General features: G+C 38.3%; 54 protein-coding genes and 1 tRNA gene (2 of these 55 cut by a window edge). 26 read left to right on the plus strand and 29 right to left on the minus strand.

The annotated features are described in order from the left end of the window. From dnaB to H7R46_RS03685, 8 genes are all read right to left on the minus strand, one after another. Positions 1 to 292: the start of a replicative DNA helicase gene (dnaB, locus tag H7R46_RS03650; RefSeq protein ID WP_004739789.1), read on the minus strand. 1,076 nt of this gene lie to the left of the window's left edge; the window shows 292 of its 1,368 coding nt (coding positions 1-292); its start codon is at positions 290 to 292; its stop codon lies beyond the left edge, outside the window. Next, positions 289 to 1,083 carry a helix-turn-helix domain-containing protein gene (locus H7R46_RS03655; RefSeq protein ID WP_000020576.1) on the minus strand — a complete coding sequence of 265 codons (795 nt, stop codon included), beginning with the start codon at positions 1,081 to 1,083 and terminating at the stop codon, positions 289 to 291. Before H7R46_RS03655 ends, dnaB begins: the two co-directional genes overlap by 4 nt. Positions 1,084 to 1,232: 149 nt before the next feature. Continuing rightward, complete coding sequence (locus H7R46_RS03660; protein ID WP_000992316.1) at positions 1,233 to 1,790, minus strand: hypothetical protein; 558 nt, start codon at positions 1,788 to 1,790, stop codon at positions 1,233 to 1,235. A gap of 307 nt (positions 1,791 to 2,097) precedes the next feature. Then, the gene (locus H7R46_RS03665; RefSeq protein ID WP_000605667.1) at positions 2,098 to 2,817 is read right to left on the minus strand and encodes a KilA-N domain-containing protein; all 720 of its coding nucleotides are present in this window, start codon (positions 2,815 to 2,817) and stop codon (positions 2,098 to 2,100) included. After that, entirely contained in the window at positions 2,814 to 3,035 is a 222-nt protein-coding gene (locus tag H7R46_RS03670; RefSeq protein ID WP_000250867.1) for a hypothetical protein, read from the minus strand. The genes H7R46_RS03665 and H7R46_RS03670 overlap by 4 nt, the downstream gene beginning before the upstream one ends. A 171-nt stretch (positions 3,036 to 3,206) precedes the next feature. Next, complete coding sequence (locus tag H7R46_RS03675) at positions 3,207 to 4,487, minus strand: hypothetical protein (RefSeq protein ID WP_001194248.1); 1,281 nt, start codon at positions 4,485 to 4,487, stop codon at positions 3,207 to 3,209. Between the two features lie 99 nt (positions 4,488 to 4,586). After that, positions 4,587 to 5,912 carry a tyrosine-type recombinase/integrase gene (locus H7R46_RS03680; protein WP_016653611.1) on the minus strand — a complete coding sequence of 442 codons (1,326 nt, stop codon included), beginning with the start codon at positions 5,910 to 5,912 and terminating at the stop codon, positions 4,587 to 4,589. A 170-nt stretch (positions 5,913 to 6,082) separates the two neighbouring features. After that, a tRNA-Arg gene (locus H7R46_RS03685) sits at positions 6,083 to 6,155 on the minus strand. 308 nt (positions 6,156 to 6,463) lie between these two features. Between H7R46_RS03685 and H7R46_RS03690 the strand changes: the two genes are divergently transcribed. Next, positions 6,464 to 6,718 (plus strand): TIGR03643 family protein, encoded by a 255-nt coding sequence (locus H7R46_RS03690; protein WP_017386291.1) that lies wholly within the window; start codon positions 6,464 to 6,466, stop codon positions 6,716 to 6,718. Between the two features lie 85 nt (positions 6,719 to 6,803). Here the strand turns inward: H7R46_RS03690 and H7R46_RS03695 are convergent, their stop codons facing one another. Both H7R46_RS03695 and H7R46_RS03700 read right to left on the minus strand, forming a co-directional pair. After that, positions 6,804 to 6,917, minus strand: coding sequence for a DUF2256 domain-containing protein (locus tag H7R46_RS03695; RefSeq protein WP_151292279.1), 114 nt, complete (start codon positions 6,915 to 6,917; stop codon positions 6,804 to 6,806). 31 nt (positions 6,918 to 6,948) lie between these two features. Next, positions 6,949 to 8,472 carry a cryptochrome/photolyase family protein gene (locus tag H7R46_RS03700; protein ID WP_042783337.1) on the minus strand — a complete coding sequence of 508 codons (1,524 nt, stop codon included), beginning with the start codon at positions 8,470 to 8,472 and terminating at the stop codon, positions 6,949 to 6,951. A 287-nt stretch (positions 8,473 to 8,759) separates the two neighbouring features. On the opposite strand from H7R46_RS03700, the gene nudC reads away from it, so the two are divergent. After that, positions 8,760 to 9,539 (plus strand): NAD(+) diphosphatase, encoded by a 780-nt coding sequence (nudC, locus tag H7R46_RS03705; protein ID WP_005064457.1) that lies wholly within the window; start codon positions 8,760 to 8,762, stop codon positions 9,537 to 9,539. Between the two features lie 79 nt (positions 9,540 to 9,618). Here nudC and H7R46_RS03710 read toward each other — a convergent pair whose 3' ends face one another. After that, positions 9,619 to 10,998 carry an amino acid permease gene (locus H7R46_RS03710; RefSeq protein WP_005064459.1) on the minus strand — a complete coding sequence of 460 codons (1,380 nt, stop codon included), beginning with the start codon at positions 10,996 to 10,998 and terminating at the stop codon, positions 9,619 to 9,621. A 378-nt stretch (positions 10,999 to 11,376) separates the two neighbouring features. Between H7R46_RS03710 and prpF the strand changes: the two genes are divergently transcribed. The 3 genes from prpF (at position 11,377) to H7R46_RS03725 (ending at position 14,065) form a co-directional block, all read left to right on the plus strand. Next, the gene (prpF, locus tag H7R46_RS03715) at positions 11,377 to 12,564 is read left to right on the plus strand and encodes a 2-methylaconitate cis-trans isomerase PrpF (RefSeq protein WP_002116337.1); all 1,188 of its coding nucleotides are present in this window, start codon (positions 11,377 to 11,379) and stop codon (positions 12,562 to 12,564) included. Positions 12,565 to 12,726: 162 nt separating this feature from the next. Next, positions 12,727 to 13,638: a polyprenyl synthetase family protein gene (locus H7R46_RS03720; protein WP_002116125.1), complete on the plus strand. Its 912-nt coding sequence runs from the start codon at positions 12,727 to 12,729 to the stop codon at positions 13,636 to 13,638. 58 nt (positions 13,639 to 13,696) lie between these two features. Continuing rightward, positions 13,697 to 14,065 carry an MmcQ/YjbR family DNA-binding protein gene (locus H7R46_RS03725; RefSeq protein ID WP_005064461.1) on the plus strand — a complete coding sequence of 123 codons (369 nt, stop codon included), beginning with the start codon at positions 13,697 to 13,699 and terminating at the stop codon, positions 14,063 to 14,065. A 71-nt stretch (positions 14,066 to 14,136) separates the two neighbouring features. On the opposite strand, the gene H7R46_RS03730 is transcribed toward H7R46_RS03725, so the two are convergent. The 4 genes from H7R46_RS03730 to H7R46_RS03745 form a co-directional block, all read right to left on the minus strand. Then, positions 14,137 to 14,991 carry an SPFH domain-containing protein gene (locus H7R46_RS03730; RefSeq protein WP_002116544.1) on the minus strand — a complete coding sequence of 285 codons (855 nt, stop codon included), beginning with the start codon at positions 14,989 to 14,991 and terminating at the stop codon, positions 14,137 to 14,139. Between the two features lie 28 nt (positions 14,992 to 15,019). Next, positions 15,020 to 15,481 carry an NfeD family protein gene (locus H7R46_RS03735; RefSeq protein ID WP_002116499.1) on the minus strand — a complete coding sequence of 154 codons (462 nt, stop codon included), beginning with the start codon at positions 15,479 to 15,481 and terminating at the stop codon, positions 15,020 to 15,022. Between the two features lie 105 nt (positions 15,482 to 15,586). Continuing rightward, positions 15,587 to 16,504 carry a patatin-like phospholipase family protein gene (locus H7R46_RS03740; RefSeq protein ID WP_014207516.1) on the minus strand — a complete coding sequence of 306 codons (918 nt, stop codon included), beginning with the start codon at positions 16,502 to 16,504 and terminating at the stop codon, positions 15,587 to 15,589. 66 nt (positions 16,505 to 16,570) lie between these two features. Then, positions 16,571 to 17,197 (minus strand): lysophospholipid acyltransferase family protein, encoded by a 627-nt coding sequence (locus tag H7R46_RS03745; protein WP_005064464.1) that lies wholly within the window; start codon positions 17,195 to 17,197, stop codon positions 16,571 to 16,573. Between the two features lie 128 nt (positions 17,198 to 17,325). Between H7R46_RS03745 and H7R46_RS03750 the strand changes: the two genes are divergently transcribed. From H7R46_RS03750 to H7R46_RS03775, 6 genes are all read left to right on the plus strand, one after another. Next, positions 17,326 to 18,585 carry an MFS transporter gene (locus H7R46_RS03750; protein ID WP_005064467.1) on the plus strand — a complete coding sequence of 420 codons (1,260 nt, stop codon included), beginning with the start codon at positions 17,326 to 17,328 and terminating at the stop codon, positions 18,583 to 18,585. Between the two features lie 73 nt (positions 18,586 to 18,658). Then, complete coding sequence (locus H7R46_RS03755; RefSeq protein WP_025469749.1) at positions 18,659 to 18,850, plus strand: hypothetical protein; 192 nt, start codon at positions 18,659 to 18,661, stop codon at positions 18,848 to 18,850. A 272-nt stretch (positions 18,851 to 19,122) separates the two neighbouring features. Further along, positions 19,123 to 20,439, plus strand: a complete 1,317-nt coding sequence (locus H7R46_RS03760; RefSeq protein WP_032012719.1) for a DcaP family trimeric outer membrane transporter — start codon at positions 19,123 to 19,125, stop codon at positions 20,437 to 20,439. Positions 20,440 to 20,615: 176 nt separating this feature from the next. After that, entirely contained in the window at positions 20,616 to 22,265 is a 1,650-nt protein-coding gene (locus H7R46_RS03765) for a phosphoethanolamine transferase (protein WP_005064470.1), read from the plus strand. 14 nt (positions 22,266 to 22,279) lie between these two features. Then, a complete protein-coding gene (locus H7R46_RS03770) occupies positions 22,280 to 22,954 on the plus strand; it encodes a DNA-binding response regulator PmrA (protein ID WP_005064473.1) in 675 nt (224 codons plus the stop codon). A 23-nt stretch (positions 22,955 to 22,977) separates the two neighbouring features. Beyond that, positions 22,978 to 24,312 (plus strand): two-component system sensor histidine kinase PmrB, encoded by a 1,335-nt coding sequence (locus H7R46_RS03775; RefSeq protein WP_005064476.1) that lies wholly within the window; start codon positions 22,978 to 22,980, stop codon positions 24,310 to 24,312. A 1-nt stretch (position 24,313) separates the two neighbouring features. On the opposite strand, the gene H7R46_RS03780 is transcribed toward H7R46_RS03775, so the two are convergent. From H7R46_RS03780 to H7R46_RS03790, 3 genes are all read right to left on the minus strand, one after another. Beyond that, positions 24,314 to 25,024, minus strand: coding sequence for a phosphatase PAP2 family protein (locus tag H7R46_RS03780; RefSeq protein ID WP_005064477.1), 711 nt, complete (start codon positions 25,022 to 25,024; stop codon positions 24,314 to 24,316). A 138-nt stretch (positions 25,025 to 25,162) separates the two neighbouring features. After that, the gene (locus H7R46_RS03785) at positions 25,163 to 26,350 is read right to left on the minus strand and encodes an ammonium transporter (RefSeq protein WP_005064479.1); all 1,188 of its coding nucleotides are present in this window, start codon (positions 26,348 to 26,350) and stop codon (positions 25,163 to 25,165) included. A gap of 304 nt (positions 26,351 to 26,654) precedes the next feature. Then, positions 26,655 to 27,539, minus strand: a complete 885-nt coding sequence (locus tag H7R46_RS03790; RefSeq protein WP_005064480.1) for a LysR family transcriptional regulator — start codon at positions 27,537 to 27,539, stop codon at positions 26,655 to 26,657. A 115-nt stretch (positions 27,540 to 27,654) separates the two neighbouring features. Here H7R46_RS03790 and H7R46_RS03795 point away from each other — a divergent pair, with 115 nt between their 5' ends. Both H7R46_RS03795 and H7R46_RS03800 read left to right on the plus strand, forming a co-directional pair. Next, positions 27,655 to 28,560 carry an AEC family transporter gene (locus tag H7R46_RS03795; RefSeq protein WP_005064481.1) on the plus strand — a complete coding sequence of 302 codons (906 nt, stop codon included), beginning with the start codon at positions 27,655 to 27,657 and terminating at the stop codon, positions 28,558 to 28,560. Between the two features lie 94 nt (positions 28,561 to 28,654). Beyond that, on the plus strand, positions 28,655 to 29,671 hold the full coding sequence (locus H7R46_RS03800) for a hypothetical protein (protein ID WP_005064482.1): 1,017 nt from the start codon (positions 28,655 to 28,657) through the stop codon (positions 29,669 to 29,671). A 136-nt stretch (positions 29,672 to 29,807) separates the two neighbouring features. On the opposite strand, the gene H7R46_RS03805 is transcribed toward H7R46_RS03800, so the two are convergent. Then, positions 29,808 to 31,583, minus strand: a complete 1,776-nt coding sequence (locus H7R46_RS03805) for an NACHT domain-containing protein (protein WP_086260919.1) — start codon at positions 31,581 to 31,583, stop codon at positions 29,808 to 29,810. Positions 31,584 to 31,672: 89 nt separating this feature from the next. Further along, the gene (locus H7R46_RS03810) at positions 31,673 to 34,570 is read right to left on the minus strand and encodes a valine--tRNA ligase (protein ID WP_005064491.1); all 2,898 of its coding nucleotides are present in this window, start codon (positions 34,568 to 34,570) and stop codon (positions 31,673 to 31,675) included. 196 nt (positions 34,571 to 34,766) lie between these two features. On the opposite strand from H7R46_RS03810, the gene H7R46_RS03815 reads away from it, so the two are divergent. From H7R46_RS03815 to H7R46_RS03825, 3 genes are read left to right on the plus strand one after another with little or no spacing between them, the layout of a single operon-like run. Then, positions 34,767 to 35,438, plus strand: a complete 672-nt coding sequence (locus H7R46_RS03815) for a hypothetical protein (RefSeq protein ID WP_005064493.1) — start codon at positions 34,767 to 34,769, stop codon at positions 35,436 to 35,438. A gap of 25 nt (positions 35,439 to 35,463) precedes the next feature. Further along, positions 35,464 to 36,270: an SDR family NAD(P)-dependent oxidoreductase gene (locus H7R46_RS03820; protein ID WP_005064503.1), complete on the plus strand. Its 807-nt coding sequence runs from the start codon at positions 35,464 to 35,466 to the stop codon at positions 36,268 to 36,270. Between the two features lie 53 nt (positions 36,271 to 36,323). Next, on the plus strand, positions 36,324 to 36,758 hold the full coding sequence (locus H7R46_RS03825) for a nuclear transport factor 2 family protein (RefSeq protein ID WP_005064505.1): 435 nt from the start codon (positions 36,324 to 36,326) through the stop codon (positions 36,756 to 36,758). Here H7R46_RS03825 and H7R46_RS03830 read toward each other — a convergent pair. The 8 genes from H7R46_RS03830 to sdsA form a co-directional block, all read right to left on the minus strand. Further along, positions 36,755 to 37,189 (minus strand): YbjQ family protein, encoded by a 435-nt coding sequence (locus H7R46_RS03830; RefSeq protein ID WP_005064507.1) that lies wholly within the window; start codon positions 37,187 to 37,189, stop codon positions 36,755 to 36,757. The two genes, H7R46_RS03825 and H7R46_RS03830, sit on opposite strands and share 4 nt — an antisense overlap. A gap of 7 nt (positions 37,190 to 37,196) precedes the next feature. Further along, positions 37,197 to 37,547, minus strand: coding sequence for a YbjQ family protein (locus H7R46_RS03835; protein ID WP_002116377.1), 351 nt, complete (start codon positions 37,545 to 37,547; stop codon positions 37,197 to 37,199). Between the two features lie 108 nt (positions 37,548 to 37,655). Continuing rightward, a complete protein-coding gene (gene adeK, locus H7R46_RS03840) occupies positions 37,656 to 39,107 on the minus strand; it encodes a multidrug efflux RND transporter outer membrane channel subunit AdeK (protein ID WP_002116015.1) in 1,452 nt (483 codons plus the stop codon). After that, entirely contained in the window at positions 39,107 to 42,283 is a 3,177-nt protein-coding gene (gene adeJ, locus H7R46_RS03845; RefSeq protein WP_005064511.1) for a multidrug efflux RND transporter permease subunit AdeJ, read from the minus strand. Before adeJ ends, adeK begins: the two co-directional genes overlap by 1 nt. A 12-nt stretch (positions 42,284 to 42,295) precedes the next feature. Next, positions 42,296 to 43,543, minus strand: coding sequence for a multidrug efflux RND transporter periplasmic adaptor subunit AdeI (gene adeI / locus H7R46_RS03850; RefSeq protein WP_005064514.1), 1,248 nt, complete (start codon positions 43,541 to 43,543; stop codon positions 42,296 to 42,298). Positions 43,544 to 43,567: 24 nt separating this feature from the next. Next, on the minus strand, positions 43,568 to 44,194 hold the full coding sequence (locus H7R46_RS03855; RefSeq protein ID WP_005064516.1) for a phosphatase PAP2 family protein: 627 nt from the start codon (positions 44,192 to 44,194) through the stop codon (positions 43,568 to 43,570). A gap of 183 nt (positions 44,195 to 44,377) precedes the next feature. Continuing rightward, positions 44,378 to 46,438 carry a site-specific recombinase gene (locus H7R46_RS03860; RefSeq protein ID WP_005064518.1) on the minus strand — a complete coding sequence of 687 codons (2,061 nt, stop codon included), beginning with the start codon at positions 46,436 to 46,438 and terminating at the stop codon, positions 44,378 to 44,380. Positions 46,439 to 46,452: 14 nt separating this feature from the next. Further along, positions 46,453 to 47,430: an All-trans-nonaprenyl-diphosphate synthase gene (sdsA, locus tag H7R46_RS03865; protein WP_005064519.1), complete on the minus strand. Its 978-nt coding sequence runs from the start codon at positions 47,428 to 47,430 to the stop codon at positions 46,453 to 46,455. Between the two features lie 441 nt (positions 47,431 to 47,871). On the opposite strand from sdsA, the gene rplU reads away from it, so the two are divergent. The 7 genes from rplU (at position 47,872) to H7R46_RS03900 (ending at position 53,658) form a co-directional block, all read left to right on the plus strand. Beyond that, positions 47,872 to 48,183 (plus strand): 50S ribosomal protein L21, encoded by a 312-nt coding sequence (gene rplU, locus H7R46_RS03870; protein ID WP_000271409.1) that lies wholly within the window; start codon positions 47,872 to 47,874, stop codon positions 48,181 to 48,183. Between the two features lie 18 nt (positions 48,184 to 48,201). Then, a complete protein-coding gene (gene rpmA, locus H7R46_RS03875) occupies positions 48,202 to 48,459 on the plus strand; it encodes a 50S ribosomal protein L27 (protein ID WP_002116037.1) in 258 nt (85 codons plus the stop codon). Positions 48,460 to 48,698: 239 nt separating this feature from the next. Further along, positions 48,699 to 49,394: an outer membrane lipoprotein chaperone LolA gene (gene lolA / locus H7R46_RS03880; RefSeq protein WP_004789378.1), complete on the plus strand. Its 696-nt coding sequence runs from the start codon at positions 48,699 to 48,701 to the stop codon at positions 49,392 to 49,394. Positions 49,395 to 49,509: 115 nt separating this feature from the next. Then, complete coding sequence (locus H7R46_RS03885; protein WP_005064522.1) at positions 49,510 to 50,310, plus strand: RsiV family protein; 801 nt, start codon at positions 49,510 to 49,512, stop codon at positions 50,308 to 50,310. A 118-nt stretch (positions 50,311 to 50,428) separates the two neighbouring features. Then, positions 50,429 to 51,700 carry a serine--tRNA ligase gene (gene serS / locus H7R46_RS03890; RefSeq protein WP_005064524.1) on the plus strand — a complete coding sequence of 424 codons (1,272 nt, stop codon included), beginning with the start codon at positions 50,429 to 50,431 and terminating at the stop codon, positions 51,698 to 51,700. Positions 51,701 to 51,767: 67 nt separating this feature from the next. Then, complete coding sequence (gene cysG, locus H7R46_RS03895; RefSeq protein ID WP_005064526.1) at positions 51,768 to 53,141, plus strand: siroheme synthase CysG; 1,374 nt, start codon at positions 51,768 to 51,770, stop codon at positions 53,139 to 53,141. Between the two features lie 43 nt (positions 53,142 to 53,184). Continuing rightward, positions 53,185 to 53,658 carry a tRNA (cytidine(34)-2'-O)-methyltransferase gene (locus H7R46_RS03900; protein ID WP_002116042.1) on the plus strand — a complete coding sequence of 158 codons (474 nt, stop codon included), beginning with the start codon at positions 53,185 to 53,187 and terminating at the stop codon, positions 53,656 to 53,658. Positions 53,659 to 53,718: 60 nt separating this feature from the next. Here the strand turns inward: H7R46_RS03900 and H7R46_RS03905 are convergent, their stop codons facing one another. Next, on the minus strand, positions 53,719 to 55,326 hold the full coding sequence (locus H7R46_RS03905) for a PT dipeptide repeat lipoprotein (protein WP_005064529.1): 1,608 nt from the start codon (positions 55,324 to 55,326) through the stop codon (positions 53,719 to 53,721). Positions 55,327 to 55,427: 101 nt separating this feature from the next. Between H7R46_RS03905 and H7R46_RS03910 the strand changes: the two genes are divergently transcribed. The 3 genes from H7R46_RS03910 to H7R46_RS03920 form a co-directional block, all read left to right on the plus strand. Continuing rightward, entirely contained in the window at positions 55,428 to 56,618 is a 1,191-nt protein-coding gene (locus tag H7R46_RS03910) for a cupin-like domain-containing protein (RefSeq protein WP_032012744.1), read from the plus strand. Between the two features lie 85 nt (positions 56,619 to 56,703). Continuing rightward, a complete protein-coding gene (locus H7R46_RS03915; RefSeq protein ID WP_025469752.1) occupies positions 56,704 to 57,513 on the plus strand; it encodes a DUF6502 family protein in 810 nt (269 codons plus the stop codon). 16 nt (positions 57,514 to 57,529) lie between these two features. Next, on the plus strand, positions 57,530 to 57,671 hold the 5' end (the start) of the coding sequence (locus H7R46_RS03920; RefSeq protein WP_080630982.1) for a hypothetical protein. The gene runs 491 nt beyond the window's last position; the window shows 142 of its 633 coding nt (coding positions 1-142); its start codon is at positions 57,530 to 57,532; its stop codon lies off the right edge, out of view.

Raw genomic sequence — 57,671 nt, forward strand, 5'->3', positions numbered from 1 at the left:
CCAGGTTATAAAAGCTGGAAGGGGCATCACCTAAAATTTGCATGATGTATTGCTCACCACCGGCAGCTTCAGAATAGTTACGCATTTCTAACCACTGGTTAACCAATACGGCGTCATATGGTGAATTTTTAGAATCAAGATCTACTATGGCCTGAAAAATTAGTTTGTGGCGTGTAGCGTGGAAATCTTCCTCGGTCAGTAGATTTTCAACTTGGCTATACGAATTTGAAACAGTCATCAGCGCTGCAAGTACAGCTTGTTCAATTTGTAGATTATGAATCGGCGTATTCATTGAGGACCTCCTAATAGGCTCTTAGGCTTAGTCGGTAAATTAAGAAATGGTTGAGCAGTATTAGCTTGCTGTCCGGTTAGAGACTGAATGCCATATTCAGGATTCTGCTTTTTGTAGCGTTCAAACTTGTCTACGATCCAAGCCGTGAACTTATGAAGTTTTTTACTGTCAGATAGTCCGCTGTTATCAAAATAAGAGTTGAATGCACTCAGCTCGAATTCAAAGCTAGGTAGGCCAAAGATTAGGTCTATATTGTTGCTGTGACCTGCCATCTTTATCTTTGTTATCAACTGATCCACATCAGGAATCCAGTCATGCTCTTGAGAGAGATTCATTGGTAGATTCCCTGATAGGTTCTGCACCCCGTTTTTGGGATCATTCAACATCCCGTTTTTGGGGTTATTCAAAGCACTATTTTTGGGATCATTCCCATTTTTGGAATCATTCCGTTTTTGGGATTGTTTAATGTTCCCGTTTTTGGGTGTATTAGCATCATCTAGATTTTGGGTGTATTCCTCGCGACCCTTTACGCCGTTGAGCTTGAGAACACGAACACGTCTGGTAGGTCCTGTGCGCTCTCCAGTATCTTCGACCAGACCAAGTTTAATTAACTCTAAAATAACTTTTTGAACTGTTTTTTTATCCAGCACGGTATCTTTAGCCAAGCGCTCTATGCTTGGCCAAGCCGTATGTTCTTCACCGGCCCGATCTGCTAATGAAAGCAGAACGAGACGTTGTGATGAGTTATTTACTGGAGCAGCCCAAGCCCACCGTGTTGCATCAATGCTCACTGGATCCTCCTTGCTGATAAATTTTGTTTAGCGCATTTACCAGCCGTTCGCCTGTAATTTTCACCAGGCTAGGATATGTGGGAGGAAGTGGGTTCCTTGGTGGAGTGGCTTCTTCTGCTTGTGCTGTTTTATTCAAATCTCGAGAAGGCTTATCCATTTTTAGTAGCCTCCCATTCTGATTCATACTTTTCGCTTTCAATATCGAATGTATTGCTATGAGTTTCGGCCAAGTACGCGGCGATATGAATTAAGCGTTCAAGAGTCGCGAAGACGGCGCCATGAGTATTTTGCTTAATAGCCTCTTTGATTATTTCGACTTCATCTTTAGCTTCATAAAACATGGTCTCAAGCCATGATGTATTTTCATAAGCTAATGAGTATGCATAGTACAGATCACCAGCATCGTACTGATCATCAGGCTTATGCGTATGTCTGTTAAGTTCACGCATGTAAGTGTCTGCTTGACTGTTAGCAAGCTGCTGGGAAATTATTATTAGATTTTCTAGTTCAGCAAAAGCAGAGGAGTCGGCTTTATCATTTTCTTGTACAAATGCTTTAACGAAAGCCGTTGCTTTGTTGATCTGGTTAGCCAAAGTTCGAAGTTGTGTGGCAGCTTCAGATGCAAGTGAATAGGCACTGATAATATCAGCGACACTGTAAAAAGGAATTGATTGTTCTGGAAATTGAATTTGTACTTTAGCGTTCATGATGAATGCGCTCCTTGTGTTTGTTTAGGAGCTTTACCAGTCACGACCAAGTGAGGGTGGCAAAGCTGAAAAGGGTTGGTCGACAGGTACACAAGAGACCTGCACATCCGAAGATGTCCCTCTCCAGCTTCACCATAGAGATGCAGAAGCATAGAGATTTTACGCATAAAAAAAGCCCGTAGCGGACTGTATGCGCTTGTGTATTCATAGCCGACCAAAGCTAATCTAGTGATTTTGCACCAGACAGACTTAATATAAATCAATAAAATTAATTTGAAAAGGGCGAAGTTAAAAATAGGTGAATATTTCATGAAATAACCCCTTCACTTACTAATTTTTGAATTACCCAAGCTTCGCCTTTCGTCGTAAACATTGGTTGTGAGTAACCCAGATCAGTTTGTTTTAATTCGCCAAACCCTTTATCGATAAACCATTGTTGAAATACACGTGCACGCTTTACGCCGTGGCTATAAACTTTGAGAGAGTCCAAAAGCTTATTTAAGGCTATAGCGGATAAACCAATTTTCTGAGCTACTTGAGTCGCATTGAGTAAAGTGTCACGAACTACAATTTTTTCGTAGTAATCAACCTTTGGTTTATCTTCTTCAATTTTTCGTGCCTGATCTGCTGCTAACTGAAGTGCTTCAGAGAAAGATTGAGGGAGTTGTGGTCTTTGAGTGATCAGTGCATCAAATGTATTGATAACTTTTAAATTGAATGATGGGCTAATCCACATAGCGTATGCATAAACAATTTGCTTAACAGCATATGTACCTTGATTTAAGCCCCCGCGTACCACTTCGACAGGGGATACAGGGATTCCTGTATCGATTAAAGCTTGAACAAGTTCTTGAGTTTGTTTGTTTTCAAGGAAGTACTGAGGCTGGTTTTTACGTTCCCCACCACTGGCTTGATGTAGGTCATTTAGGCAAAAACGCCCAAGTTGATCTTGATGAATTGTAGCTCCATCAATATTTATTTGAACTGACGAAAGAGTTATTAAGTTTTTAGAAGCATTCATAATCATGCCTCCATTTGAGCTGCAGCAGCTTCTTTCTTGTTATTGTGCCATTCAATAATATCCTGATAATCAAAGAAAACGGGCGCTTGTTTTGATGTACCCATCTTCATCGGACGTGGAAATGTAGGATCTTTGCGTATAGTGTGTCGAAGGGACTCACGTGTTACATCAAGTAGCTGACAAGCAGTACCAAATTGAATTCGGATTGGTTTTGTTTGAACCATGTTGATAACCAAGTTTGCAAGAACATGGTTGTAATTAATCAGAAAGTTATTGGGGTGACGAAGACCCAAAGGGGTAACTGTATTATTGTTTATTAGGCGTTACCCCAAATTTAAGTGTTTATATTTAATAGGTTTTATGGGGTAACACCTTTAGTTATTTTTTCTTTAGAACTATTTGATTTTTGAGTTACCTCCAGTTTTTGCATTGGGGTGACGGCAAATCTTGTCTATACACTTTTTCATATAGTCATTATTAGTAAATTCTGGATAATTATCTCCGATCCAATCCATCACAGTGCTTTGTTTTGGAGCTATATCTGTTTCTGGATTATATTTTATCCAAAATTCTTGAATTACTCCTTTTATTGCTTTTAATGCAGGTGTTAAGTATTGATTGGGATCTACTTGAGTGATCATAGTATTAACTTGGGGCTCTTTAGCTCCCAATACAGTGCTAGAATGAAATTTTAATTTTTCTATTTCAATCAGTTGTTTAGACACTTTAAAGCGTAAATAATTAATTTCTGATAAAGGATCTTCAATGTTTGAAAAGTCTATAACCTCTGGTTTAGGTCTTTTTCGACCTTCAAAATAAAAAAGATAAGGAGCACATCTACCTTCAAAGTTCCTTTTATTAAAATTATTTATTACGTATCCGCGGTTAACTAGGAATTCTGCTAGATCAAGTTGGGGGATATCCGTTTCGTTGACACTTTTTAAGATTTCAAGTTCGATAGCTCTTTGAATTAAGACTAAAGCATCATAAGTTTTGGGATAATTCATTTTAAATTGATCTTTATTATTTTTGTACAACAATACAATTATATCCGGATCATCCTTTGATATTAAACATGCAGCTTCAATGGGAGTAAAAAAATCGTTTTTAAACAATTTTGTTAAAAATGGTCTGTCTGAATAATCCAAAAAAGCAACAGGTTTAGGTTTGTTATTAGGATTTAAAATATTTTTTACTTCATTTACATGAAAAACAATTTCTTTAGACTTAAAAGGATTCCCTTCAAAATACTTTATTTCGTGTAACCATCTTTTTTCTTGAATGTCATCATCAATCATTTTAGGTAAGGCTTTAAGATACTCATCTTGTTTAAGATATGGAAACTCGGTATTAGGTGAAATATAGTCAATAATTTTTTCAACATCAAAAAACACACCACCAGTTTCTGAATTTGAGTGATCTATATAATCAATAAAATCTGTAACGTAGATATAGCCTTTAAATGCTTTTGACCAACTCACAGTTCTACTATGAGCAATAGGATCACGTTTGTCTAAACCATTTTGGAAACGTTCCTCATGAATACAAATAATATTACCTTCGAAGTATAAACAAGGATGTAATTCACCGAGTCTACAATGATGTTTAATTGTACTAATATTCAACTTATTTTCTGAAGCGACTAAAAGTTCATCTAAAGTATATAAAGTTTGCATTCTTGCCTCCCACGGCACCCCCAAATAGGAGCTAAGCCAATCGGATTGGGTATCCGACTTTCGGGAGCTAACCTAGGCTTAGCAAACTGTTAAAATTGATTATTTCATCAATTTCGCATACTTAAATTGTATGATCTCGTCACCTAAAATCTGTGCTGTATAATCATATGGACTAATACTTGTTTCTTTAGTTGCATCTAAATAACTACTCCACCAATTGAGCATTGTTTTTCTTTCTTCTAAGAACTCTGCTTTATGGGTATATGCAAGTCGTACATTATTACGCTCTTGATGACTCATTTGTTTTTCGACAGCATCTTTTTGGAATAGTTTACTTTGGATTAGGGCGGCACAGGCCATACCTCTAAATCCATGGCCACAAACTTCAGTGTTTGTGTCATATCCAAGACGGCGTAGAGTTTTATTGATAGTAGATTCACTCATAAAACCATGCGGATCGCCGTTTTTAGGAAAAACATTTTGAGTGTGTCCGCTGTATTTGTAGATCTCTTTTATTATATTTAGTGCCTGATTCGAGAGAGGAATTAAATGAGGTGTCTTCATTTTCGCACCACGATGAGAATATTTGTAACCTTCTACAAAATCTCTAGTTGGGGGAATCGTCCAAATAGCATTCTCAAAATCAAATTCCTTCCACCTTGCAAATCTAATTTCACTTGAACGAGCAAAGGTATGTAATGCAAATTCAACACATAGTCGAGTAAGTGGATGACCTGTATCGGAAGCTAATTTAGCTTGTAACTCGGGTAATCTTTCTAAAGGTAGTTGAGGGTGATGTTTAGTTTTCTTTGAAAGAATGAAAATATCTTGAAGACCATAGGCTGGATTGCTTTCAATAAATCCTTTTGACATTGCAAATGCAAAAATACTTGTTAGCCGTTGCCGGGTTTTTTTTACAACTTCGGTATAACCTAGATCCTCAATACTTTTAATTACTTGAATCAGTTCTTTTGGCTTAATTGCATCAATAGGTTTTTTCCCCAGTTTTGGAAAAACATACTCTTCCATATTCTTAAGAGCTCTTTCTGCTGTTTCAGTTCCCCAGCGTCCAGTATTTTTATATGCTGTATGCCATTCTCGAGCTATAGATTCAAAATTATATTTATTGTCTAGTTTAGCCTTTTGTATTTCGCTGTATTCAATTGGATCTATTCCATTGGCTAATAGTGTCTCCAATTCACGGCGCTTATCTCTGGCTGCTTTTAAACTTAAAGCAGGGAAGTTACCCAATGTCATTAAGCCATCTTTACCATTAGCTCTTTTATATTTAAATCGCCATACTTTTGAGCCACTTTTACGAATGAATAGAATCAGCCCATGACCATCGTATAAGGAATAATCTTTTTCCTGCGGCTTTGCACCGGTGCATTTGGAGTCGGATAGCGGAATAGTTTTCTTAGCCATGGCAGAATAAGGATACGTATTGAGTAGAACTTTATATATCCTCAATCATATCCTTAAATATTGCAACTATATCCTTATGTATTTATCTATATTCTTCTATGATTTGTATATAAATATTTGAATAATAATTACTTTTAACTAAATTGTTTTATATTTTGCTATTAGGTTTGTGCGCCCTGCGGGACTCGAACCCACGTCGGTCGCTTAGGAGGCAACTGCTCTATCCAGTTAAGCTAAGGGCGCATAATTTTATGATTATAAACAAAAAAGCTATTGCGAAGGCAATGGCTTTTTTACGTTTTAGTTATTAAAAATTTTGCCAGAGTGGCCAATAAAGATAAAGTTGAACCATTCAACGGTTTCAAACACTTATATCTGTAGAAAAACAGTTTATAAAGCTAAAAAATCACAAAAACTTCATGTTGATCTTTCTATGATCTGAAGCAAAACACGAAAAGGTTTAAGACAAGCAATTGAGTAGATGAAACTGTTCCCGAAAGGTTGTTTGTTAAAAATCAGATTTAGCTACCTATAATTCAAAAGGGCATAGCATGAAAAAAATTGATGAACAGGACTTATCTAGAATTATTGAAATGGCATGGGAAGATCGAACCCCATTTGAAGCAATTGAGCGAGAATATGGCTTAAGTGAAAGCGAAGTGATTCGTTTAATGAGATATAACCTGAAAACCAATAGTTTTAAACTTTGGCGTAAACGTATGGCAGGGCGTAAAACTAAACATCAACAATTACGTTCACCAGCCGTTGAACGAGCTTACTGCTCTCGTCAGTATAAATATGCTTAACATCATCATATATAACCAATTGAAATACATCTGATTCAACAATGAAGAGTCGTGTTGAATCAGTTAAAATAATCTGGTGAAATATTTACTTATTTGAACGGGCTTGTCTTTTACATCTTTCAGAGCAATATTTTACTTCTTCCCAGCAACGTTCCCATTTTTTTCGCCAGTCAAAAGGGCGTTGGCAATAGACACATATTTTCTAGGGTAGATGCTGTTTTTTCATGATATTAAAGCTCATCAAGTTGATGAATAAGTAACTTTGCATGCTTCATGACAGAAGCTTTATCTTTCATACGATCAAGGTTTTTATAAATCATCGACATTCTGGGATTCTGACGAAATATGGCCTCATGCTGGCTCATAAAATACCAATACAAACTGTTAAATGGACAACTGTCTGGTTCAGTTTTGGTTTTGACGTTATATGTACACTGCTGACAATAATTTGACATTTTATGTATGTAATTACCTGATGCAGCATAGGGTTTACTTGCCATGGTGCCGCCATCTGCATACATTGCCATACCTAATGTATTCGGTAACTCAACCCATTCATAAGCATCTACATAGACAGCTAAATACCATTCGCAAATTTCTGATGGGTTTACACCTGCTAAAAGCGCAAAGTTGCCTGTAATCATTAAACGCTGAATATGGTGAGCATATCCATGTGCAAAGGTATTTCTGAAACACTCGGCCATACATGCCATTTTTGTATTACCCGTCCAGTAATATTGTGGCAGCGGCGTGCTGGCTTGAAGGGTATTTTGATCGCTATAGTCAGGCATACACAACCAATAGATTCCACGCACATATTCCCGCCACCCTAATATCTGCCGAATAAATCCTTCTACTGCATTTAAGGGAACCTGTCCGTTGTAATAAGCTGTTTGGGCAGCGTCACACACTTCTTTTGGCAATAACAATCCACAATTTAAATAAGGCGAGAGCAGACTATGAAACATAAAATCTGAACCATAAACCATGGCATCTTGATAATCGCCAAAGTGGGGTAGTTTGTTAGAAATAAAATGATCTAGAGCAAGTAGGGCATTTTGACGGGTTGTTGCCCATTGAAAGGAGTTGATATTGCCGATATGTTGAGAAAATTCTTTCTTGACCAGTTGAATAACATCTATATCAATTTGATCATGCTCAAAGGTTAATTTTGGTGGCAAAGGTGGATTGCCTGACCAAGCTTTTCGATTGGCTTGATCAAAGTTCCATTGCCCGCCAACGGGTTGTTGGTCATGCATTAAATAATGAGTTTGCTTGCGCATTTCTCGGTAAAAGTATTCCATTCTTAGTGTTTTATATTTGTTTGCCCATTGCTTGAATTGTTCTACGGTACAAAAGAATCGATCATCTTCTAAACAAATAACAGGTAGTTTTAGCTTGTTAGCCCATGAAGTTTCGATTTCATGTTGTAAGCGATACTCACCACATTGGGTAATGACGAGAGTATTCGCCGAGAAGTGTTGCTGCTGCAAAGCAATAAAGTCGACTAACTTTTTTATATGACTTTCGCGCTTAAATGTGTGATAACGGATTTTCCAGCCCTGTGCTTTTAATTCTTTTGCAAAGTGACGCATTGCACTAAAAATCAGTGCTATTTTTTGTGGATGATGAGCAACATAAGACGTTTCCTCAAGCACTTCAGCCATCAAAATAACGTCTTCATTACGGTTTAAATACTTGAGCGTTGCGAGTTGGTGATTTAATTGATCACCCAGAATTAAACCAAATCGCATATTTTTGCTTCATGAGATGGAACTAAAACTAGTTTAAGTTTTCAGAGATCAATTTTATGTGAAGCAGAGCTTCTAAGTTCATCACTGGTCAGTTAGCTATAAAGTCATAGATATAACTTAAAAGCATAGCGCGCGTGAATAAAATGTGATTTTAATCAAAAAGATACAAATTAAATAAATTGAAGATGTTTGCCAGTATGCGTAAGATTTTTAAAAAATATGTTTAAGCTTGATCCTTTTGAAGGAGCCATAGAGGCCATCGAAAGGTTCTTCACTCGAGTATATAAATGGATACCAACAACCTTCCTATTGCTTATATTTTTCAGCAGCAACAACTTTTGGTTGATGCGAATTTTAATCTACCTTGCCTTGAACAGCAGGAATATGATTTACCTATACAAGCAGACCCTCTAGTAATAGCAAGAGATTTCCAAGAAAGCGAACTTATACCAAATGGATATCAGTTTATACCCATTCGCCAACTCTTACAGTATTGGACTAAACCTCAGTTTGAGCAGGCAAGTCGCGCTTTTCAGTTGCTAGAGTGGCGTCGTAATCATCAGTTTTGTAGCCGTTGCGGACATAAAACCCAACAGCATAAGACTGAATATTCTATGACTTGTCCAGCATGTAATTTTAGTCAATATCCTAGAGTTAATCCTTGTGTGATTACTATTATTACACGTGGAGAGGACGAGATTTTGCTGGCTAAAAATGCCAGAAATACGAGCCAGATGTACAGTTTAATCGCTGGCTTTGTCGAGGTAGGGGAAACACTAGAAGATGCTGTGCGACGTGAAACATTAGAAGAAGTTGGATTACACATTAAGAATATTCAGTATTTGGCGAGTCAACCATGGCCATTTCCGAGTAACTTAATGTTGGCTTTTAAAGCTGAATATGAAGCGGGCGAAATTGAAATTCAGGAGAAAGAACTTAGCGATGCTCAGTTTTTCAAATTTAATCAATTACCTGAAATTCCATTTAAAGGCAGTATTGCTCATGCAATGATTATGCACGTTATTCATGGCACACCTGTCGCTGATGATACGAAACAGTGGCTTTAAACTGAGATTCAGATATGGCTTTAATCTTATAGTTTTAAATAAAAAAGCCATTGTCTAGACAATGGCTTTTTAGATTTATTTATTCTTCAGTATTCTCAATGGAATCTAGTTTTTTAGGATTTAAATAGTCAAAAAGTACAAGCATTGCCGTAATCCAAATAGGGATCATCATTACTGACTCTTTGAAGCCTTGAGTCCACATAATATAGAGAACCACAGCAATAAACGCTAAAACTAAGTAATTACTAAAAGGTGACCATAACGCTGGAAAAGATGTCTTAATATTCGCATGCTTAACAAAGCGTCTATACTTCAAATGTGTGATTGATATCATTGCCCAGTTTAGAACAAGTGCACCAACCACAACGTACATAAGATGTCCAAGAGCATCTTCAGGTACAAAGTAATTCAAAAGAACACAACCAAAGATTAATAAAGCAGAAAGCAGAACAGCGGGAATAGGAACCCCCTGTTTATTGGTTTTTGCAAAAACTTTTGGTGCATTCCCTTGTTGAGCAAGACTGTAGAGCATACGGCTATTTGCAAACATCCCACTGTTATAAACAGATAGAGCAGCAGTTAAAATAATAAAGTTAAGTAAGTGTGCAGCCCAACCAATACCCATTTGGCTAAAAATCATAACAAATGGACTTTTGTCGAGACCGCCAAGATCTAATTGGTTCCATGGCACTAATGAAAGTAAAATTGCCAATGAACCGATATAGAAAATCAAGATACGGAAAACGACTTGGTTAATTGCTTTTGGAATCGTTTTTTTCGGATCTTTTGCTTCTGCTGCGGCCATACCAATCAGTTCAATACCACCAAAGGCGAACATCAAGAAAGCCAACATATAGAAGAGGCCGCTAAAGCCATTTGGAAAAAATCCACCATGAGACCAAAGGTTACTAAATGAAATATTTGAGCCTACATCTGCTGTAAATAGCAAATAGAGTCCAAAAACAATCATAGAGATGACCGCAGCAACTTTAATAATAGCGAGCCAGAATTCGGACTCACCATAAAATTTGACGTTTGTTAGGTTAATTGCCGTAATCACGACAAAGAAAAATAAGACAGACGTCCACGCTGGAATATGAGGCCACCAATAATTAATATATTTGGCCACTGCGGTGAGTTCGCTCATCGCAACCAGAACGTAGAGTATCCAATAATTCCATCCGGTTAAAAATCCGGGAAATTTCCCCCAGTATTTATACGCAAAATGGCTGAACGATCCTGCAACAGGTTCTTCAACAATCATTTCTCCCAGGTGGCGCATAATTAAAAAAGCAATTAAGCCACCAATGGCATATCCTAAAATAATGGATGGTCCCGCAGATTGAATCACTTGCGCCGAGCCTAAAAATAATCCGGTACCAATTGCTCCACCCATAGCAATTAATTGGATATGTCGATTTTTTAGTCCTCGTTGAAGTGTAGAAGATTCGTTGGTCAAAGGTCTTCACTCACTATGAATAAGTAAATTATTCTAATAGATGGAGTTATTTTAGCCTAGACTACAAATTAATAAGCAGCGACTGAAAAGTAATTGTAAAAACTATTTAAAATCATAATCTTGCTTTTAATATTTCTATTTCGAGTGAAAAGTACTCTAAAAAATATAATTTCAGATAGACTTTTTTTCTTAGATTTTGCTTAGATTAAGTCATTGCAAGAGCATTGTTAAATTCACAAAATATGCTCGCGTCAATACGATTGATGTATAAAGCAGATCGCTATCTCTTGGCCTTAAAACAATTTAAGATGAAGAGAAGGGTAAACAAGAATGCTTGTTTTGATATAGAAGAACATAATAGTAAGGATAACAGTTGATATGAGCTCAGTACCGCAAATTAAAATTCCAGCAACTTATATGCGTGGTGGAACTAGTAAAGGTGTCTTTTTTAAACTTGATGATTTGCCGGAAAGAGCTCAAGTTGCAGGTCAAGCAAGAGATCAGCTGTTACTACGTGTCATTGGTAGTCCGGATCCTTATGGAAAACAAATTGATGGAATGGGTGGTGCTACTTCGAGTACGAGTAAAACCGTTATTCTTGCTAAAAGCACTCAGCCAGATCATGATGTCGATTACTTGTTTGGTCAGGTTTCAATTGATCAAGCTTTTGTAGATTGGAGCGGTAACTGCGGTAATTTAACCGCGGCTGTTGGTTCTTTTGCGATTTCAAATGGCTTAGTTGATGCCGATCGTATACCAGAAAATGGCCTATGTACGGTTCGAATTTGGCAAAAAAATATTCAAAAAACTATTATTGCTCATGTGCCTATTACCAATGGTCAAGTTCAAGAAACTGGGGACTTTGAACTGGATGGGGTGACGTTTCCTGCCGCTGAAGTTCAAATTGAGTTTTTAGACCCAGCCGATGACGGTGAAGAAGGCGGTGATATGTTCCCGACAGGAAATATCGTTGATGAATTAGATGTTCCTGATATTGGCCGTTTCCAAGCGACATTCATTAATGCAGGTATTCCAACCATTTTCTTAAATGCAGAAGATTTGGGTTACCAAGGTACAGAGTTGCAAGATCATATTAATAGTGATGCAACTGCACTAGCACGTTTTGAAAAAATTCGTGCCTATGGCGCGGTGCAGATGGGTTTAATTAAAGATATTTCAGAAGCGGCTGCTCGTCAGCACACACCCAAAATTGCTTTTGTCTCTAAGCCAAAAAACTATACAGCTTCAAGCGGTAAGTCAGTTTCAGAGAGTGATGTCGATTTATTGGTTCGAGCTTTGTCGATGGGTAAATTACACCATGCGATGATGGGAACAGCAGCGGTTGCGATTGGCACAGCAGCTGCCATTCCAGGCACTTTAGTAAATTTAGCGGCTGGTGGTGGAGAACGTGAAGCAGTACGTTTTGGACATCCATCTGGAACATTACGTGTTGGTGCTCAAGCGGAACTGATTAATGATCAATGGGTCGTGAAAAAAGCCATTATGAGCCGTAGTGCACGTGTGTTAATGGAAGGTTGGGTACGCGTTCCAGGTGACAGCTTCTAAAAGTTGTTAAATAAGAAAAAGCCTCTCAATTATGTAGAGGCTTTTTTACAGTTGCCTTCAAAAACTCATCACCCACTTTTAACAGTGAATCGTGTATGATGTAGCGCATGAATGCTTCATGACATTCAATAAAATTTCTCTACTGATTTTATCGAGGCGACTGTGTCATCACTCTCTCAAGTTAATGCGGATGTTTTAAAACAAGCTCAACAACGTATTCAACAAGATTTATTGACGACACTGGCTGCATTTTCAATTCCAGAACCTCTAAAAAGTGCAGTACACCATGCAGTTATGCTTGGTGGAAAACGTGTGCGTCCGGCTTTGTGTTATGCCACTGCTTCTTTACAGCCAAATCCAAATTTTGCTGCGGCCCGCCGTGCTGCGGTTGCAGTTGAACTTATCCATTGTTATTCACTAGCGCACGATGATTTGCCTTGTATGGATAATGACTTACTGCGTCGTGGTCAGCCGACTTGTCACGTTGCATTTGGTGAAGATACGGCTTTGCTTGCAGGCGACATTTTACAATCAATGGCTTTTGAGGTTTTAGGTAGCCGTTTGTTTGATGAACAAGGGCAGGGTACCGATGCCGCAATTGTACTAAAACAAATGCAGATTTTAGCAACTGCCAGCTCTAAAATGGTCTCTGGACAAGTTTTAGATTTGCAAGCTGAAGGCAAGAAAATCACCCAAGACGAACTTGAAAATATCCATCGTAATAAAACTGGTGCGCTCATTCAAGCGGCTATTATGATGGGTGCCGTGACCATTTTCTCTGGAACAGATCAAGCAATTCCAAAGTTGCGTCAATATGGGCAGACCATTGGACTGGCTTTTCAAGTATTAGACGATATTCTCGATATTACTTCGAGTACGGAAACCTTGGGTAAAACCGCAGGTAAGGATGAACAAGTACAAAAATCGACGTACCCAGCCTTAATGGGGCTCGAACAAGCAAAGGTCTATGCTAAAGAATTGCATGATCAAGCTTTTGAAGCTTTAGCTCATTTTGGTGATGATGCCAAAGAATTAGTAGATATCTCACAATTCCTTTTAGCACGTACCAATTAATAATATTAAATCAATATTCATAACTTCTATTCATATTCAATGAATAAGGGAGAAAAGAATGAGTGGTGCTCAGCTTCATCAAGCTGCAATTGAAATCGCTCGCAATCTTCCTTTTAGCCAACAGGACCATCCATTTGGTCCAGACTATGAAGTTTTTAAAATTTTAGAAAAAATATTCATGCTGACAGCAGAAGTAGCTGACGTCAAAATAGTTAATGTCAAATGTGATCCGTATAAAAGTCAGGAATATCAGGAGCTCTATTCATTTATTATTCCAGGCTATCACATGAATAAAAAGCACTGGATTTCGATTACACCGCATAAGAACTTAACAAGCGATTTACTTCAAGATTTAATTCAGGATTCTTATGATTTGGTTGTAAAAAAACTACCTTTGAAAGATCAGAAAAGATTAAAAAACCAATAATATAAAAGATAAAAAAACGGCGACATAGTAGTCGCCGTTTTGATTTCAATTACGTATTAAATGTAACTAAATTAATTATGTTTTCCCATAATTCCGCGAATTGTATTTAAAACATCTGCTGGTAAAACCACAGTTTTAGCATTGCTCGATTTCGCCATATCTTGCATTGCTTTGACATACTGTTCACCTAACAGATAAGCAACAGGCGTTTCTTTATCACCCACTGCACTTGTCACCATCTCAATGGCTTTTTGTGAAGCTTCTGCCAAAACAACTTGTGCTTCTGCATCACGGCGGGATGCTTCTAAGCGACCATCAGCTTCTAAAATTGCAGCTTGTTTTTCACCATCAGCTCTCGTTACTGTCGCACGGCGTTGACGTTCTGCCGCAGCTTGAGCTTCCATGGCAGCTTGCATGGTAGAAGAGGGCTGAATATCTTGAATTTCAACAGTTTTTAACGTGATCCCCCAATCTGAAATATCATCAGAAATCGCAGCTTTGAGCTTCGCTTTAATATGATCTCGTGAAGACAAAGCATCATCTAGATCCATTTCACCGACAATAGAACGTAATGAAGTTTGTACAAGGTTTTGAATTGCCCATGTATAGTTTTCAATACCATAGACCGCTTTTTCTGGTGTGGTTAAATTAATATATGCCACAGCATTCATGAGTAATACAGCATTGTCGCGCGTAATCACTTCTTGAGATGGGATATCTAACACAATATCTTTAGTGGTAACTTTATAGGCCACTTCATCAACATAGGGAATCACGAAATTAAGCCCCGGATTAAGGGTAGAATGATATTTCCCTAAACGTTGAACAATCCACTTATAACCCTGAGGAACAATACGAACCCCTTTAAAAATGGTGACAGCCACAAAAGCCAAAAAGGCTAAAACAATAATAGTACCGACTGGCATGAAAATACCCTCTCTTTATCTTTAATGTTTATGAAGTACCATGGGACTGGACAATTAAGTCGTTACCCGAAATATCAATAACTCTAACACGATCACCGACTTTGACTGGTGTGGTGCTTCGGCAGTTCCACTCATCAGCCCCTAAAATGGGCATTGGAAAGCGAACGATAATTTGATCATGGTCGAGACCGGTTTGAATCACCATACCAATTTGACCAATCGTCGCTTCACGGGGTAATCCCGCTTTAGTCTTATCAATTGATAATGGTTTAATAAATTTGAACCAAAGAATGGTGCATAGCACTGACAGAACTATCCACAATATAATTTGCGTTGTGAGGCTAATATCTGGAAATAACCAGTAGAGAAAGCACACCATAATGGCGGCAATACCAAACCAAAGCGCGGCAAAGGCGGGTAGAATCAGTTCAGAAAGAATAAGTAAGATACCCAATACAAACCAGTGCCAAGGTTGTATAACAAACTCCATAGATCTGCTCTTTTATATATCTTTATGATGGGTAAAAGTGACTCAATATCACTTTTACCACTGTAGCAGATGATGGGGAGTGTGGATAGAAAAAAACCACCTCAATTAGAATTTAGGGCGTGGTGCAGGCTTAAACGCAGCTGGAGATTTTTTGAAGTTTGCAATTGCAGTTTCAACTTGGCGTATTTGCGCTTGAGCTGCTTTTTCGCCTTCCAAAATTGCTTGGTTACTTGATTTGAGATCAAGGGTACCTAGATGACCAACTTTAGGTTGAATGACAACATTGGCCTGCTTGAGCTCTTCATTAATACTTTGTTGACCCATGATATTAATGGTTTGATCAAGTAATCCCCACATGTTTGCTGGGCGGTTTCCTGCTGGACGCGCGGAAATATCGACTGCAATGACAATATCTGCACCCATATCACGAGCAGTTTTAACAGGAATTGGGCTAACCAATCCACCATCTACATATTTCTGCTTGCCAATTGTCGCTGGTACAAACACATTTGGAATACTACAAGATGCACGTACTGCTTGGCCTGCATTACCTTTAATGAAGTCAGCTTTTTGACCATTATCAAGGCGTGTTGCCACGGCAGCAAAACGGATTGGGAACTTCTCAATCGGTTTATTGCCTACATTACGGTTCACGTAGTCCTGTAACTTTTGTCCAAGAATAATACCCTGACGATTAAGTGTTAAATCCCGGATATCTGACTCTTGTAACTTTAGAGCCAGACTTTGCAATTGATAAGGCGTTTGTCCACTTGCGTAGATACTTCCAACAAAGCTACCGGCACTGGTACCCGTGACAATTTTAGGTTTAATTCCGTGAGACTCTAAAACCTTAATTACACCAATATGTGAAAATCCTTTTGCTCCACCGCCACCTAAAGCAAGTGCAATCACAGGTTCACGGGCTTTCATTGAGGTTGTCGGTGTTGGTGTTTTGCTAAATTTATCACAGCCAAATAGTGCTAGAGAGATAAATCCAATACTGGCAAATTGAGCAATTTTCATCTTTAAAAATAATCTACGTCGAGATAAATTAAGAGGGCTCATGAGACCAGATTTGCTCAATTTTTGCTAGGTTTTTTTCACTAGATTTTGTAAAGGTTCGGCAAGCCAATTGCGATTTTTAGGTGAAATTTTTCCTTCATAACGCTCAAAAATCTTGGTGAGATCTTCGTCGTAGTGGCCACTTGGGTTTAGGTGACCTAAGCAGTGAATCGTCTTGTGATCATAATCAAAAGAAAACATCACAATGGGAATATTGGCCTTTGCAGCGATATGATAAAAGCCACTTTTCATTTTTTTTGCTTTTTTACGTGTGCCTTCGGGCGCCATACCAATCCAGATTTTGTCATATTTTTGAATAGTTGCAACGACTTGCTCAGTAAGACCATTGGCTGTGTCACGTTTAACTGGAATGACTCCAGCCCAATCTAAAGCTCGTTTAAATGGTGGTTTAAAAAGAGCATCTTTACCTAACACCGTAATTTGAATACCTAATCCGAAAATCGCAAGAAAGCCATACCATCCATCAATATTGGAAGTATGAGGGGAAATAATCGCCACTGCTTTTGGCAAATTAGGAACTTCACCTTCTATTGTCCAACCTTGCGCTAAAAAAAGTTTTTTAAATAGCGCTCGGCTTAAAGCATTACCGCGTTGAGGTACTAAATCAGGTAAATTAGGGAAATGTTGATCCATATTTTTTTAAATTTTAACTTGTCCTAGTTTTATCTTAATCTTTTGAAATATATGCTTCATTGGCAAAATGTAAGAACAACATGACATTTGATGTTATTCCTCATTAAACAAATAAAAAGTAGGTTTCTATGTTGCGGCAGCAAAATCTTTATCTTCTGCTATTTTCTCTATATTGGGCACAAGGACTGCCTGTTGGGTTTATGACCCATGCTTTACCTGTGATTTTAAGGGCAGAAGGGGTTTCACTCGCCCACATTGGTGGCTTTGGCTTATTAATGTTGCCGTGGTCAATCAAGATTTTTTGGGCGCCATGGGTCGACCGACACGCACTTTCCCGTTTAGGACATTATCGTAGTTGGATTCTACCTACTCAGTTTTTGACTGTGGGTGTACTGTGTATTTTGTCTTTTTTCCCCGTTCAAGCTTTAGATCAACCTATTTATTTATTCGCATTTTTTATTTCACTACTTTTTATGAACTTAACTGGAGCAACACAAGACATTGCTACCGATGCTTTAGCAGTCAACTTGTTAAAACATGATCAGCAGCATTGGGGCAATACATTTCAGGTCATTGGTTCGCGGTTAGGTTTTATTGTTGGGGGAGGTGCCGTACTTTGGTGCTTAGACTGGTTAACATGGCAACCCACTTTTTTGCTATTAGCGACCATAGTATTTTTAAATACTCTACCAGTTTGGTTATTTAAAGAGCCTCAACATACTTCTCATGCGAGTCGCGAACTCAAACTTGATCAGCAAAATTTAGTCCTAAAAATTAAAGCTTACCTAAGATATTTCTCTCAAAATAAAGAGCTCCGCTCTTGGTTAATGGTACTGATCACTTTTAAAGTAGCAGACGGCTTAGCAGGGCCATTACTTAAACCTTTAATGGTGGATATAGGATTAAGTTTTACTCAAATTGGTGTTTACATCACGATGCTCGGTGCAGTAGCAGCACTCGCTGGGGCGGCAATAGCAGGAGGAGTGCTTAAATACTTTTCAAGACCAACAGCATTAATTGGCTTTTCAGTTTTTAAAATTATGAGTCTAGGAGCCTATGCTTATTTAGCCTATGCCTATGAACAAAAAATTCAGCTGAATGTCTGGGTTATATATACAGTCAATGCTTTAGAAGATGCATTCTCGGCAATGCTATTGGTAGCTATGTTGACTCTAGTCATGCATTACAGTCGAAAAGAATATGCGGGGACAGATTTTACCTTTCAGGTTTCAGTCATGGCGACTGTTAGCGGTCTTCTTTATAGTTTTAGCGGTGTGATTGGAGATGTACTCGGTTATTTCCATTATTTGATAGCTATTGTCATTATTGCAGTGATCAGTTTACTGCCTATTTTCCTCTGGAAACATGAGAAACTACAGGAAAAATAATGTTAACTAAATGAAATAAAGAACTTTAATATTGCTCAAGCAGTGATCTAAGCTTTATCTAATACCTTTGTCTATGTTTTTAAAAATGTATATTTTTAGCTATTTAAATGCTCAATTAATTGTGCCATCTTGTGTGGGTAGCAAATGGAAGCTAACTGGAGAAAAAATGGATTTAGATAACAAGAAAAATCATGTGAATCAATCAAAATGGACAGAAAAATGTTCAATTAGATTGGTTATTAGCCTAAAGTCTAAAAAAGAATAATGAAATAACGATTTAATCATTCTATAAGATAAGAGAGTTGTGTAGGATTCGTTACAACATGAAGTTAAGGTAAAAATCTGTAAATCAAAGTATGTTTTTTATGTCTTTGTTTATCGGTTTTAGTCTTGCACAACGTTGAAATTGGTTTTGGTTGCGGTAATAAAATTAATGTAACCAATGTGGAGGAGAGTTGATTTTTTAGCCCCTAATTTAATGGCGTAAATCAACTTGGCATGGATAGGCAACATAAAATATATTTTTAGGAGTTTTTGATGGATCTATTCCTTAATCGTAAATCTTTCGTTATTAAAAGTTTAGCTCTTACAGTTACAGCTTTAATGATGAGTGGGGCACATGCTGCGACTTCCGACAAAGCGGAAATTCAACAGCTTCGTAAAGAAGTTGAAGCGTTAAAAGCTTTAATTCAAGAACAACGTCAAGTTCAGCAACAACAACAGCAAGTACAGCAACAACAGCAAGTACAGTTAGCAGAAGTTAAGGCACAACCTCAAGCTGCTGCGCCAGTTTCTCCATTGGCAGGATTTAAATCTAAAACTGGTGCTGATGTAAACCTATATGGTTTTGTTCGTGGCGATGCTAACTATATTATCGAAGGTGCGGATAACGACTTTGGTAAAGTAGCTGAGTCAAAAGGTGAAGCAACTGATAAAATTCGTGCTACAGCGAAAACGACACGCCTTGGATTAGACTTTAATACGCCTGTTGGAGACGATAAAGTAGGTGGAAAGATCGAAGTCGACTTCGGGGGCACGAATGATGCCTTTCGTATTCGTCACGCTTATTTAACTTATAATAACTGGTTGTTTGGTCAAACAACGTCTAACTTCTTGTCTAGCCATGCGCCAGAAATGATCGACTTCTCGACAAACATTGGTGGTAGTACAACGCGTGTTCCACAAGTACGTTATAACTATAAACTTGGGCCAACAACTCAATTGTTTGTCTCGGCCGAGGAAGGCGATAGCACTGGCCTTACTGGTAAAAAAGATGCAGATGGTGCTTGGGTAAATGATAGTATTAAATATAGCTTACCAGTCTTAACTGCCAAAGTAACTCAAGGTTATGCTGGTGGAAAAGGTAATGCTTCAGCTCGTGCATTAGTTGAAAACTATAAATCAAAAGCTGGTGGTGACAACCAAACTGGTTGGGGTGTGGCTGTTGGTACCGACTTTAAAGTATCTGATCCTTTAAAACTATTTGCTGATGCATCTTATGTGGTAGGTAATAGTAACTATCTTTATGGTAGTAATAAGGCCTATACAATTGTAAATGGTGATATTGAACAAAATGAGTTTGTAGCTGTACAAGTGGGTGGAACTTATAAAATTTTACCTAACTTACGTTCAACTTTAGCTTATGGTGCACATTTTTCTGATGATGGTAGCGATTACGCTAGAATAAATGTAACTGCAAATGAAAAAGTTCGACAAGCATGGATCAATTTTATTTATACACCCGTTAAACCAATTGATTTAGGTCTTGAATATATCAATGGTAAGCGTGATACCTTTGCTGGTAAATCTTATAAAGATAACCGTATTGGTTTAATGGCTAAATATAGTTTTTAAAACAATATTTAGCTGAAAGCTCAAAAGACGAGGTTAAATTTAACCCTGTCTTTTTTATATAAATTAAAAGAATTGGTAAGCTTTAAAGCTTCTGAATTAGATCATTTTTTATTTAAGTCATTTTTAAGTTTCAATTTCTACATTAAAGCATCATAAAAATGTAGTAGTAATTAGAGATGCTGAATTTTTTTTCTAAATTAAGAAATAAGCAGATTTCCCTTTTTAGGTTCAACATCATTATAGCCATTTGGTTAGGTGCAATTCTAAATATTGGTTTTTATAAGAAAGTTCACCTGTTAACACCATATTTAGGTATAAAAGCAACCTTATTTTTAGCGGCTACCGTAGTGATTGTTGTTGCTACCTATTATGCAGCTTTACAAATTTTAAACTGGAAATGGACAGCCAAATTTTTTGCCATTTTGTTGGTGTTTATTGGTGGATTTAGCTCATATTTTGTAAATACTTTGGGCGTGATTGTTTCACCTGACCAAATTCAAAATATCATACAAACAGATGTCTCTGAAGCTACAGATTTACTTTCTTTGCGTTTTGGAGTTTGGACCATCTTCTTTGTTGTTATACCTATTTTTTTGATTACTCAGGTCAAACTCAAATCAGAAAAAATATTTCCACTTTTACTTAAAAAAGTACTCTCAATTGTTCTTGCATTTGCGGTTGTCGGTGGTTTGCTGTTTACTTATTATGTCGATTTTGCAGCAATATTTAGAGAGCATCGTGACCTAAAAGGAATGATTTCACCTCAGAATACCATTTCTTCGGTCATGTCTTATTACCGTAAAAAAGCACCTAAGAAAAATCTTCCACTTGTGAAATATGGTGAAGATGCTCATCAAGTGCAACAAACTCAAAAAGATTTACCTAAGCTTATGGTGCTTGTTGTGGGTGAAACCGCACGTGCTGAAAGCTTCTCGCTTAATGGTTATGCCAAAAATACAAATCCAGAGCTTTCGAAACAAGATATTTTAAACTTTTCACAAGTGACGTCATGTGGTACTGCAACAGCGGTTTCTGTGCCATGTATGTTCTCTGGTATGTCACGTGCTGATTATGATGAGCAATTAGCGGGTCACCGTGAAGGATTACTGGATATTGCTAAACGTGCAGGCTATCAAGTGACTTGGATTGATAATAACTCAGGTTGTAAAGGTGCATGCGATCGCGTTGAAAAATATCAAATTCCAGAAGAGTTAAAGCAAAAATGGTGTAAAGATGATGAATGTCTTGATGGCATTCTGGTTGATAGCTTAAAACAGTATTTGGCTTCTATTCCAAAAGATGATAAGCGTCCACGTTTAGTTGTATTACATCAGATGGGTAGCCACGGGCCAGCATATTACAAGCGTGCACCTGATGGATTCCAACCATTTAAACCAACTTGTGATACCAATGCGATACAGGGTTGCTCGCCAGCCGAACTAGTAAATACTTATGATAATACAATTGTATATACAGACCATGTATTGAACCAAATGATTAATACTTTAAAAGAAGTATCGAATTATCAAACAGGTTTCTGGTATTTATCTGATCATGGTGAGTCAACAGGCGAACATGGTATGTATTTACATGGAGCACCTTACTCAATCGCACCGAGTCAACAAACACATATTCCAATGATGATGTGGTTTTCTGATGGTTGGAAACAATATAATCTTGCCCAAGTAAATTGTTTAAATCAACAAACTAATGAAAAATTGAGTCAGGATAATCTATTCCCAAGCTTATTAAGTCTGTTAGATGTAAAAACTCAGGTTATAAATCCTAAATTGGATATGCTGCATTCTTGTGCCAGTGTGAAATAAAGTGAGCCTTGAAGATGACAAGAATATTGATAATTGAAGACGATTTTATGATTGCAGAGTCAACAATAACGTTGCTGCAATATCATCAATTTGAAGTGGAATGGGTCAATAATGGCTTAAATGGTTTAGCTCAGTTGGCTAAAAATAAATTCGATTTAATTCTTTTGGACTTAGGGCTACCTATGATGGATGGCATGCAGGTCTTAAAGCAAATTCGCCAAAGAGCAGCGACTCCTGTTTTAATTATTTCAGCACGAGATCAGTTACAAAACCGTGTTGATGGTTTAAACAATGGTGCAGATGATTACTTGATCAAACCATACGAGTTTGATGAGTTGCTTGCTCGTATTCATGCGCTATTGCGCCGTAGTGGAGTAGAGGCTCAGCTTGCGAATCATGAGCAATTATTACAAAGTGGTGATCTGGTTTTGAATGTTGAACAACACATTGCAACCTTTAAGGGACAGCGTATTGATTTGTCTAATCGTGAATGGGCAATTCTTATTCCTTTAATGAGTCACCCAAATAAAATCTTTTCTAAAGCAAATCTTGAAGATAAGTTATATGATTTCGATAGTGATGTGACTAGTAATACGATTGAAGTATATGTGCATCACCTGAGAGCTAAACTCGGGAAAGACTTTATCCGAACTATTCGAGGATTGGGTTACCGTTTAGGGCAATCGTAGCTTAATTTTGGAACTTCATAACAGTGCATTATTCATTAAAAAAACGACTAATTTGGGGCACCTCAATTTTTAGTGTGATCTTAGGTTGTATATTAATTTTTAGTGCTTATAAAGTTGCACTTCAGGAAGTTGATGAAATTTTAGATACACAAATGCGTTATTTAGCTGAGCGTGCAGCTGAATATCCGCTAAAAACAGTAAGTAGTGAGTTTGATTTTCATAAAACTTACCATGAAGAAGATCTATCTATAGATATTTGGGCTTATAAAGATAAAGCTCATTTATCCCACCATCTACATTTATTGGTTCCACCTGTTAAAAAAGCCGGTTTTTACTCACATAAAACCGATAACGGCTTAATCCGTACTTATGTTTTGCCACTTAAGGATTACCAGATTCAGATTAGCCAACAAGAAAAGATTCGCCAAAGTTTTGCTTGGGAACTTGCAGGTAGCATGTTCATTCCATATTTGATTATCTTACCATTTGCGATTTTTGCTTTAGCTGCAATTATTCGTCGTGGGCTGAAGCCCATCGATGACTTTAAAAATGAACTGACTCATCGTGATTCAGAAGAACTGACACCTATTGAAGTTGTAGATTATCCTCAAGAATTGTTACCCACAATTGATGAAATGAATCGACTTTTTGAGCGCATTTCTAAGGCACAAAATGAGCAGAAACAGTTCATTGCAGATGCAGCCCATGAACTTCGAACCCCTGTGACTGCTTTAAATTTACAAACTAAAATTTTAATTAGTCAATTTCCTGAGCAGGAATCGCTGCAAAATTTGAGTAAAGGATTAGCGCGTATTCAGCACTTGGTGACACAGCTTTTAGCGCTAGCTAAGCAGGATGTATCTTTAAGTCTGATTGAACCGACGAGGGCTTTTCAGCTTAATGATGTCGCTTTAAATTGTGTTGAACAGCTTGTTAATCTGGCTATGCAAAAAGAAATCGATTTAGGGTTTGTTCGTAATGAACCAATTGAAATGCATAGTGTCGAACCAACAGTTCATTCAATTATTTTTAACTTAATTGATAACGCAATCAAATACACGCCTCATGAAGGGATGATTAATATTTCTGTTTTCACTGCTACAGATGGCGATGCGTGTATACAAATTGAAGATAGCGGCGCGGGGATCGACCCAGAACATTATGATAAAGTACTAAAACGTTTTTATCGTGTACATCATCATCTTGAAGTGGGGAGTGGTTTAGGTCTATCCATTGTTGACCGAGCAACTCAACGTTTAGGTGGGACTTTGACACTAGACAGAAGTTTAGAGCTTGGTGGACTTTCGGTTTTGGTTAAACTTCCAAAGATTTTACATGTTCACGAAACAAGGACTTGAGTTAGACAAGTTCTTGTTTGATTCGTTTTTCAAACTCAAAGCGATGAATACAAACGGTATAAAATAAGATATTTACGGCCCAAATGACCCAACCAGTCCATAAATTATGACTCAAGAAATGTGCTCCACGCATCATTTGTGCCCATCCCATCATAAAGCCTAATAAAATGCCTGAAATGAGATAAAAATAGGCACGTTTGGGTTGTTCAAGACGATAAACAAAATAACCTGTCATTAAAATAAAGCCAGCGCTTGCATGTCCACCCGGAAAGCAATGACCATGTTTCGCAGTAAAGTCCCAAATATAGCCACCTAAGCTGTTAGGATGAACCATATTCCAAGGGCAGGCATGAGCAGATTGTGATTTTAAGAGACCAACCAGTGCGCTGCCAACCATGCTCACGAAAAACATATAACCATATTGCCAGCGATAAAGCTTTAATTTCTCAACTTTAAATGATGCAAGCCATAGACCCAAAAAGATGACATAAATGCCAGTAATGATCTGCTTTACAATCTCATGATTAAGTCTTTCCAGATACCAATTGTCTCGATTGAAAAAATGACCTGTTGAATCAATCCAAGGTTGGATGAGGTACATATCAATTTTCCCACCCACTGGAAAAACGATTAAAAGCAGAAAAAAACTGAAAAACAGAAGAATAATATTAATCTGGAAAAATTGTTTTTGTTGATTCATGCCATGCAACATCAATTAGATTGTGGGTAAAGGCATTACATAAAATAAAACTTAAATTGCTCTTAAACTATACTGAAGAAAGAAGTTCAATTTTCCTTAAAAATAAAAAAGCGACGAGAAGTATCGTCGCCCTGAGCACTTTAGAAAGTATTAAAACATACCTTCTTCAGAATTTGCTGAAATTTTATGAATAGACAAATCTGCACCACGGAACTCGTCTTCTTGAGATAAACGAATGCTGATAGTTGCTTTAAGCAAGCCGTAAACAATAAAGCCGCCAGCCAGTGCAATAGCAATCGCGAGTGCTGTACCGATGAGTTGTGAGGCAAACGATACGCCGCCTAAACCACCCAGCCATTGTTGACCAAATAGGCCTACTGCAATACCACCAAATGCGCCGCATACGCCGTGTAAAGGCCAGACACCAAGAACATCATCAACTTTGAGTTTGTTTTGGGTATAGGTGAATAGATACACAAACATGGCACCCGCTGCACCACCAATCACAAGTGCACTGATTGGATGAACAATGTCAGAACCTGCACAGATTGCCACTAAACCAGCAAGTGGGCCGTTGTGTAAGAAACCAGGGTCATTTTTCCCAATCGCATTGGCTGTAATTGTACCGCCGACCATAGCCATGAGTGAGTTAATCGCAACTAAGCCAGAAATTGCATCAACACGCTGAGCACTCATCACGTTAAAGCCAAACCAGCCGACAATCAAAATCCATGAACCAAGCGCCAAAAATGGAATAGAAGAAGGGGGATGAGCACTTACACGACCATCTTTCTTATAACGACCAGAACGCGCCCCTAATAAAATGACAGCAGCAAGTGCAATCCAACCGCCCATGGCATGAACTACGACTGAACCCGCAAAGTCGTGAAAAGCTGCGCCAAAGGTTGTTTCTAACCACTTTTGCAGACCGTAGTTACCATTCCAGACCATACCTTCGAAAAATGGATATACCAGCGCAACTAAAGCGAGTGTGGCAATTGCTTGTGAACGCATTTTTGCGCGTTCAGCAATACCACCCGAAATAATGGCAGGAATTGCCGCAGCAAAAGTGAGTAAAAAGAAGCAACGCATAAGGTTATAGCCATGATCACTTGATAAAACCGTACCATCATGGAAGAAGTGCTGGCCATAAGAGATGTAGTAGCCAACAAAGAAATATGCGATTGCAGAAAGGGCAAAGTCAGTCAGAATTTTACTAAGTGCGTTCACCTGATTTTTATGGCGAACCGTACCAAGTTCCAAGAATGCAAAACCTGCGTGCATGGCAAGAACCAAAACAGCACCAAGTAATAAGAAAAATAGATCTACATTTTGCATAGCATGCTCGAAAAAAGTGCTAAATTCCATTTTGGAACAAATCTGGGTCTGTAAATTGCACCAAAATAGATTTAAGGAATCTAAAAACCTAAGTTTGTCGAAACAAACTCAATTGCATAAAAGTGAATATGCAATAAGCGCACCAATTTGGATTAAATAAGTAGTTTTTGGCGATAAATGGTGCGTTGATTTGGTTAAAGAGGGGCAGTTTTGGCGCTTTTTACGTTACAAGTCATCTAATGTGCTTATAAATTGACCTGAAAGAGTTCGTTCTCAAAGTTTAAAAAGACTCGCTCATATTCAATTAATGATCTGACCAAACCGATTGTGCGACTTCAATAAAAGCTTTTGCAGCGGGACTCATGTGCTTTTTATTTTTGACTGCGAGACCAATAGAACGTTTAAGGTTCGGTTTAAAAGGGCGTTTAACTACATTTGGATAGAGTGAGAGTAACTCTTTGGTGAGCACCATATCAGAGACAATCGAAATCCCTAACTGGTTATGGACCATGCTGACGATACTTAGAATTTGTGAAACATAAAACTTGATGTCTGGTTTCACATCAAAGTTTTTTAAAATTAATTCGACCTGATGTCGACTACCCGCCATTGTCATAATAAAAGGGCAATTTTCTAGCTGTACTGGATCAATATAGAGTTGTTGGGCGAGCGAGTAACTATTCGGAATTAAGGCAACAAAACGATCTTCAATTAAAGGGAATGTATCGAATCGCTCATCTGGCATAATCAAGAAACCAACTTCTATACGCCGTTCCAATAGCCACTGGGCAACTTCTTTATCTTCGCCTTCATCGATATAAATTTCGATTTTGGGGTAACGCTGTCGAAAGCTTTCTAAAATTTCAGGTAATAGATAAATGGATGATGAAGCTCCAAAAGACCCTATACGTAATGTTCCTTCATTTAAACCGTGGATGGCCGCCACTTCTTTTTCTAATGTATCGGAAATACTCAATAACTCTTTTACATGAGTAAGAAGCTGCTGACCTGTCGTGGTGAGTTCAATATCACTTTGGGTTCTTGAAATTAGGTTAATGCCCCATTGTTGTTCTAATGATTTAAGTGCATGGGAAACTGCCGACTGTGAAATGCCCAACTTTTCTGCTGTAGCAGTAAAGCTTTTTAGTTCAGCAATGAGTGCAAAAATTTCAAGCTGGGTAAATGTCATGTTGTATTTGTTATGAGTAAAAACTCATTTTATCATGAGTTTTCATTATCTTTAATATATGAGTAAGCCAAGGTTATTGCCAAATAGCAAACCTCCACAAAACTCGAGTAAAGAAATGAATAGCATTGTTTTATCTCTTTTTCCCTTAGTTGCATTAATTGCATCGGGATACTTATTTAAAAAATATCGTTTTTTTAGCGATGAGTTTTGGGCTGGGGCAGAGAAGCTCAATTACTATATTTTATTTCCTGCTTTGCTTTTTAGTACGCTATCAACCGCAAAAATTGACTTAAAAAGTTTGAGCACAGCCATTATTGCGATGTTGATTGTGGTTTTAGCAGTGACCGCTTTTTTATACATACTCCGAATGTTTTGGCACATACCGCCTGCACGTTTTGGTGTGCATGTACAAAGTATGGTTCGCTTTAATACCTATATTGGTTTGGCTTTAGTCACTTCGCTTTTTAAAAGTGAAGGAATGGCAATACTGGCAATTTTATTGGCGCTTTGCATTCCACTTGTGAACATTATTTCGGTACTTGCATTAACTTCTAAAGAACACATGGCAATTAAACCTATTTTAATTGCACTTCTTAAAAATCCTTTAATTGCATCGTGTGTAGTAGGGGCAGCAGTCAATGCACTTCACATCCCGATTTGGGAAGGCTTTAGTCAGTTTATTAAGCTTTTTTCAGTGTCGAGTTTGCCATTAGGTTTGTTATGTGTTGGTGCAGCTTTACAGTTTATGCAAATTAAAAAAGATATTGTCGTGTTGGCGGCAGACACTTTTGCACGACTTTTAGCAGTGCCTGCTTTGGCTTACGCGGTCTGCATGTGGTTTGGTTTGCCAAGTTTGCAAACACAAATTTTAGTTATTTTCTTTGCACTACCGACTGCTTCCGCTTCCTACATTTTAACCAAAGTTTTGGGTGGCGATAGTCAGCTCATGGCAGCCGTGATTAGCTTTCAAACTCTATGTGCCGCAGTAACCTTGCCATTAGTGATTTGGTGGATTTCTTAAGATATAAATTTTAGATAAGTCGTATTTAAAGAATGCTTTGCTACCTTCCTCATCTGATTATTGCTACACTTTTTTCTTTTTCAGGTGGATGAGTATGTCCTTTGATCTCAAAGTGAGCTTGCAGCAAAGGTCTGAACCGTCTGTACAGCAGAAAAAACTGAATCGCCTGATTGATAAAATAGAGCAGCAAAAAGTTAGCCTGAGCACTTGGCAAAATGCGCAAGCCGAGATTCAACAGCACATTCGGCAAAAACTGATGCCTGTGTATGGAAATTTGCATGAGGTCTTATTTCAGCAGCTAGAGCAACTTTGGAATATATTGCATAGCCATGAGTTTTCCAAAGCAGACATGCAACGACTAGATGAAAAAAATGCCCAGCTTGCACACATGTTGAAGCGCTCAAAAATGCTATCTGCTGAGCAGTTAGAGTTAGTGAGGCAGATCGATACCTTTTATCAGCAACATGGGGTTGAATTGGCAAAAAAGAATAAGAAAGCTCAGTCAATAAAATCTGAATGTGAAGAAAGTGCTGAGCAAGGTGTAGAGTTAGAAGAAGACTTTGAACAGTATGCTGCTGAGCAACAAAAAGCGCGTGAACAAGCCAAGCAGCAAAGACAGCAACAGAAACGTGAACAAGCCGAACAAATGGCAGCGCAGTCGCTCAAAACAGTTTATTTAAAAATTGCCGCGATGATTCACCCAGACCGTGAGCAAGATGAAACTAAAAAAGAAGAAAAAACTGAGTTGTTCCAACAAGCAAGTCTGGCCTATGAAAGACAGGATTTGTTTTATTTACTCAAACTTCAGTTACAGCTTGAGCAGAATAAGGGGTTAGGTGCTAAAGAACTATCTGCTGAGCAGTTACGGTTTTATAAACTTGCTTTAGATGCACAAAGTCAGCAGCTTGAAAGCCAAATAGCTGAGATTTTGGATTCTTTTCAGTTAGCCAAGAATGTGAAAGCAGAACATGTACACATTAGTGATGTTTATAAAGCTGTCGATGCTGACTGTGCTGAGTTAAAGCAGCAGGTGAAATGGGAAAAGGAACGCTTAAAGTATATGAAAAAGGTAAGTGGGGTAGAGATGCTGTTGGAGCATGGGGTACTTTAATTATCTTTGATAAGCCTATTAAAGTATAAACTTAATGGCAGCAGCAATTAGCTTTTAGGCTTATTTGCTGCCTTGACGTTGTTAATGGTCGTTTAGTACGAAAGTAAAATACTATTTGTTAGCCAGATTAGGTTAATTACCTAGTAATCGTATAGGTTCTTTCAGATTTTGATCTAACATAGTCTTCAGCTGTACGAAGCGTGTTCTCTAAAGTAATAAATCCGTTATCAAGTATTTTATCACTTAGAATGGTCTGTTTGATTTTTAAAGTAAGTAAATCATTAATTTTAAAATCAGTTATTTTTTTCTCATCGGTTGTATATATTTCTATAGAGTTGGTATCTTCAGATTTATGTATAATATATATTAAAATATATCTGAGAATGAAACTATTAACATACCCATATTTGTTTTCATAATCGAAATCAAACAATATTACTATTTTATTTTTACTAATTTCACTATCTTCATTATAAGCAATAAAAATACTTTGAAGAAATGGCTGGACACCATTTTCTATATATTTTATATCGTTTAAAAAACCTTGAATAGAAGGAATAACTAGAAATTTATAATAATTTAATTTATCTATTTCACTTAGAAATTTTAATTCAACTTCAAACTTATTGTAATTTTCATAATTGAACATATCGGTATAAAATTTCTGAAGTATTGTTATATCGAAACTTCTCAATAAATTTGCTACAAAAAACTCTTGAATACTTTTATGTATAAAACTATATTCATTTCCCTCTTTAAGTATCAGACAAATATTTTTTGTTAATTCTAAAATAATATTATTACTATCAAATTTTAAATCAAGAATTCTACAAGATTCCTTTAAACCTTCCTGAAAATATTGTTTATCAAATGAAATCCTATTACCGTTATTTTTTGAATAAAAACAAAATTCTTGGAAAATATCTTCTAATTGGGATTGGGTTGCATCAACATAACGGGTTCTTTCATAAGGGAGTTTTAAATAATCATGTCTATTCATTAAAACATCAAAAATATCTCTATAGAATTCTGAAATAGAAAGCGCTATTTGTAATTTAGTCTGATAAGTCATTACAAATAAGGTCAACATTAAAGGAGTCTTTAGAATATCTTGTAGACCTATAGCACTCTCTTCAATTTTTTGGACTAATTGTTTAGAAATTTCTATATCATGAGTTAGCTTTTGAATAAAGCCTGCTTGATCATTTTTATCATAAGGGTGTAATGTTAGTGATAAAAAATATGGACTGTTCTGTAAAGCATTATATGGACGACTTGAACATATAATTTTCATATTGGGAAATTTTATTGACCGTTGTTCTAACTTTGAAATAACACTTGGTATTAGTTCTTTATTAAGCTCATCAAAACCATCTAAAAATAATGTAATTTTTCCACTTTCGGCTAATGCATCGAAATTTTTACTACTTAATTCCACCTCTAGAATGTCGCTAAGATAGGTACATAAACAATCCGTTAAATTTTCCGTTTTTTGTATGCTTCTTAATTCAAAAAATATAGGTAGAGAGTTTTTTTTAAGTATTTCATTAAGAGTAAGATGTCTCATAAGCATGGATTTACCATGACCAACTGTACCTTCAATAATAAGATTTTCAGTAATTTCTATTTCTCTTACATCATTAAATGTTTGAATGGAACCATCGGGCAGGTTTACTTTAGTTGGGTAATAAAATTCAGATATATGTTGAGGTCTTTTACTATCATAAATTGTTCTAATCATTAAAATTTTACTAATTTTTGATTGTATCTTATCTGAAGATTTTTCTATGTTCATTTCTGCAAGAAAAGTTCTTCCTGATTTTTTTGTAAAATTATAAATATCTTTGCAAATTTCAGTAATAAGTGGTCTAAGTACTAATGTTCCAAAAGTAATAGTTACTGGTTCGACCATAGTGATTTCCCGATTATATTTATGAATTTTAATACTTTATTATAAAAAATCCCTTCATTGAAGGGATTTTTTACTTTCATTGATTTATTTTAAAGCGCAGCAATTTGCTCCATATTCGCTTTAACTTTTTCTAACTGAGCAGCAAACTCAGCAAGCTTCGCTTTTTCACCTTCAACAACCGCTGCTGGTGCTTTAGAAACAAAGCCTTCATTTGCAAGTTTACCCGCAATTTGGTCGTGTTGCTTTTGGATTTTATCCAAGTCTTTTTGCAAACGAGCAAGCTCAGCTTTAGGGTCAATTAATCCTTTCATTGGTACAAATACCGATGCATGGCTAACAACACTAGAGCAAGACAAAGGTGGTTCTTGGTCTTTATTCAAGAACTCAATGCTTTCAACTTTAGCCAATGCTTTGAACAACGCTTCAATACGAATAATTTGTTCACGTTCAGCATCAGATGTGTTTTGAAGTAATACTGGCAACAAGCGCGCATTACCTAAGCCCAACTCACCACGAATGTTACGTACTGCGCCAATCAAACCTTGAAGCCATTGCATATCTGCTTCAGCTTGTTCATTGATTTTTGCTTGCTCAGGAATAGGGTATTGAGCAGTCATAATCGTTGGACCACCTTGACCAAGCATTGGTGCAAGAGTCTGCCAGATTTCTTCTGTCAAATACGGCATAAGCGGATGAGCCAAGCGTAATGATGCTTCCATCACAGCAAGCAATACACGGCGTACTTCAGCTTTACGCTCTTCTGAAACTTCTGCATCGTTCAGAACTGGTTTAGTTAACTCAACGTACCAGTCACAGTATTCATTCCAGATAAAGTCGTAAATCGCTTGAGCAGCAAGGTCTAAACGATACGTTGCAAACGCTTGGTGTACAGCGGCTTCTGCTTTTTGTAGACGGCTCATAATCCATTGTTCTGGAAGTTCCCAAAGATCAGGACGTGCTTCTTGGCCAACAGTTTGACCTTCAACATTCATGAGAACGAAACGAGTCGCGTTCCAGATTTTGTTACAGAAGTTACGGTAGCCTTCAACACGTTTTAAATCGAACTTGATGTCACGACCAGTGTTTGCAAGCGCACAGAACGTGAAACGAACTGCGTCAGTACCGTAAGCATTAATGCCTTCTGGGAACTCTTTACGCGTTGATTTTTCAATCTTCGCAGCATCTTTCGGGTTCATTAAGCCAGTCGTACGTTTTGCAACTAAGCTTTCTAAATCAATACCGTCAATCAAGTCTAATGGGTCAAGTACGTTACCTTTAGACTTAGACATTTTTTGACCTTCACCATCACGTACCAAGCCGTGAACGTAAACAGTCTTAAATGGAACTTGCGATGAACCATCTTCATTTTTCATGAAGTGCAGGGTCATCATGATCATGCGGGCAACCCAGAAGAAAATGATGTCAAAACCAGTCACCAACACATCTGTTGGGTGGAAAGTTTTTAAGAAATCATTTGCTGCATCTTTTTGTGCATCGCCAGTCCAACCCAAAGTTGAGAAAGTCCAAAGTGCAGATGAGAACCATGTATCAAGAACGTCTTCGTCTTGTTTAAGTTCAACGTCAGCCGCGATGTTATTTTTCGCACGTACTTCTTCTTCATTACGGCCAACATAGATGTTGCCATTTGCATCGTACCAAGCTGGAATACGGTGACCCCACCAAAGCTGACGTGAAATACACCAGTCTTGAATGTCACGCATCCATGCCATGTACATGTTGCTGTACTGCTCTGGAACAAACTTAATACGGCCATCTTGAACTGCTTCAATTGCAGGCTCAGCAAGCGGAGCAATTTTTACATACCATTGATCAGTCAGTAACGGCTCAATGATCACACCTGAACGGTCGCCACGTGGCGCTTTTAAGTCATACGGTTGGATTTGATCTAACCAGCCTTCAGCTTCAGCTTGAGCAACTAATTTTTTACGTGCTTCAAAACGTTCTAAACCAGCGTATTCGGCAGGTGCAGTAATCGTTTTAGAAATTTGTTCGCCAGCTTTTGCAATATATTCAAACTCACCTAAAACTTCGGCGTTTTTGTTGAAGATATTAATGATAGGCAAGCTATTGCGTTTACCTAGGTCATAGTCATTGAAGTCATGAGCAGGCGTGATTTTTACACAGCCAGTACCGAAGTCTTTTTCAACGTATTCATCTGCAACGATCGGAATTAAACGACCAGTAATTGGTAATACAATATTTTTACCAACAAGGTGTGCATAACGCTCATCTTCAGGATGAACAGCAACCGCAGTATCACCGAGTAAAGTTTCAGGACGAGTTGTTGCAACAACTAAATAGTCTTTGCCGTCTTGAGTTTTAACTGATTTGTCTTCAAAGAAATATTTAAAATGCCAAAGTGAGCCTTTTTCTTCTTTGCTTTCTACTTCAAGGTCAGAAAGTGCTGTTTGAAGTTTAGGGTCCCAGTTTACTAGGCGCTTACCGCGGTAAATTAAACCGTCTTCATGTAAACGAACGAATACTTCTTTAACTGCGTTTGATAAACCTTCGTCCATCGTGAAGCGTTCACGTGACCAGTCTACCGAAGAACCTAAGCGACGAATTTGTTTAGTGATCGTGCCGCCAGATTGTTCTTTCCATTCCCAAACTTTTTCGATGAACTTATCACGGCCTAAGTCGTGACGAGTTACGCTTTGTAAGCCAAGTTGACGCTCAACAACCATTTGAGTTGCAATACCAGCATGGTCTGTACCCGGTTGCCACAAAGTGTTTTTACCCATCATACGGTTATAACGGGTGAGGGCATCCATAATGGCATTGTTAAAACCATGGCCCATGTGCAAACTACCAGTGACGTTTGGTGGCGGAATCATGATACAGAATGATTCACCGTGACCAGAAGGTTTGAAGTAACCTTGTTCTTCCCACGTTTTGTACCACTTCTTTTCGATCTCGGTTGGATCGTATGTGGTTGCAATATTTTGAGCGGTTTGAGCGTCAGTCATAGTAGCTTAGATCGAATATGCATAAAAAATTGCATCTATTGTAGCAAAAAAATGCCTCGAAATTAATGTGCTGAAAACAGATAAACGGTTTTGTATTTTTTTCAAAAAACGGTAGATTTATGAAAGATGGATCACAATTTAATCGTGTGGCGACACGGCACAAAAATTACAAAAGAATTGAAAAAGGATGCTGCTGATGAGTTATGAAGTTTTTTTGAAAATTTCCGATTCGACTTATACACAATTCGAGGCTATTCGGCAAAAACTGCATGATGGGGTAAGCCAAAGTCAGGCAAAACCTTTAGGCGATGTACTCTCTGATCTTTCTTGTGAAATTATTGAGCAGGTTTTTTCTGTGCTTTTACAGTCAGGAAATGCAAGCATGTCTTCAAAACAACAAGCTGAGTCTGAAAAAGTTATTCAGCAAGTTTTAGAGACTTTTCGAAAATACATGCCTTGGTCAGTTTCATTCTTTGGAAATGAACGTCTTTTACCTTTAGTTGACTACATGACATCTCTCATGAAAGAGCAAGGGCAGCAAGTTTATATTACCTATCCGGTCACACTTCAACTCGTACAACAAGCCGAAACCCTTACCCAGCAAATTCGTGACGGTAATATGCAAAGCATTACGGCTGCATTTGAAACACTCATACAAATTGTGGATTTAGGCGTAACAAGCCTAGTACGTGAACCTAAAAAGCGTTTAAAATTTAATTTGGTTGTCGATAAAACTCTTAACGGAGTCATCAACATGACGACGCATTTGGGCTATAAACGTTTGGAAAAGTTAGGGACACAGGTCGATCAGACCACAGCAACTCATTATATCAACCACTTTTTGGCCTTCATGCATCAAGCAGCATAATTTAAAAAGATAATAGGAACATCACATGGCCAAACTTGATACTTTGCAAAATAAAGTGGTATGGATTACGGGCGCATCTTCTGGTTTAGGTAAGGCCTTAGCAGGGGAGTTGGCTTTACAAGGCGCAAAGTTGATTTTGACCTCGCGTCGTTTTGAAGAATTAGAAGAGGTTCGGGTTGGTTTATTAAATCCCGATCATCATTTGTCTGTGGTCGCAGATATTACTGATGAAAAGCAGGTTCAAGAGGCTTATAAGCAGATTTTAAAGGCGAAAGGCCGTATTGACTGGCTCATCAATAATGCAGGTTTAAGCCAACGCGCTTTAATTAAAGATACGACAATGGCAACCGAACGCGCCATTATGGAAGTCGATTATTTTTCACAAGTCGCGTTAACTAAAACAGTATTACCGACCATGCTAAAACAAAAGTCTGGCCGAGTTGTATTTGTGTCGAGTGTAGCGGGTTTATTGGGAACACAGTACCGTGCAAGCTACTCGGCTGCTAAAGCAGCGATTCACATGTGGGCAAATAGTTTACGTGCTGAGGTCTCAGATCAAGGTGTCGAAGTTTCAGTTATTTTCCCTGGTTTTGTAAAAACTAATGTTTCTTTTAATGCACTCAATGGTGCAGGGGAACCTCAAGGCCATCAAGACGAAGCAATTGAAAATGGTTTAGAGGCAGATGTTTTTGCAGAGCAGGCTGTAAAAGCTTTAGTACAGGGTCAAGAATATATTGTTGTGGGTGGGGCCAAAGAAAAACTAGGTGTAATGGTTTCTCGGATGTCACCAAAACTTCTTTATAAAATGATTCGGAAAACAAAAGTAAAATAAAAAAGTGATTTTGCCGTGCTAAATTGGTGAAAAACCCGCATAGAAGGTTCACCATGGATCAGGATTATCACCGTATTTTAGAAGTCGTCACGCGTTTTCAATTGGTCTTTGATCAGAAAAATTGGGACGCTTTTGATGAGTTGTTGGCAGATCAACTTGAGGTGGACTATTTCCAATTTAGAGGAGAACCTTTATGTGTCGTGTCTTGTCATGAATATAAAGGTTCTCGGCAGCAAGCATTATCCCATTTACGACTACAGCACAATTTGAGCAATCCTCTGGTTCGGATTGAACAAGATCAAGCATGGCTAGAATGTAATTATCAAATTTATCGTTTTTCAGAAAATGATTATTTTCATTCTTTTGGTCGTTATTATTTTACTTTGGCGAAACAACAAGACCGTTGGAAAATTACCCGAATTTGCCAGCATTTAACTAAAAATATTGGCAATCCACGTATTCATTTTTCTGAGGTTGGGCAGTATTAATCTTTAACTGCTGTTCCATAAGCAAAAACTTCGACCATTCCGCCTTGCATTCCGAGTTCGGTTGTACTCAGCCGAACTCCCATAATATGAGTAGCACCGACACTTTGAGCTTGTTGTTTTAAACGTACAATCGCCTCTCGGCGAGCACGTTCAACAATACTTTCATAACTGGTCAGTCTTCCGCCCAAAACGTTTTTTATAGATGCCAATACATATTTAAAGTAATCATGAGAAATCACAACATTACTGCTAATAAAGTGGCCTAGCTGATCACTCGTTGCAAAACGATTGGTATCAATTCTGATATGGGCAAATTTTTGCTCTTTTTCTAGAAGTTCATTCAAATGTTTTCGTTCAATATGACGGCCAAAAGCCCAACCAATACTGAAAAGAATGAGAAAAATAACAAGCTGAAAAATAAGATTATCCATTTTCTACCTATGCATTAAATGGATCGGGTAGATGAGGTGCTTGAGGCTGCACAACCACTGCTGTGCCATATACAAATAACTCAGAAGCACCTTGTGCAATATTTGAAGTTGAAAAGCGAATACCCACAATTGCATTCGCACCAAGCTGTTGGGCTTTTACAATCATACGCTGCATGGCTTCTTGGCGAGATTCTTCTAATAATTCGGTATAACCCGTAAGTTCACCACCTACAATATTTTTTAAACTAGCCATCAGGTCACGGCCAACATGCTTACTACGAACGGTACTTCCGTAAACAACATCTAGCTGCTTTACAATCTGGTGGCCTGGAACACTTTCTAAATTACTCAATAACATTGTTTTTTATCAATCTAAATTCTTAAGGTTTCAAGATAAAAAATATTCAGATGAGTTGCAATAAAAAAGCCCACCGAAGTGAGCTTTTGTGAATAAGTTATTTAAAACTTATTGCTTTTTAAGTTCAGCACTAGATGGTTGATTAACCACTGTATCTGAAGTATTTGCTTTTAAACCACCACCTAGAGTTTTGTATAACTCGATTTGGTTGTTTAAGTTTGCTTGTTGAAGCAATAACAAACCTTGTTCTGCTGAATAAGATGAACGCTGTGCATCAAGAACCGTTAAGTAACTATCAATACCAGCACGGAAGCGGGCATTTGAAAGTGTGTAGTTGCGGTTAGTTGCTTCTACTAGACGTTGTTGAGCTGTTAAACGCTCGCCAATGTTGGCACGAGTTGCAAGCGCATCATTAACTTCGCGGAACGCAGACTGAACTGATTTTTCATAATCAGACAATGCAATTTTCTGATCAGTTTCAGAAATTTTCACATTGGCACGACGAGTGCCCCAGTCAAAGATTGGTAAATCTAAGCTTGGTCCAATTGACCATACAAAACCACCTGACTTAAATAGATCACTTAAGTCAGTTGATGCATAACCTGCAGAACCCGTTAAGCTAATGGTTGGGAATAAACGTGCTTTTGCAGCACCGATATTCGCACCAGCAGCGCTTAAGTTATATTCAGCAGCTTTTACATCTGGACGGTTGTTAAGTAAGTCGCTTGGTAAACCCGCTGTAAATACATTTTGTTGCGTAATGCGTTTTACAGGTTGGGTTGGTAACAAGTTTTGTGGAACTGATTGGCCAACTAACAAGTTCAACAAGTTTTGCGCTTGAGCAATCTGTGTTTTGTAGTTCGCTACATCATTACGTGCAGTTTCTACAGAAATCTGTGCCTGACGTAGTGGAACTTCACTATCGATGCCCACATCAAAACGTTTTTTGTTGAGATTGTAGGAATCTTGCTGTGCTTTAAGTGTTTGCTCTGCAAGTCTTAAGTTGGCAGTTGCGAAAGAATAGTTCAACCATGCTTGAGCCACTTGACTGATTAGACTGATTTGAGTCGAATCACGTGCGCTTTGCGTTGAAAGATAACTATCTAACGCAGCATCTTTTAAGCTACGTACGCGGCCCCAAAAATCAAGCTCATAGGCAGTTACACCCAGACCTACTTGATAAGTAGAGTAGGGGTTATTCGGATCACGGCTTTGAGAAACCTGACGAATTGCACTACCACTTGCTCCGATTGTTGGAAGCTGATTGTTCTGTGTAATTCGATATTGCTGTTGAGCACGTTCGATATTGAGCGTTGCTGTACGTAAGTCGCGGTTGTTGGCAAGTGCCAAATCAATCACTCCGAGCAAACGAGGGTCAGCAAAGAACTGTTTGTAACCTTGTTCAGCAATAGACGTACCAGAAGCGCTATATGCATAGCTTTGTGGAATATCGGTTTTCACGACTGGTTCTGGGCCGCGCATGCTTTGACAAGCTGCCAAAGCAAGCGCAAGTGCAGATACCGCAATGCTACGACCTGAAATAGACCATACGTTTTGCATCACGATTTATGCTCCTGAGTGTTTATGGTTTTTGGTTTGTACTTAAAGATACTACGAATCCACACATAGAATACAGGGATAAAGAAGATACCTAAGAACGTTGCACTGATTACACCACCGAGTACACCGTAACCAACAGAGTGCTGACTTCCTGCACCTGCGCCTGTTGAAAGGGCAAGCGGAAGTACACCGAAACCGAAGGCAAGGGTAGTCATGATGATTGGACGTAAACGCATTTTTGCAGCATGTAAAGTTGCATCAATTAGGTCTTCACCTTTTTCCTGCAGCTCTTTTGCGAACTCAACAATCAAGATCGCATTTTTTGCAGAAAGACCGATTACCGCGATCATCGCTACCTGGAAGTAAATGTTATTTGAGAGATTTGGATCTCCTTTAATAATCATACCCAAGTAAGTTAATACGATTGCACCAATAATACCGAGTGGTACCACAAGTAAAACCGAGAACGGAATAGACCAGCTTTCATACAATGCAGCCAAGCAAAGGAAAACGATTAACAATGAAAGTGCATATAAGAATGGAGCTTGAGCACCAGACTCACGTTCTTCAAGTGATAAACCTGTCCATTCATAGTCGAAACCTTGTAAGCCCATAGATGGTAACTTAGCAATAATTTCTTCCATCGCTTTCATTGAGTCACCAGAGCTCACGCCAGGTGCAGGTGTACCTTGAATGTTAACCGATGACACGCCGTTATAACGTTCAAGACGTGGAGAACCATATGTCCATTCGCCAGTAGCAAATGCAGAGAACGGTACCATTTCGCCTTTGTTATTACGTACATACCACTTATTTAAGTCTTCAGGCATCATACGGCTACCCGCATCACCTTGAACATAAACTTTTTTCACACGGCCACGGTCAACGAAGTCGTTAATGTATGAACCACCCCATGCAATACGCATCGTATTGTTAATGTCGGCAATGCTAACGCCCATGGCACCAGCTTGAGCTTGGTCTACATTAATTTGATACTGAGGTGTATCTTCTTGACCATTAGGGCGAACACCCACAAGACGTTTATCTTGTGCAGCCAAACCTAAGATCGTATTACGTGCGGCAATAAGTTTCTCATGGCCTTGACCACTTGAATCTTTAAGTTGCAAGTTGAATCCGGCTGTTACACCGAGTTCAGGCATTGCTGGAAGCTGTAATGGCATGATGTAAGATGCATCTTTAACGATCATGTTCAATGCCATACCACGTTGAATCAATGCGCCAATTTGAGATTCTGGTGAAGTACGCTCACTCCAGTCTTTCAATTTAACGAAGCCAATACCAGCATTTTGACCAACACCTGTGAATGAGAAGCCCGAAACGGTGAAAATTGATTCCACAGTGTCTTTTTCATTCATGAAGAAGTTTGTCATGGTGTCAATCACTTTACCTGTACGGTCAAGCGTTGCATTTGGCGGTAATTGAACAAGCGTCATGACCACACCCTGATCTTCTTCTGGTAAGAATGAAGATGGGAGTTTTTGGAACAAGAACACTAATAAAGCAATAACTACAGCGTAAAGCACGCCAGAGAAGATTTTGCCCTTAAGCATGCGGCTAACACCATTTTGGTAGCTATGCGACATGCGGTCAAAACCATTGTTAAAGCCTCTAAAGAAACGAGCAAAAATATTATTGCTTGGTGCTTTGTTAGGATCATGCTGTTTTAAAATGGTTGCACAAAGTGCCGGTGTAAATGTTAACGCTACAATTAACGATAGAACCATTGCTGTTACAAGGGTAATCGAGAACTGACGGTAAATTACACCAGTTGTACCACCAAAGAATGCCATTGGTACGAATACCGCTGTTAATACGCTTGTGATACCAATTAACGCGCCAGAAATCTGTTGCATTGATCGTGACGTCGCCGTGACCGGATCGGTATGCTCTTCACTCATCACACGTTCGACGTTTTCGACCACAACGATGGCATCATCGACCAGAAGACCAATTGCCAATACCATGGCGAACATGGTTAAAGTGTTAATTGAGAAGCCAAAGATATTAATAACAGCGAATGTACCTAACACAACAACAGGTACAGCAAGTGTTGGAATAATCGTTGCACGCCAGTTCTGTAAGAACAAGAACATGACAATGAATACCAAAATTACCGCTTCAATTAATGTGTGTACAACACTTTCAATTGAAAGACGAATAAATGGAGTTGTGTCATAAGCCAGTTTGTCTTCAAGACCCGCTGGATAATTCTTACGTAATTCAGATAAACGTTGTTCAACAGCTTCTGCCGTATCAAGTGCGTTGGCACCAGTTGCAATTTTAATTGCAAGACCACCAGCAGGTTTACCATTAAATTTCGAGTCAAACTGATAGTTATCAGAACCTAACTCTACACGCGCAACATCTTTTAAACGAACCTCAGCACCAGATGCTGTGTTCTTTAAGAAGATATTTTTAAACTGTTCAGGTGTTTGCAGCAAACTTTGTGCATTCACTGTTGCATTAAGCACTTGACCTTGTACAGCTGGCGCACCACCTAATTGACCTACCGCTACTTGTGAGTTTTGCGCTTGTAAAGCTGTTGCAATATCACTAGGAGTAAGTTGATAACTGGTTAACTTAGCTGGATCAAGCCAAATACGCATTGCGTATGAACCACCAAAGACCTGTACCTCGCCCACACCAGCAACACGGCTAAGTGGTTCTTTAATTGATGAGTTTACGTAGTCTTTAATGTCTGAATCAGAAAGGCTGTTATCTGGTGAGTAGAATGCAATAACTTGCAAGAAGCTTGCACCAGATTTAGTAACTGTTACACCTTGACGCTGTACATCTTCAGGTAAAAGCGCAGTTGCAGATTGCAATTTGTTTTGAACCTGAACCTGTGCAATATCTGGATCAATACCTTGTTCAAAGTTTAATTGAATAGAGGCCTGACCGTTACCAGCACTGTTAGATGAAATGTAGCGTAAACCATCTAGACCATTCATTTGTTGTTCAATGATCTGGGTTACAGTGTTTTCAACAGTCTCAGCAGATGCACCAGGATAAGTTGCAGCAATTGTAACTGTCGGTGGTGCAATCGTCGGATACTGTGCAATAGGCATTTTTGTTAGCGTGAGAATACCCGCCAACATAATGACTAATGCAATCACCCACGCAAAAATGGGGCGATGAATAAAAAATTGTGCCATTCAATCTACCCCTTATGCATTAGATGCTTTCTGTTCTGCTTGAGGTTTACCTGATTGAGCCGGTTTTGTCGCATTTGGAGCTGCACCTTGTGGATTCGCTGGTTGAGCTTGGTAAGGTTTTGCTGAAACTTCTTGCCCTTCTTTAACTTTGGCAACACCGTCAACAATCACTTTATCACCAGCTTTAAGACCGTTAGTCACAATCCAGTTTTGTCCTTGAACACCAGAGGTTTCAACAGGACGACTCTCAACAGCACCTTTGGCATTAACAAGCATTGCTACAGCTTGACCTGTAGGTAAACGTGTAATTGCAGCTTGAGGAATCAGGTAAGCATTAGGAACTACACCTTGAACAATCTGTGCAGTGGTATACATGCCTGGAAGTAACAGATGATTCGGGTTCGAGAATACGGCACGTAAAGTAATCGTTCCTGTATCCTGATTTACAGAAGCATCAGAGAAAGCAAGTTGTCCTTCGATTGGGTAAGTTGAACCATCTTCGAGCTTCAATTTCACTTTCGTGTTGTTACTATTGTTTAAACTGCCTTTGCTAAGTTGTTGACGTAAACGTAATAACTCGGCACTAGACTGGTTAATGTCAACATAGATCGGATCTAACTGTTGAATCGTCACTAAAGGTTCAGTTTGGTTAGCAGTGACTAAAGCACCTGCTGTTACAGAAGAACGTCCAGACTGACCAGAAATTGGTGAGCGAATTGTAGAGTAGCCAAGATCAACATTTGCATTCGTTACTTGAGCTTTTGCAGCAGAAACTTGTGCTTCGGCAACATTAACCTGACCAAGTAAGTCGTCATATTCTTGTTTAGATACAGCGTTACTTGAAACAAGTTGCTTATAACGGTTTAACTTAGTACGTAGTGAAGCTAGATTTGCCTGTTGTTGTAAAAGGGTAGCTTTTGCATTTTCAAGCGTTGCACGGTTAGTTCGAGAATCCAGTTCATATAGAGCCTGTCCTTCACGAACGTAACTTCCTTCAGCAAACAAGCGTTTTAAAATCACGCCACTTGTTTGAGGGCGAACTTCAGAAATTTGATATGCTGAAGTACGGCCGGAGAGTTCAACGCTTTGTTCAACACTTTGTGGTTGAGCAACAATAACACCTACTTCTGCAGGCGGCATTTTCTGAGCAGCAGCAGCTTGCTGTTTCTCATCGGAGCCTTTGCTACAACCAACAAGTGCGATACTTGTTGCTAATGCGCAAGCAGTAAGGGCAGGAGCCCAAAGCTTAGCCGACATCATTGTTCCACCTCGTTTAGATAAAATCTAAAAATATATTTGTTTTCTACTTAACCTACTTTGTGTTTGTAATAACCAGAGCCAAAGCAGTGCAATCCAAATAAAACCTATGCCCCAACCGGCGAGTACATCTGTTGGAAAATGAACTCCAGCATATATTCTTGAAAGCCCCATGCAGATAAACCAAAGACAGGAAATCAAAATGATATAAGGAGAGTTAGTGTTGGGCTTATGGCATAACATTATCATTGCCATACAAGCCAGTGTTGATGCATAAACACTATGTGCACTTGGGAACGATGCACCATAACTTTCGACAATATGATATACCTGTGGAGGTCTTGGACGGTCAACACACCACTTGAGCAGCCAACCCGTGATGATACTGCCAAGAACACCCACGCTAATGAAAATAACAGTAATATATTTTTTATACCATGCTTGATATATACACACCAATAAGGATAAAAAACATACAAAAGGCATACCGCCTACACGTGCTAGAAAGGTCGTAATAGAGTTAAGATAATCTGATCGATTTTCACTCAATATTTGAACGGTGAGAAGATCCAAAGATTGAAGTCTTGGTACAAAAAGACCAAGAACACCTAATCCTAAAAAAATACAACCAATAAAAAGCAATAAATAGGGCATGTATATACCTTTGCTCGTTCAAGCAGTGTCTACTACTGAAAGCCGTTAAAAGTGTACTTGCCAGTACACTTTTTTTCAAGCCTGATAGATCATCGTAAATTCATTTTGAAAATTTTTTAACATTTGGAAAAACAATCACAACAAAATTGACGAAAATCACATTTTGTGTACAAAGCAAAATTCTTAGTGGTCTGCTTTTTTCCCGTTATTTGTTGAGGTATTTTCTTCAAGTTCTAATGGTTGTTTCGGTGGCCAGAAAAAATCGCTTGGACGAGTTAAAAAATGGGTCATGACCAATTTGGCTAAAGGTTTCCATTGTTCAAAGCGGACTCGACGCGCTCGTAATGCCACAATAATCGTTAAGGTGAAACTCACAAATAAGTTAGTGAGACCAATGCATAGCACACCAAGAAAGGACACGATAATCAGTCCGATATCTGGGCTGCCGTTAATAGTCATTAAACCTTGAATAAAGTTAGCGGATGCAAAGGCAATATGGCGAATATCTAAAGGTAGACCTAGGATAAAGCCTATGGTCCCCATACTTCCTAGCATAATACCGAATAAGAAGTTACCGGCTAACGCACCTAAATTACGTTCAATATATTCAGCAAAACGGTTAAGGCGATCTTGCCCAAACCAGCTAGCTAAACGGCGATGTGCTCTTAGACGCGGGCCGACTTTTCGGTAAACAGCCATGTTGTCAAAGTATCCTGCAATGAGACCTGACAAAAACAAACATACTCCAGCAATTGCTGCATGGGGAACTGCTAATGAAGTAAAGGGGTTTAGACTGTGTAGAAGATAAGTTGCTTTAGTATGGGTTAATAACGGTTCATCAAGGTAAAACTGCCAAGCAAAAGTGATGAGTGCAGCAGTAGGAATCGCAATTGAAATATTGCCCAAAATAGCAATAAATTGCGTTCGGATAATATTAATAATAAGCGCCGCTAACTCTGCAATTTGAGCCGTTTTAGAGCCTTTACGTTGCTGCACTGTTGCAGCAAGAGCCGCCGCCGTCATAGCGGGTTGCTTGGTCGCAACTGTAAAATGCAGAACATGAATCAGAATGAAACCTAGGGAATAATTCATACTGAACGTAAAGGCTTGCATGAGCGGGGCCATTGTCATTCTTGCAGCAAGAATTTTTAAAGATGCCATAAAGGCAATAATGACACCTGCACCAGCGGCAGCTTTATACATTCCCCAAAAGCCTTTGGTATCTGTACTTACGTAATGTTCACCTGTTCGGCTAGCATTTTCTGTTACCTGAAAGGCAATGAGTTCACTAGTCGTACTGAGTAATGAGCGAACACTTTTTTCGCTGTAATGTGCCTTGGTTAAATCGGAAATCAGATGTCCTAAAGAAACATATTTTCCTTTAGTGTTATCTACGACCAGATAAAGTAATAACTCAATTCGATCAAGACATTGCTCAAGTAATGACAGTAAGTAAGTCAAACTTAAGCTGACACCAATTCTTTTGGTCGCACGGCGAATCTTTAAAACCACATCTCGGCATTGTTCCAACATAACAAATGCTTGTGATGCATCGGGCGGGGAAATAACTGCAATTTCATGTTCAGAAATTTCTTGTTTTTTATACTTTTCAATAAACTCAATAATTTCACGGTTCTGAACTAAAAACGGCGACTCATATTCTGTTAATTCTGGCTGAGCGTTAATAAATTCGGGATAAAGACCAATTCCACTAATTCGATAAGATAGGACTGTAATGGCTTTAATCATTTCACTTTGAATGACTAACTTCTCATCGACATTACTTTGGCTTTGCCCAATAAGGCTAAATAAATTTGCCCAATCTTCATCATCAATATTATTGAGCCAAATTTTGTCACTTTCTAAATAGAAAATTTTACCAATTAATATTTTGAGTTGGCTTGCATCTTCTATTAAAGGTAAAAAATGTGCTCCGAGTCTTTGCCCAAGTTGGTTCCAGAAACCATCTAAAGACAAGATTCCGCTATCAGCATATAAACTAACTTGCTTATAGCGATTAATTAAACGTAATAAAAAAGTTTGTAGTAAAAAGGGCGCTGTAGGTGTGCGCAAAAGACTTTCAATAAAAGCCTGTATTTTTTTCTTAATTTCATCCGTATCTTGTGGGGTGGATGGTCGGATGACATTGACGAGTTCAATCAGTAGATTTTCATCAATGACAGCTTGAGGATCCTCAAGCTGTTTCTCTATTTTTAAAAAAAGATCTGAAAAATTTATATGCATAGGCAAAATAATATCTATTGTATTCGATGTAACGCAAGCTGAGTTAAATTAATCAAAGCCTGACGATACGCTGTATCGGGTAGGTTTGATAAAGCTTGCAGTGCTGCTTCTGTTTCTTCTTGGGCACGTTGGTTGCAATAATCTAAAGCACCAGACTTCTGTACAATTTCGATGACCTGAGATAGTTGGTCTACTCCACCAGTTGCGATACTGCGACGAATAATCGCATGCTCTTCACCTGTTGAGCGTGCTAATGCAGAAATTAACGGTAAAGTTGGCTTACCTTCCATTAAATCATCACCAATATTTTTACCTAATGTTTCAGCATCAGAGGTGTAGTCTAAAATATCATCAATAATCTGGAATGCATTACCAAAATGACCGGCAAACAATCTTAATGGCTCACGGTACGCTTCTTGCCCTGCCAAAATAGCAGCACCTTCTGTAGCCAGCTCAAACAGGCGAGACGTTTTACCATGAATAATTTTTAAATAAGTTTCTTCAGTTGTATCTGGTTGATGCTGTGATTGAAGTTGTAATACTTCACCTTCAGCAATTTCACATGTACCTGTTGAAAAGTCTTTCAATAAAGTCATGTTGTTTAAATCGACTAGTAAATCGAAAGCACGAGCAATCAGGAAGTCGCCAACTAAAACGGCTGTTTGATTGTTCCATGTTGCATTTGCTGTAGGGCGTCCACGACGAAGCCCAGATTCATCTACCACATCATCATGGACCAGTGTCGCGGTATGCAACATTTCAATGATTGCAGCTAAACGCTGTGCATTTGCCATGTTATCTAAACCACAAGCACGTGCTGCAAGTAAACACATGATTGGGCGCATACGCTTTCCGCCAGCTTCAACGACATGTTTGCTGACAGACATGACTAAACCGACTTTTGAGCTAATTCCTTCATTAATCAAGTGATCCATCGCAGCGAAGTCTGAAGCAACAGGCGCAAGAATGTCTTGCTTGAAATCGATGACCATATGAAGAAAAACCCCGTATTGGTAGATAAGTGGCGTTAGTGTATCAATTAAAGATGTGTTGCATAGCTTAACAAGTGGCTGATATTAATCATTTCTATTGTTTTTAAGCGTTTTTTGTTCTTTATTTAAGCAAAATACGATGTTTTCGACAAAACAATAAATTTAATGACATCAGCATTAATACAACTTGTTCTTGACGCAATTTGTGTTTGGAACTGTATTTTAATTTTCATTCAGAATCAATGAAAACTGCTAAATTCCAATCCAAGCTGTTTGATTTTGTAAGAATAGGGGATCATGCTTTACTGATAGATAGAAAATACTTGTCGTTTGATCAAATTTCACTTAAAATCTGTCGCCTTGTATAACCCCAGTGGCGATCGTTTTAAGATCGATATATCCCTTTATCGACACGACGACACGGGCTGATTGGAGTACATTATGTACGCAGTAATCCAAAGCGGTGGTAAACAGCACCGTGTAGTTGAGGGTGAAACCCTTAAAGTTGAATTATTGAAAGCTGAATCTGGTGCGACTATTACATTTGATGATGTATTAATGGTTGTAAACGGTGACAACATTCAAATCGGTGCTCCAGTTGTAGCTGGCGCTAAAGTAACTGCAGAAGTGATTGGTCATGGTCGTCACGACAAAATCCGCATCATCAAAATGCGTCGTCGTAAACACTACCGTAAACAACAAGGTCACCGTCAATGGTTCACTGAGTTGAAAATTACTGGTATTTCAGGCTAATCACGAGGAGTAAGAGACATGGCAACTAAAAAAGCCGGTGGATCGACGAAGAACGGTCGTGATTCAAATCCAAAAATGTTAGGTGTTAAAGTTTACGGCGGTCAAGCTGTAACTGCTGGTAACATCATCGTTCGTCAACGTGGTACAGAGTTCCACGCTGGTGCAAATGTTGGTATGGGCCGTGACCATACTTTATTTGCTACTGCTGACGGCGTAGTAAAATTCGAAGTGAAAGGTCAATTTGGCCGTCGCTACGTAAAAGTTGAAACTGTATAAGTTTTAGCTCGAAAAAAGCCCACATTTTGTGGGCTTTTTTTATGGCATTTATTTTTATTCATCTTCATCATGATGAATGAAATTCTACAAACAACATGAATAACATAACAAAATATCTTATTTTCTCAATGATTAGCACAGAGTTTGTCGGTTAATATGAGTCTTGAATTAAGAGCTTACTCAGTTTCATAACTATGAAAGAGAGTAAGTTGCCTTACAGCAACTAAAAAGGTGATGACATGAATATGCTTCGTAAAACTATGTGTGCTATTACACTTAGCGCGTCAGTGCTTGCTCCTGTAATGAGTACTACAGTGTTTGCTGCGCCTGTAGCAGCACCGGAGCAACAGGCAATTGGGAACCTGGTTAATCAGTTATCAGGTTTACAGCGTTTGACTGCCGACTTTGAACAAACAACTAAAGCCAATACAAAAACTGTGGCACAGAAAAAGAGTTTAAGTGCACAGCATATGAACCAGACATTTAAAGGCTCAATGAAAGTTGAGCGTCCGGGGAAATTTTATTGGGAAACAGTAAGTCCTGCTAAACAAACTATTGTAACGAGCGGAAAAACAGTTTGGATCTATGATCCGGATTTACAACAAGCTGTCCGCCAAAGCTTAGATGATCAGGTTGCAGATACACCAGCATTATTACTCTCTGGTAATACCAACCAAATTATGAAGTCTTATCGTGTAACACAACCCGATAAATCTAAACTCTATTTCACATTATTCCCTAAAAAAGAAGATGGGGCATTCCAAAGCTTAACGATTAGCTTCGGAGCAAATAAAGCGCCTACACTTATGGTATTACAAGACTCATTAGGTCAAACCACCTATGTACGCTTTAAGAACGTTAAAGTAAATGCTTCAATTCCGGCATCAGTCTTTAACTTTACGCCGCCAAAAGGTACGGATGTTATTGATCAATAATTAAAGCCTCTTCAAAAAAGCTACTTTAACGGTAGCTTTTTTTATATAAGAGAAACAGATACATTTTTTAACCCCGTCTTATTCTTACGCTTTGTATAGTGTTAGAGGTAAATTCATGGGGATTATTATGCGACTTTACGATAAGAAAATTATTTGTATTCTTCCATTAATGGCTGCAATGGCAATTGTGACTGGTTGCCAACCAAAGTCTGCGGCTAAAGAGGAGCAGGCCACTTCAACTGCAAAAGTTAAAGAGACTAAAGAGGCTGGTGTTCCTGTAATTCAAGCAAAAGTAATCCCAGTAAAATTGCCAAAATCAAAAGTTTGCTTAGAAGATGGTTGTACTGAGTATGACTTCCAAACAGTACAGACCAATCAAAAATGGATTAATGATTACTTCACCAATCGTATAAAGAAAGCAGATCCGAATGCTTTTGCAAATTTAGCTGATCAACCAGTTGAAGTACCTGAAGGTGAACCAAGTTCAAGTCAAAGTGCAATTTATGTTCGCTATTTAGGGCAAAACTATAACCTTGCCACCTTTGCATTACAGACTTATTCGTACTCAGCTGGTGCTGCACACGGCATGTCTCATCAAGAATTTGTAAATTTTGACTTATTAAATAAAAAGCACATTACTGTTGCTGAACTTATTCAGCCAGATGTTGAAAAACAGTTGGTTGATGCTCTTTTTGAAGCTAATACAAATTGGCTTCAAGCACATAATATTAGCCGTGAAAAACTTCAGCTAAGCGATAATTTCTACTATGGTGCTAATGGCATTGTATTTGTCTATCCAATTTATGAGCTGGCTTCATATGCAGAGGGAATGTCTGAATTAACGCTGCCATATTTTGAAGCGGGTAAGTTCATTAAACCTGAGTATTTGCCAAGTGTGCCAAACTATAACTTTTAAAATAAGTGATCTATTCTAAGAATTGTGTGAAAGCTATTCGTTATGAAGATGATCACTATATTTTTTAGTGTTAAGGCCTTACACTATAGCCAGTTTTTTACCCATATTATGATTGATTATGATCGACCCTAAGTTACTCAGAAATAATATTGAAGCCGTTAATGCGGCTTTGGCAAAACGCGGTGTTCAATTAGATGTTCAAGAATGGGCTTCTTTAGAAACTCGCCGTAAAGACTTGCAATCAAAAACTGAAAAATTGCAGGCAGAACGTAATGCCGGTGCAAAACAAGTGGGTCAGATTAAAAAATCCGGTGGTGATGCTTCTGAAATCATGGCGCGTATGCAAGCCATTGGTGATGAAATCAAAGCTGCTGAAGTTGCTTTGTCAGAGCTCCAAAACGAGATTGAACAAAAAGCGTTGAGTATTCCTAACTTACCAGATGAGTCTGTTCCTGCTGGTAAAGATGAAGATGATAACGTTGAAATCTCAAAGTGGGGTACGCCTCGTCAGTTTGATTTTGAAATCAAAGATCATACTGATTTAGGTGAGTGGATGGGCGGTTTAGAGTTTGAAACTGCGACTAAATTGACTGGTTCACGTTTTAGCGTATTGAAAGGTCCTTTAGCACGCCTACAACGTGCATTAACTCAGTTCATGCTTGACACTCATACTTTAAAGAATGGCTATACAGAAGCGTATGTGCCTTATTTGGTCAATGCTGATTCACTTCGTGGTACTGGGCAGTTACCAAAATTTGAAGAAGATTTATTCAAACTTCAAGGTGAAAAAGAATATTACCTCATCCCAACAGCAGAAGTTCCAGTTACTAACTTCGTTCGTGATGAGATTATTGATACTGAACGCTTGCCATTAAAATATGCAGCGCATACGCCATGTTTCCGTAGTGAAGCTGGTTCTTATGGTCGAGATACACGCGGTTTAATTCGTCAGCACCAATTTGATAAAGTTGAGATGGTGCAAATCGTTAAACCTGAAACATCTATGCAAGCACTTGAAGAGCTTACTGCACATGCTGAGGGTATTTTGCAGGCACTAGGTTTGCCATACCGCAAAATTTTGCTTTGTGGTGGTGACATGGGCTTCGGTGCAACTAAGACTTACGACTTAGAGGTTTGGGTTCCAAGCCAAAATACTTATCGTGAAATCTCTAGTTGCTCTAATATGGGTGATTTTCAGGCACGCCGCATGAAAGCACGCTACAGAATGGATCAAAAGAAGACCGAATTGGTGCATACACTAAATGGTTCAGGTCTGGCAGTTGGACGTACTTTGCTTGCTGTAATGGAAAATTACCAACGTGAAGACGGTTCTATCGAGATTCCAGAAGTATTACGCCCATATATGGGTGGTGCAACGTTTATTGACTAAGCTTTGCATCTAAATTGTGCACGGTTTTTGCTTAACCCAAATCAGATGATTAATGTAGAGGTTTAAGGTGGATATTTTTCCAATCTCTTTAAAGTTGCAACAGCAACATTGTCTGATTGTGGGTGGCGGGCATATTGCTTTGCGCAAAGCAAACCTTTTAGCCAAAGCGGGAGCAGTAATCGATATTATTGCTCCTGCAATTGAAGAGCAGCTTTTACAGTTAGTCAAAACGACAGGCGGAGAGTATTTTGCCGAGTCCTTTGCTGAAAAAATATTAAATACACCATATCGATTAGTGATTGCTGCAACTAATGATGCGCAGGTGAATAAAGCTGTTTTTGAACAATGTGAAGCGCGTAATTTATTAGTAAATAGTGTTGATGATATTCCACATTGTCGCTTTATGGTTCCAGCTATAATTGACCGTTCTCCATTAATTATTTCTGTCGCTTCAAATGGTGCATCACCAGTTTTATCGAGACAACTTCGTACTCAAATAGAAACAATTGTTCCGCATGGCATGGGTAAGTTGGCTGAGTTTTCTGGTCACTGGCGTAAGCAGGTAAAAGAAAAAATTCCCAATCCAGATGAGCGTCGGATTTTTTGGGAAAACCTCTATGCTAGTCCATTGAAAGAACAAGTTTTCAATGACAATTTAGAAGTTGCAAATGGTTTGATTCAGCAAGCCTTAACAGAATGGACTGCACCTAAAGGTGAAGTTTATTTGGTAGGCGCTGGGCCGGGTGATCCAGAGTTACTGACACTAAAAGCATTACGTCTTATGCAGCAAGCTGATGTTGTGATTTATGATCGTCTTGTTTCTGCACCCATTTTAGAACTTTGCCGTCGTGATGCGACCAAAATTTATGTGGGTAAAGCGCGTTCGAATCACTCTGTTCCCCAAGATGGCATCAATGCTTTACTGGTTGAATATGCTCAAAAAGGAAAGCGTGTTTGTCGTCTAAAAGGTGGTGATCCGTTTATCTTTGGGCGTGGTGGTGAAGAAATTCAAGAGCTCGTTGAGGCGAATGTCACTTTCCAAGTTGTACCAGGCATAACAGCAGCATCAGGCTGTTCAGCTTATGCGGGCATCCCATTAACACATCGTGATTATGCACAAAGTGTTCGTTTCTTGACTGGGCATTTAAAGGAAGGTTCACCTGAACTTCCTTGGAATGAGTTGGTTTATGAAAATCAAACTTTGGTTTTATATATGGGGCTAGTTGGTTTAGAACGCATTTGTGAGCAACTTATTGCTCATGGCCAACGTGCTGATATGCCGGTAGCTTTAATCTCTAAGGGAACCACACCAGACCAGAAAGTTGTAGTTGGAACATTAGCTGATATCGCAACAAAAGTGTCTGAACATCATATCGTAGCACCAACTTTAACCATTATTGGTGAAGTGGTGAATTTACGTGAACAGTTAAAATGGCAATAAGTTCATTTGAGTTTATTGCTGGTTATTAAAGTCGAGAAAATTTGTGATTCATGTTGTCCTATACGAGCCTGAAATTCCTGCCAATACAGGCAATATCATTCGTTTATGTGCTAATACTGGTGCACAGTTACATTTGGTCAAGCCTTTAGGTTTTGAATTGGATGATAAAAAGCTCAAACGAGCAGGCCTTGATTATCATGAATGGGCACGTATGCAAATTTGGGACAACATAGAACTTTGCCTTGCTGACTTGAAAGCTAAAGGAGTCGAGCATGTTTTTCCACTCACCACTAAAGGTTCTGCAACTCCGCATACAGTTGATTTGAATCGACCTGTGGCTTTACTGATGGGGCCAGAAACACGCGGCTTGCCTGAGCATGTTCGCTTGATGTTTCCACAAGAACAGTGGATTCGTTTGCCGATGGCTGAAAACTCAAGAAGTTTAAATTTATCTAATGCAACGGCTGTGATTGTTTATGAAGCATGGCGTCAGCAGGGTTTTAAAAACTTAGGATAAGTTAATAGTTTTTAAATAAAAATAAGGCCACAGTTGTGGCCTTATTTGTTTTTAGATGTCTTATTTAGGGAAAACAACACCACTTGCTAAATCATAATTTGTTGGTGAGTTGGTATAGACCGATCCAAGTCGAACTGCAAAGAACCAGCCTAATTTACCTTGGTCTTGAATCCGATTTTCAAAGATATAAGGCTCATCTGTTTCGGATGCAGCATCTTCAATAAATACTTTATATTCAATAGGTCCTGTATTTTCACTGTCGCGCTCAAATAGATAACCATCAATATTAAAGAAGCCTAGGTTATTGTTCGCGTCGACTAATCTATAACCTTCAGCTGCCTGTTCTTTAAGAAGTTTTTCAAGTTTAATTGCATCATCCTTGTTGAAAGGAATATGTTGTGGAACTTCAAAATAACGATATGCATAGGTTCCGTTATGGGTACTGCTATTTACGCAAGTAGGTACATAGAAGGTTCCATTCGTTGTGCCATTATTGGTGAATTCTGAGTTTGCGTAAATTAGCTTACAACCTTGTGCACCAAGTTCGTTGAAGGCATTTAGAATACTTGTGCGAGAAGTGTTAGTTAAGAAGCGATTAGAATAAGAATATGTTGCTGGTTTCTTATCATTTTTCACAAATAAATATTTATCTGTATCAGATGTAACCTCGCCAAATGAAAGCTTATATATATAGCCTAAGCTACCTTGTTTATTTAACTCATTCACCCATAGTAAATAACGGTTTGCTACTGAATTAGTTTTAACATCAACTGTTTTATAGGTGTATGTGTCAGTGGATTTATTGTTTTTAACATATAAATTTTTATACAGCGCAAAGCTTCCATCCGGATTATCTAATCTTACAGATGGCGTGAGAAGAGCGTAGCCTTGGCGTCCTTGATCATTAAGTTGACTTAATACGTCTGCCCAAGATTCCTTATTATCTCCTAGTCTAAAACTTGCTGTTGCCAATACTTGAGTTGGCTTTTGCATGCTTGCTGGTGGAGTTGTTTTTGTGAAGCAGGTATTTGTGAGATCAAAGTTTGCTTGCTGCAAATAATTATGTATCGCATTTGGTTCATCTGTAGGAACTAGACAGAATTGGTTTGCATTTTTAAACCCTAGAATAGCTGGCTGTTTCTGCGTTAGCTTTCCTGCTACTACAAGCTGCCAATCTACTTTGTTATAGCTTGAGGTTTGTACTGTCTGAGGTGCTCCAATATTTGAAACCAGACTAAAATCTTCAGCTTGGCGGTAACTTGCAACAATGTTACCTGTACAGTTCGATTCATTCTCATAACGTACTGTTTCACTGGCAAATCGCACGCTGTTATCAGAAACCTTAATGACATTCATTTTTAGAGCAGAACCGTTAATACAACCTCCTTTGCCTGCTAACCAACTTCCAACAAAGCGATCCGCTACACTTGTTGGTGTTGGTGTTGGTGTTGGTGTTGGTGTTGGTGTTGGTGTTGGTGTTGGTGTTGGTGTTGGTGTTGGTGTTGGTGTTGGTGTTGGTGTCGGTGTCGGTGTCGGTGTCGGTGTCGGTGTCGGTGTCGGTGTCGGTGTCGGTGTCGGTGTCGGTTCCGAATCGTTATCATCAGATCCGCAACCACTTAAAGCTATAAAAATCAAAGCAATGCTGCTTCCTTTTAGTATGTTATTCATCACATAAACCCTTTTTTTATTAAAAATGTGAAAATTTAACATTTTTAAAATAAATCAATTATAATGCAGTTGTAAAGATCAAATTTGAAAAAAGGTTCAACATGGCAGCTTATAATCAAATTGAAATATTCGAACAAAGCCAAAAATGGTTTGACCAGTTGCCATTAGAGTGGAAAAACTGGCTTGAAGAAAACTTAGAAAAAGGGTGTGGAGTTGAACAATTAGTCGATGTATTAAAAGCAAATGGATTTGAACCAAAGTTTGAAATGAATGATTTGAAATTTCAGACTTTATTGGATCATGATCAAGAGTGGATAATTGAACAAGTTTTAAATGAGGTAACGTCTTCGGAAATTATAAAAATATTAATAGAGCTGGGGCATGATGGTTTAAAAGTAAAAGAATATTTAAATAATTTAGAAAATAATAAGTTATATAAAATTTTGAAGAAAAAGCATCATCAGCTTAAAAAACGTGTATGGTTAATAGAAACTGTAGATCAATTGGCACAGCTAAACTCTGACTATAGTAAAAAAATTCCTTCTATTACTGCTCCAAATTTTTCTGATTTTGTGAAGGGTTACTATAGTCAACATCGCCCTGTGATTTTAAAAAAAGGAATAGAACATTGGCCAGCTTTGCACAAATGGTCTCCGCAATATTTTGCTTCTAAATTTGGTCATCATTTAGTTGAAGTTCAGATGAATAGAAATTTAGATGAACAGTTTGAAAGACATTCTCCATCATTAAAGCAGAAAATGAAGATGTCAGAGTTTGTATCAAAAGTTATGTCAGTTGATGCTAGTAACGATTTTTATATGACTGCAAATAATGCATCAAATAGTCATCAGATGCTTCAAGAATTATTTTCAGATATAGAGGATTTTGCAGATGGTTACTGTGATTTGGCTTTAAAGGATGACCGTAGTTTTTTATGGTTTGGACCTAAAGGAACATTTACGCCCTTACATCATGATTTAACGAATAATATGTTAGTTCAAATTTATGGAAGCAAAAAAGTAACTTTAATTCCTGCCTTGCAAGTTCCTCATCTATATAACGATCATTGGGTATTTAGTGAGTTGAGTGATACAAATAAAATTGATTTTGAAAAATATCCTTTAACAAAATCAATTACTCCTGTTGAATGTATTTTGAATGCAGGGGAAGCTCTATTCATCCCGATTGGTTGGTGGCATAGCGTAGAAAGTTTGGATGTCTCAATCAGTATTTCTTTTACCCATTTTAATGCACCAAATCATTATATTGATCGGTTTCCCAAAGAGGTCTAAGAATGAAAATTGCATCTTAAACCGTTCAGTGTGACAATTGCTCGGCCCATACTGTTTTTCAAATATGAAGGAAAATTGTTACTCTATGACCACACTCCAAACGAACAATGCAGAACTTAATCAGAAGCAGGTATTAATGTTAATGGAATACCTGACGCAATGGTTAATTCGTTCAGGAGTGGGATATAACGACTTTGTAACTGCTTTAAAACCTGTTTTCTATCAACAGGCTTTAAGTGAGCTAGAGCGTATAGAGCAAAAGCCAACTGATTCAGCAGTCAGTTTACTTTCAGGGTTACATCGCAAAGACGTGAATGCATTTAAAAAGGCAATGCAGGCTGGTCAGCCTTTAACAGAGGCAAAAGTAGCAGAGCCAGTAAGTGTTCCTGCTCGGGTGATTGGTTTGTGGCTTGCAGAGGGATTGGCAGAAAAAATTCCATTTGTAAGTAATGATCAGGTTAGTTTTGAAAATTTAGTAAAGAAAGTCTCAACTGAAAAGCATCCAAGATCTATTTTGAATGAACTCGAACGCCTAAATATTGTGAAAGAAAAAGATGGCCTTGTGATGTTGCAGCAGCGTAGTTTTATGCCTGATGTAGAGCAATTTGAGGTTCGAAAATTATTAACGAGTAATTTAGAAGCACATTTAGCTGCTGGAGTTCATAATTTATTTCAGCCAGAAAAAGAACCCTATTTAGAACAAGCAATTTTTGCTGATGAACTAACAGATGAATCGATTACTTTACTCAAAGAAGCAAGTTTGCGCTTATGGGAAGATTTATCACTACAAGTACTTAAATTAGCTATTGAACGTTGTGCACTAGATGAAGGAAAAGAGGGTGCAACTAAAACTTTCCGTTTCGGAGCTTATCAATATGACGAAAACAACTTATAAAAAATTAATAATATCCATAAGCTTCATTTTGACAAGTGGTCTTTTAACCGCTTGTGGAGAGGATTTATTCGCAGGTGGTGCAAGTTTAGGCGGATCAGGATATCCAACTAAACCTGGTAAACCGGGTGATTTTGAAACACCAGCCGATGGTGAGAAAG

The organism is Acinetobacter sp. BEC1-S18-ESBL-01 (assembly GCF_014169935.1).
GTDB classification, from domain to species: domain Bacteria; phylum Pseudomonadota; class Gammaproteobacteria; order Pseudomonadales; family Moraxellaceae; genus Acinetobacter; species Acinetobacter pittii.

Excerpts from the sequence above, each read along its gene's own strand:
- H7R46_RS03750 (WP_005064467.1), top strand. The coding sequence starts at position 17,326 with ATGTTGCGGCAGCAAAATCTTTATCTTCTGCTATTTTCTCTATATTGG.
- H7R46_RS03755 (WP_025469749.1), top strand. The coding sequence starts at position 18,659 with ATGTTTTTAAAAATGTATATTTTTAGCTATTTAAATGCTCAATTAATT.
- H7R46_RS03820 (WP_005064503.1), top strand. The coding sequence starts at position 35,464 with ATGGCCAAACTTGATACTTTGCAAAATAAAGTGGTATGGATTACGGGC.
- H7R46_RS03735 (WP_002116499.1), bottom strand. The coding sequence starts at position 15,481 with ATGGAGTTTGTTATACAACCTTGGCACTGGTTTGTATTGGGTATCTTA.
- H7R46_RS03765 (WP_005064470.1), top strand. The coding sequence starts at position 20,616 with ATGCTGAATTTTTTTTCTAAATTAAGAAATAAGCAGATTTCCCTTTTT.
- H7R46_RS03730 (WP_002116544.1), bottom strand. The coding sequence starts at position 14,991 with ATGCCAGTCGGTACTATTATTGTTTTAGCCTTTTTGGCTTTTGTGGCT.
- H7R46_RS03680 (WP_016653611.1), bottom strand. The coding sequence starts at position 5,912 with ATGGCTAAGAAAACTATTCCGCTATCCGACTCCAAATGCACCGGTGCA.
- adeI (WP_005064514.1), bottom strand. The coding sequence starts at position 43,543 with ATGATGTCGGCTAAGCTTTGGGCTCCTGCCCTTACTGCTTGCGCATTA.
- H7R46_RS03665 (WP_000605667.1), bottom strand. The coding sequence starts at position 2,817 with ATGATTATGAATGCTTCTAAAAACTTAATAACTCTTTCGTCAGTTCAA.
- H7R46_RS03725 (WP_005064461.1), top strand. The coding sequence starts at position 13,697 with ATGAGTGGTGCTCAGCTTCATCAAGCTGCAATTGAAATCGCTCGCAAT.
- H7R46_RS03700 (WP_042783337.1), bottom strand. The coding sequence starts at position 8,472 with ATGCGATTTGGTTTAATTCTGGGTGATCAATTAAATCACCAACTCGCA.
- prpF (WP_002116337.1), top strand. The coding sequence starts at position 11,377 with ATGAGCTCAGTACCGCAAATTAAAATTCCAGCAACTTATATGCGTGGT.
- H7R46_RS03885 (WP_005064522.1), top strand. The coding sequence starts at position 49,510 with ATGGGGATTATTATGCGACTTTACGATAAGAAAATTATTTGTATTCTT.
- H7R46_RS03790 (WP_005064480.1), bottom strand. The coding sequence starts at position 27,539 with ATGACATTTACCCAGCTTGAAATTTTTGCACTCATTGCTGAACTAAAA.
- H7R46_RS03740 (WP_014207516.1), bottom strand. The coding sequence starts at position 16,504 with ATGAAAATTGCTCAATTTGCCAGTATTGGATTTATCTCTCTAGCACTA.
- H7R46_RS03815 (WP_005064493.1), top strand. The coding sequence starts at position 34,767 with ATGAGTTATGAAGTTTTTTTGAAAATTTCCGATTCGACTTATACACAA.
- adeK (WP_002116015.1), bottom strand. The coding sequence starts at position 39,107 with ATGCAAAACGTATGGTCTATTTCAGGTCGTAGCATTGCGGTATCTGCA.
- H7R46_RS03835 (WP_002116377.1), bottom strand. The coding sequence starts at position 37,547 with ATGTTATTGAGTAATTTAGAAAGTGTTCCAGGCCACCAGATTGTAAAG.
- H7R46_RS03670 (WP_000250867.1), bottom strand. The coding sequence starts at position 3,035 with ATGGTTCAAACAAAACCAATCCGAATTCAATTTGGTACTGCTTGTCAG.
- rpmA (WP_002116037.1), top strand. The coding sequence starts at position 48,202 with ATGGCAACTAAAAAAGCCGGTGGATCGACGAAGAACGGTCGTGATTCA.
- adeJ (WP_005064511.1), bottom strand. The coding sequence starts at position 42,283 with ATGGCACAATTTTTTATTCATCGCCCCATTTTTGCGTGGGTGATTGCA.
- H7R46_RS03830 (WP_005064507.1), bottom strand. The coding sequence starts at position 37,189 with ATGGATAATCTTATTTTTCAGCTTGTTATTTTTCTCATTCTTTTCAGT.
- H7R46_RS03910 (WP_032012744.1), top strand. The coding sequence starts at position 55,428 with ATGGCAGCTTATAATCAAATTGAAATATTCGAACAAAGCCAAAAATGG.
- H7R46_RS03690 (WP_017386291.1), top strand. The coding sequence starts at position 6,464 with ATGAAAAAAATTGATGAACAGGACTTATCTAGAATTATTGAAATGGCA.
- lolA (WP_004789378.1), top strand. The coding sequence starts at position 48,699 with ATGAATATGCTTCGTAAAACTATGTGTGCTATTACACTTAGCGCGTCA.
- nudC (WP_005064457.1), top strand. The coding sequence starts at position 8,760 with ATGGATACCAACAACCTTCCTATTGCTTATATTTTTCAGCAGCAACAA.
- H7R46_RS03915 (WP_025469752.1), top strand. The coding sequence starts at position 56,704 with ATGACCACACTCCAAACGAACAATGCAGAACTTAATCAGAAGCAGGTA.
- H7R46_RS03905 (WP_005064529.1), bottom strand. The coding sequence starts at position 55,326 with ATGAATAACATACTAAAAGGAAGCAGCATTGCTTTGATTTTTATAGCT.
- H7R46_RS03760 (WP_032012719.1), top strand. The coding sequence starts at position 19,123 with ATGGATCTATTCCTTAATCGTAAATCTTTCGTTATTAAAAGTTTAGCT.
- H7R46_RS03745 (WP_005064464.1), bottom strand. The coding sequence starts at position 17,197 with ATGGATCAACATTTCCCTAATTTACCTGATTTAGTACCTCAACGCGGT.
- H7R46_RS03855 (WP_005064516.1), bottom strand. The coding sequence starts at position 44,194 with ATGCCCTATTTATTGCTTTTTATTGGTTGTATTTTTTTAGGATTAGGT.
- H7R46_RS03660 (WP_000992316.1), bottom strand. The coding sequence starts at position 1,790 with ATGAACGCTAAAGTACAAATTCAATTTCCAGAACAATCAATTCCTTTT.
- serS (WP_005064524.1), top strand. The coding sequence starts at position 50,429 with ATGATCGACCCTAAGTTACTCAGAAATAATATTGAAGCCGTTAATGCG.
- H7R46_RS03800 (WP_005064482.1), top strand. The coding sequence starts at position 28,655 with ATGTCCTTTGATCTCAAAGTGAGCTTGCAGCAAAGGTCTGAACCGTCT.
- H7R46_RS03805 (WP_086260919.1), bottom strand. The coding sequence starts at position 31,583 with ATGGTCGAACCAGTAACTATTACTTTTGGAACATTAGTACTTAGACCA.
- H7R46_RS03785 (WP_005064479.1), bottom strand. The coding sequence starts at position 26,350 with ATGCAAAATGTAGATCTATTTTTCTTATTACTTGGTGCTGTTTTGGTT.
- H7R46_RS03825 (WP_005064505.1), top strand. The coding sequence starts at position 36,324 with ATGGATCAGGATTATCACCGTATTTTAGAAGTCGTCACGCGTTTTCAA.
- sdsA (WP_005064519.1), bottom strand. The coding sequence starts at position 47,430 with ATGGTCATCGATTTCAAGCAAGACATTCTTGCGCCTGTTGCTTCAGAC.
- H7R46_RS03860 (WP_005064518.1), bottom strand. The coding sequence starts at position 46,438 with ATGCATATAAATTTTTCAGATCTTTTTTTAAAAATAGAGAAACAGCTT.
- H7R46_RS03780 (WP_005064477.1), bottom strand. The coding sequence starts at position 25,024 with ATGTTGCATGGCATGAATCAACAAAAACAATTTTTCCAGATTAATATT.
- H7R46_RS03770 (WP_005064473.1), top strand. The coding sequence starts at position 22,280 with ATGACAAGAATATTGATAATTGAAGACGATTTTATGATTGCAGAGTCA.
- H7R46_RS03795 (WP_005064481.1), top strand. The coding sequence starts at position 27,655 with ATGAATAGCATTGTTTTATCTCTTTTTCCCTTAGTTGCATTAATTGCA.
- H7R46_RS03810 (WP_005064491.1), bottom strand. The coding sequence starts at position 34,570 with ATGACTGACGCTCAAACCGCTCAAAATATTGCAACCACATACGATCCA.
- H7R46_RS03675 (WP_001194248.1), bottom strand. The coding sequence starts at position 4,487 with ATGCAAACTTTATATACTTTAGATGAACTTTTAGTCGCTTCAGAAAAT.
- rplU (WP_000271409.1), top strand. The coding sequence starts at position 47,872 with ATGTACGCAGTAATCCAAAGCGGTGGTAAACAGCACCGTGTAGTTGAG.